50 protein-coding genes and 1 pseudogene (2 of these 51 running past the window's edge) are annotated in these 56,800 nt (G+C 72.5%); 32 read left to right on the top strand and 19 right to left on the bottom strand.

The features are described 5' to 3' along the window. The 3 genes in view from ACIBJC_RS21410 to ACIBJC_RS21400 are tightly spaced (at most 18 nt apart) and all read left to right on the top strand, a layout consistent with a single transcriptional unit that may run on beyond the window. Positions 1-1,253, top strand: partial view of an aldehyde dehydrogenase family protein gene (locus ACIBJC_RS21410; RefSeq protein ID WP_399294735.1) — the 3' portion only. 133 nt of this gene lie to the left of the window's left edge; 1,253 of the gene's 1,386 nt are visible here — the last part of the coding sequence; its start codon lies beyond the left edge, outside the window; it ends in the stop codon at positions 1,251-1,253. Positions 1,254-1,258: 5 nt separating this feature from the next. Continuing rightward, the gene (locus ACIBJC_RS21405) at positions 1,259-2,062 is read left to right on the top strand and encodes a 3-oxoacyl-ACP reductase (protein WP_399294733.1); all 804 of its coding nucleotides are present in this window, start codon (positions 1,259-1,261) and stop codon (positions 2,060-2,062) included. An 18-nt stretch (positions 2,063-2,080) separates the two neighbouring features. Then, complete coding sequence (locus tag ACIBJC_RS21400; RefSeq protein WP_399294731.1) at positions 2,081-3,037, top strand: DUF2510 domain-containing protein; 957 nt, start codon at positions 2,081-2,083, stop codon at positions 3,035-3,037. 91 nt (positions 3,038-3,128) lie between these two features. Here the strand turns inward: ACIBJC_RS21400 and ACIBJC_RS21395 are convergent, their stop codons facing one another. Next, a complete protein-coding gene (locus ACIBJC_RS21395) occupies positions 3,129-4,343 on the bottom strand; it encodes an amino acid deaminase/aldolase (protein ID WP_399294729.1) in 1,215 nt (404 codons plus the stop codon). 197 nt (positions 4,344-4,540) lie between these two features. On the opposite strand from ACIBJC_RS21395, the gene ACIBJC_RS21390 reads away from it, so the two are divergent. Together ACIBJC_RS21390 and mycP are read left to right on the top strand one after the other, a co-directional pair. Beyond that, positions 4,541-6,259: a hypothetical protein gene (locus ACIBJC_RS21390; RefSeq protein ID WP_399294727.1), complete on the top strand. Its 1,719-nt coding sequence runs from the start codon at positions 4,541-4,543 to the stop codon at positions 6,257-6,259. 55 nt (positions 6,260-6,314) lie between these two features. Beyond that, the gene (mycP, locus tag ACIBJC_RS21385; RefSeq protein WP_399294725.1) at positions 6,315-7,523 is read left to right on the top strand and encodes a type VII secretion-associated serine protease mycosin; all 1,209 of its coding nucleotides are present in this window, start codon (positions 6,315-6,317) and stop codon (positions 7,521-7,523) included. 48 nt (positions 7,524-7,571) lie between these two features. Here the strand turns inward: mycP and ACIBJC_RS21380 are convergent, their stop codons facing one another. Then, positions 7,572-8,288 carry a serine hydrolase gene (locus tag ACIBJC_RS21380; protein WP_399294723.1) on the bottom strand — a complete coding sequence of 239 codons (717 nt, stop codon included), beginning with the start codon at positions 8,286-8,288 and terminating at the stop codon, positions 7,572-7,574. A 41-nt stretch (positions 8,289-8,329) separates the two neighbouring features. Between ACIBJC_RS21380 and ACIBJC_RS21375 the strand changes: the two genes are divergently transcribed. Then, positions 8,330-9,109: an SseB family protein gene (locus ACIBJC_RS21375; protein WP_399294721.1), complete on the top strand. Its 780-nt coding sequence runs from the start codon at positions 8,330-8,332 to the stop codon at positions 9,107-9,109. Between the two features lie 8 nt (positions 9,110-9,117). Here the strand turns inward: ACIBJC_RS21375 and ACIBJC_RS21370 are convergent, their stop codons facing one another. After that, positions 9,118-9,498: a DUF1844 domain-containing protein gene (locus ACIBJC_RS21370; protein ID WP_329824443.1), complete on the bottom strand. Its 381-nt coding sequence runs from the start codon at positions 9,496-9,498 to the stop codon at positions 9,118-9,120. Between the two features lie 364 nt (positions 9,499-9,862). Between ACIBJC_RS21370 and infC the strand changes: the two genes are divergently transcribed. The 10 genes and pseudogenes from infC (at position 9,863) to ACIBJC_RS21320 (ending at position 21,541) form a co-directional block, all read left to right on the top strand. Then, positions 9,863-10,537 (top strand): translation initiation factor IF-3, encoded by a 675-nt coding sequence (infC, locus tag ACIBJC_RS21365; RefSeq protein ID WP_329824442.1) that lies wholly within the window; start codon positions 9,863-9,865, stop codon positions 10,535-10,537. 130 nt (positions 10,538-10,667) lie between these two features. Next, positions 10,668-10,862, top strand: a complete 195-nt coding sequence (rpmI, locus tag ACIBJC_RS21360; protein ID WP_019065473.1) for a 50S ribosomal protein L35 — start codon at positions 10,668-10,670, stop codon at positions 10,860-10,862. A gap of 102 nt (positions 10,863-10,964) precedes the next feature. Next, positions 10,965-11,351: a 50S ribosomal protein L20 gene (rplT, locus tag ACIBJC_RS21355; protein WP_041991468.1), complete on the top strand. Its 387-nt coding sequence runs from the start codon at positions 10,965-10,967 to the stop codon at positions 11,349-11,351. Between the two features lie 227 nt (positions 11,352-11,578). After that, entirely contained in the window at positions 11,579-12,418 is an 840-nt protein-coding gene (locus ACIBJC_RS21350) for a TrmH family RNA methyltransferase (protein WP_399294718.1), read from the top strand. A gap of 83 nt (positions 12,419-12,501) precedes the next feature. Beyond that, complete coding sequence (locus ACIBJC_RS21345) at positions 12,502-13,701, top strand: ATP-binding protein (RefSeq protein WP_399294716.1); 1,200 nt, start codon at positions 12,502-12,504, stop codon at positions 13,699-13,701. Between the two features lie 150 nt (positions 13,702-13,851). Next, positions 13,852-14,979 (top strand): phenylalanine--tRNA ligase subunit alpha, encoded by a 1,128-nt coding sequence (gene pheS / locus ACIBJC_RS21340; protein WP_399294714.1) that lies wholly within the window; start codon positions 13,852-13,854, stop codon positions 14,977-14,979. Next, positions 14,979-17,507 (top strand): phenylalanine--tRNA ligase subunit beta, encoded by a 2,529-nt coding sequence (pheT, locus tag ACIBJC_RS21335; protein WP_399294712.1) that lies wholly within the window; start codon positions 14,979-14,981, stop codon positions 17,505-17,507. The genes pheS and pheT overlap by 1 nt, the downstream gene beginning before the upstream one ends. 399 nt (positions 17,508-17,906) lie before the next feature. Then, a pseudogene (locus ACIBJC_RS21330) lies at positions 17,907-18,839 on the top strand (PP2C family protein-serine/threonine phosphatase); the annotation flags it as partial. Between the two features lie 741 nt (positions 18,840-19,580). After that, on the top strand, positions 19,581-20,921 hold the full coding sequence (locus ACIBJC_RS21325) for a transcriptional regulator (RefSeq protein ID WP_399294710.1): 1,341 nt from the start codon (positions 19,581-19,583) through the stop codon (positions 20,919-20,921). An 86-nt stretch (positions 20,922-21,007) separates the two neighbouring features. After that, entirely contained in the window at positions 21,008-21,541 is a 534-nt protein-coding gene (locus ACIBJC_RS21320) for an NUDIX hydrolase (RefSeq protein WP_399294708.1), read from the top strand. Between the two features lie 42 nt (positions 21,542-21,583). On the opposite strand, the gene ACIBJC_RS21315 is transcribed toward ACIBJC_RS21320, so the two are convergent. Together ACIBJC_RS21315 and ACIBJC_RS21310 are read right to left on the bottom strand one after the other, a co-directional pair. Beyond that, the gene (locus ACIBJC_RS21315) at positions 21,584-21,841 is read right to left on the bottom strand and encodes a hypothetical protein (protein WP_329824435.1); all 258 of its coding nucleotides are present in this window, start codon (positions 21,839-21,841) and stop codon (positions 21,584-21,586) included. Between the two features lie 154 nt (positions 21,842-21,995). Further along, positions 21,996-22,856 carry a 3-hydroxybutyryl-CoA dehydrogenase gene (locus tag ACIBJC_RS21310; RefSeq protein WP_399295165.1) on the bottom strand — a complete coding sequence of 287 codons (861 nt, stop codon included), beginning with the start codon at positions 22,854-22,856 and terminating at the stop codon, positions 21,996-21,998. A gap of 296 nt (positions 22,857-23,152) precedes the next feature. On the opposite strand from ACIBJC_RS21310, the gene ACIBJC_RS21305 reads away from it, so the two are divergent. Beyond that, positions 23,153-24,451, top strand: coding sequence for a glycoside hydrolase family 10 protein (locus ACIBJC_RS21305; RefSeq protein WP_399295163.1), 1,299 nt, complete (start codon positions 23,153-23,155; stop codon positions 24,449-24,451). Here ACIBJC_RS21305 and ACIBJC_RS21300 read toward each other — a convergent pair. Beyond that, entirely contained in the window at positions 24,434-25,414 is a 981-nt protein-coding gene (locus ACIBJC_RS21300) for a DMT family transporter (RefSeq protein WP_399294706.1), read from the bottom strand. The genes ACIBJC_RS21305 and ACIBJC_RS21300 overlap by 18 nt on opposite strands. Here ACIBJC_RS21300 and ACIBJC_RS21295 point away from each other — a divergent pair. Together ACIBJC_RS21295 and ACIBJC_RS21290 are read left to right on the top strand one after the other, a co-directional pair. Beyond that, positions 25,413-26,855, top strand: coding sequence for a PLP-dependent aminotransferase family protein (locus tag ACIBJC_RS21295; protein WP_399294703.1), 1,443 nt, complete (start codon positions 25,413-25,415; stop codon positions 26,853-26,855). The genes ACIBJC_RS21300 and ACIBJC_RS21295 overlap by 2 nt on opposite strands. Before the next feature lie 138 nt (positions 26,856-26,993). Continuing rightward, positions 26,994-27,569 carry a histidine phosphatase family protein gene (locus ACIBJC_RS21290; RefSeq protein WP_399294700.1) on the top strand — a complete coding sequence of 192 codons (576 nt, stop codon included), beginning with the start codon at positions 26,994-26,996 and terminating at the stop codon, positions 27,567-27,569. Positions 27,570-27,597: 28 nt separating this feature from the next. Here the strand turns inward: ACIBJC_RS21290 and recQ are convergent, their stop codons facing one another. Next, positions 27,598-29,532 (bottom strand): DNA helicase RecQ, encoded by a 1,935-nt coding sequence (recQ, locus tag ACIBJC_RS21285; protein WP_399294697.1) that lies wholly within the window; start codon positions 29,530-29,532, stop codon positions 27,598-27,600. A 231-nt stretch (positions 29,533-29,763) separates the two neighbouring features. Between recQ and ACIBJC_RS21280 the strand changes: the two genes are divergently transcribed. Continuing rightward, a complete protein-coding gene (locus ACIBJC_RS21280) occupies positions 29,764-30,540 on the top strand; it encodes a VOC family protein (protein ID WP_399294694.1) in 777 nt (258 codons plus the stop codon). A 54-nt stretch (positions 30,541-30,594) separates the two neighbouring features. Here the strand turns inward: ACIBJC_RS21280 and ACIBJC_RS21275 are convergent, their stop codons facing one another. Next, positions 30,595-30,786, bottom strand: a complete 192-nt coding sequence (locus tag ACIBJC_RS21275) for a DUF1059 domain-containing protein (protein ID WP_399294691.1) — start codon at positions 30,784-30,786, stop codon at positions 30,595-30,597. A gap of 232 nt (positions 30,787-31,018) precedes the next feature. On the opposite strand from ACIBJC_RS21275, the gene ACIBJC_RS21270 reads away from it, so the two are divergent. Then, positions 31,019-32,284, top strand: coding sequence for a glycosyltransferase family 4 protein (locus tag ACIBJC_RS21270; RefSeq protein ID WP_399294688.1), 1,266 nt, complete (start codon positions 31,019-31,021; stop codon positions 32,282-32,284). After that, positions 32,281-33,174: a transferase gene (locus tag ACIBJC_RS21265; RefSeq protein ID WP_399294685.1), complete on the top strand. Its 894-nt coding sequence runs from the start codon at positions 32,281-32,283 to the stop codon at positions 33,172-33,174. The genes ACIBJC_RS21270 and ACIBJC_RS21265 overlap by 4 nt, the downstream gene beginning before the upstream one ends. Positions 33,175-33,318: 144 nt before the next feature. Here ACIBJC_RS21265 and ACIBJC_RS21260 read toward each other — a convergent pair whose 3' ends face one another. The 3 genes from ACIBJC_RS21260 to ACIBJC_RS21250 all read right to left on the bottom strand — a co-directional run bounded on the left by ACIBJC_RS21260 (position 33,319) and on the right by ACIBJC_RS21250 (position 38,511). Next, complete coding sequence (locus tag ACIBJC_RS21260) at positions 33,319-35,538, bottom strand: NADP-dependent isocitrate dehydrogenase (protein ID WP_399294682.1); 2,220 nt, start codon at positions 35,536-35,538, stop codon at positions 33,319-33,321. Between the two features lie 121 nt (positions 35,539-35,659). Then, positions 35,660-37,291: a VWA domain-containing protein gene (locus ACIBJC_RS21255; RefSeq protein ID WP_399294679.1), complete on the bottom strand. Its 1,632-nt coding sequence runs from the start codon at positions 37,289-37,291 to the stop codon at positions 35,660-35,662. A 20-nt stretch (positions 37,292-37,311) separates the two neighbouring features. Next, a complete protein-coding gene (locus ACIBJC_RS21250) occupies positions 37,312-38,511 on the bottom strand; it encodes an AAA family ATPase (RefSeq protein ID WP_399294676.1) in 1,200 nt (399 codons plus the stop codon). A 350-nt stretch (positions 38,512-38,861) separates the two neighbouring features. On the opposite strand from ACIBJC_RS21250, the gene argC reads away from it, so the two are divergent. From argC to ACIBJC_RS21225, 5 genes are read left to right on the top strand one after another with little or no spacing between them, the layout of a single operon-like run. Next, positions 38,862-39,890, top strand: coding sequence for an N-acetyl-gamma-glutamyl-phosphate reductase (gene argC, locus ACIBJC_RS21245; protein ID WP_399294673.1), 1,029 nt, complete (start codon positions 38,862-38,864; stop codon positions 39,888-39,890). After that, complete coding sequence (argJ, locus tag ACIBJC_RS21240) at positions 39,887-41,041, top strand: bifunctional glutamate N-acetyltransferase/amino-acid acetyltransferase ArgJ (protein ID WP_399294670.1); 1,155 nt, start codon at positions 39,887-39,889, stop codon at positions 41,039-41,041. Before argC ends, argJ begins: the two co-directional genes overlap by 4 nt. After that, complete coding sequence (gene argB, locus ACIBJC_RS21235) at positions 41,038-41,967, top strand: acetylglutamate kinase (protein ID WP_399294668.1); 930 nt, start codon at positions 41,038-41,040, stop codon at positions 41,965-41,967. The genes argJ and argB overlap by 4 nt, the downstream gene beginning before the upstream one ends. Beyond that, a complete protein-coding gene (locus ACIBJC_RS21230) occupies positions 41,964-43,151 on the top strand; it encodes an acetylornithine transaminase (protein ID WP_399294665.1) in 1,188 nt (395 codons plus the stop codon). Before argB ends, ACIBJC_RS21230 begins: the two co-directional genes overlap by 4 nt. Before the next feature lie 23 nt (positions 43,152-43,174). Then, positions 43,175-43,711, top strand: a complete 537-nt coding sequence (locus tag ACIBJC_RS21225; protein ID WP_329824408.1) for an arginine repressor — start codon at positions 43,175-43,177, stop codon at positions 43,709-43,711. 84 nt (positions 43,712-43,795) lie between these two features. On the opposite strand, the gene ACIBJC_RS21220 is transcribed toward ACIBJC_RS21225, so the two are convergent. From ACIBJC_RS21220 to ACIBJC_RS21195, 6 genes are all read right to left on the bottom strand, one after another. After that, positions 43,796-44,569, bottom strand: a complete 774-nt coding sequence (locus ACIBJC_RS21220; RefSeq protein ID WP_399294661.1) for an FAD:protein FMN transferase — start codon at positions 44,567-44,569, stop codon at positions 43,796-43,798. Then, positions 44,569-45,462: an FMN-binding protein gene (locus tag ACIBJC_RS21215; protein ID WP_399294658.1), complete on the bottom strand. Its 894-nt coding sequence runs from the start codon at positions 45,460-45,462 to the stop codon at positions 44,569-44,571. The genes ACIBJC_RS21220 and ACIBJC_RS21215 overlap by 1 nt, the downstream gene beginning before the upstream one ends. Positions 45,463-45,470: 8 nt before the next feature. Continuing rightward, on the bottom strand, positions 45,471-46,838 hold the full coding sequence (locus ACIBJC_RS21210; RefSeq protein ID WP_329824653.1) for a ferredoxin reductase family protein: 1,368 nt from the start codon (positions 46,836-46,838) through the stop codon (positions 45,471-45,473). Positions 46,839-46,932: 94 nt separating this feature from the next. Next, positions 46,933-47,727 (bottom strand): L,D-transpeptidase, encoded by a 795-nt coding sequence (locus ACIBJC_RS21205; protein ID WP_399294655.1) that lies wholly within the window; start codon positions 47,725-47,727, stop codon positions 46,933-46,935. 52 nt (positions 47,728-47,779) lie between these two features. Next, positions 47,780-48,400 (bottom strand): pyridoxamine 5'-phosphate oxidase family protein, encoded by a 621-nt coding sequence (locus ACIBJC_RS21200; protein WP_399294652.1) that lies wholly within the window; start codon positions 48,398-48,400, stop codon positions 47,780-47,782. 114 nt (positions 48,401-48,514) lie between these two features. Further along, complete coding sequence (locus ACIBJC_RS21195; RefSeq protein WP_399294649.1) at positions 48,515-49,429, bottom strand: hypothetical protein; 915 nt, start codon at positions 49,427-49,429, stop codon at positions 48,515-48,517. Between the two features lie 218 nt (positions 49,430-49,647). On the opposite strand from ACIBJC_RS21195, the gene ACIBJC_RS21190 reads away from it, so the two are divergent. Next, on the top strand, positions 49,648-50,841 hold the full coding sequence (locus ACIBJC_RS21190; protein ID WP_329821466.1) for an argininosuccinate synthase: 1,194 nt from the start codon (positions 49,648-49,650) through the stop codon (positions 50,839-50,841). 129 nt (positions 50,842-50,970) lie between these two features. Next, positions 50,971-52,401, top strand: coding sequence for an argininosuccinate lyase (argH, locus tag ACIBJC_RS21185; protein ID WP_399294646.1), 1,431 nt, complete (start codon positions 50,971-50,973; stop codon positions 52,399-52,401). Between the two features lie 39 nt (positions 52,402-52,440). On the opposite strand, the gene ACIBJC_RS21180 is transcribed toward argH, so the two are convergent. Then, positions 52,441-52,950, bottom strand: coding sequence for an HAD domain-containing protein (locus ACIBJC_RS21180; RefSeq protein WP_399294643.1), 510 nt, complete (start codon positions 52,948-52,950; stop codon positions 52,441-52,443). A 71-nt stretch (positions 52,951-53,021) separates the two neighbouring features. Here ACIBJC_RS21180 and ACIBJC_RS21175 point away from each other — a divergent pair, with 71 nt between their 5' ends. After that, the gene (locus ACIBJC_RS21175; protein ID WP_399294640.1) at positions 53,022-53,570 is read left to right on the top strand and encodes a TetR/AcrR family transcriptional regulator; all 549 of its coding nucleotides are present in this window, start codon (positions 53,022-53,024) and stop codon (positions 53,568-53,570) included. Then, positions 53,567-55,114: an MFS transporter gene (locus ACIBJC_RS21170; protein WP_399294637.1), complete on the top strand. Its 1,548-nt coding sequence runs from the start codon at positions 53,567-53,569 to the stop codon at positions 55,112-55,114. Before ACIBJC_RS21175 ends, ACIBJC_RS21170 begins: the two co-directional genes overlap by 4 nt. Before the next feature lie 14 nt (positions 55,115-55,128). On the opposite strand, the gene ACIBJC_RS21165 is transcribed toward ACIBJC_RS21170, so the two are convergent. Next, positions 55,129-55,758 (bottom strand): lysophospholipid acyltransferase family protein, encoded by a 630-nt coding sequence (locus tag ACIBJC_RS21165; protein WP_399295161.1) that lies wholly within the window; start codon positions 55,756-55,758, stop codon positions 55,129-55,131. A gap of 281 nt (positions 55,759-56,039) precedes the next feature. Here ACIBJC_RS21165 and ACIBJC_RS21160 point away from each other — a divergent pair, with 281 nt between their 5' ends. Then, positions 56,040-56,800, top strand: the 5' portion of a protein-coding gene (locus tag ACIBJC_RS21160; protein WP_399294634.1) for a glycerophosphodiester phosphodiesterase. Its footprint extends 391 nt past the window's final position; only the first 761 of its 1,152 coding nucleotides appear in the window; the start codon lies at positions 56,040-56,042; its stop codon lies off the right edge, out of view.

Raw genomic sequence — 56,800 nt, 5'->3', positions numbered from 1 at the left:
AGCGCGGATGGGCGGCGGCGGCCCCGGCCGACCGCGCCCGGCTGCTGCGCCGCTTCGCGACCGTCGTCGACGCCCACACCGAGGAACTGGCCCGGCTGGAGGTCCGCGAAGCGGGCCACACCCTCGGCAACGCCCGCTGGGAGGCGGGCAACGTCCGCGATCTCCTGGACTACAGCGCCGGGGGAGTGGAGCGGCTGACCGGACGCCAGATCCCCGTCGCCGGCGGCCTCGACATCACCCTGCTGGAACCGCTCGGCGTGATCGGGGTGATCGCCCCCTGGAACTTCCCCATGCCGATCGCCGCCTGGGGCACGGCCCCCGCGCTCGCCGCCGGCAACGCCGTCCTCCTCAAACCCGCCGAGACCACCCCGCTCACCGCCCTGCGCCTGGCCGAACTCGCCCTGGAGGCCGGGCTCCCCGAGCATCTCTTCCAGGTCCTGCCCGGCGCGGGCGCCGTCGCAGGCAACGCGCTGGTCGAACACCCCGGGGTCGCCAAGATCGTCTTCACCGGCTCCACCAAGGTCGGCCGGCAGATCATGGCGAGGAGCAGCGCCCTGATGAAGCGCGTGACCCTCGAACTCGGCGGCAAGAGCCCCAACATCGTCTTCGCCGACTCCGACCTCGAACAGGCCGCGGCCTCGGCCCCGATGGCCTTCCTCGACAACGCCGGCCAGGACTGCTGCGCCCGTAGCCGCATCCTCGTCCAGCGCGAGGTCCACGACCGGTTCCTCGAACTCCTCTCCACCGCCGTCGCCTCGGTCGTCGTCGGTGACCCCTCCGACGAGAAGACCCAGATGGGCCCGCTGATCTCGGCCCTGCAACGGGAGCGCGTCAGGGCGTACGTCCCCGACACCGCGCGGGCCATCCGGGGCACCGCACCCGAAGGACCCGGCTTCTGGTTCGCGCCGACCGTCCTCACCGACGCGGCCCCGGACTCCGCTGTCGCCACCGAGGAGGTCTTCGGCCCCGTCGCCGTCGTCCTGCCCTTCGAGGACGAGGCCGACGCCGTCCGGCTGGCCAACGCCACCGACTACGGCCTCGCCGGATCGATCTGGACCCGGGACGTCGGCCGCGCCCTGCGCGTCTCGCGCGCCGTCGCCGCCGGCAATCTCTCCGTCAACTCCCACAGCGCCGTCCGCTACGCGACCCCCTTCGGCGGCTACAAACAGTCCGGAATCGGCCGGGAGCTGGGCCCCGACGCCCTCGCCGCCTTCACCGAAACCAAGAACGTCTTCCTCAGCACGGAGGTCTGAGCTCCATGACCACTCCCGCGACCGACTCCACGTCCGACATCGTCTGCCGCCGCCTGGTCGGCCGTACCGCCGTCATCACCGGAGCCGCCAGCGGCATCGGTCTCGCCACCGCGCGCCGCCTCGCCTCCGAGGGGGCGCACATCGTCTGCGGCGACATCGACGAGACCGCGGGCAAGGCCGCCGCCGAAGCGGTCGGCGGCACCTTCGTACGCGTCGACGTCACCGCCGCCGAGGAGGTCGAGGCGCTGTTCCAGGCCGCCCACGACACCTACGGCAGCGTCGACATCGCCTTCAACAACGCGGGCATCTCGCCGCCCGACGACGACTCGATCCTCACCACGGGACTGGAGGCCTGGCAGCGGGTCCAGGAGGTCAACCTCACCTCCGTGTACCTCTGCTGCAAGGCCGCCCTCCCCTACATGCGCCGCCAGGGCCGCGGCTCCATCATCAACACCGCCTCCTTCGTCGCCCGGATGGGCGCGGCGACCTCCCAGATCTCGTACACCGCCTCCAAGGGTGGCGTCCTCGCCATGTCCCGCGAGCTGGGCGTGCAGTTCGCCCGCGAGGGGATCCGGGTCAACGCGCTCTGCCCGGGGCCGGTCAACACCCCGCTGCTCCAGGAGCTGTTCGCGAAGGACCCGGAGCGCGCCGCGCGCCGGCTCGTACACATCCCGCTGGGCCGGTTCGCCGAGGCGGAGGAGATCGCGGCGGCCGTCGCCTTCCTCGCCAGCGACGACTCGTCCTTCGTGAACGCCACCGACTTCCTGGTCGACGGCGGCATCTCGGGCGCGTACGTCACCCCCCTGTAGGCCGCATAGGCTGGCCCGATGGCCATGACGACCCCGCCGGGCTGGTATCCCGACCAGCACGTTCCGTCCACCGAACGCTGGTGGGACGGGACCGCCTGGACGGCGCACACCCGCCCGCTCGGCGCGTCCCCCGCGTCCTCCGCGACCGCCCGGCCCCCGGCGGGTCCGGCGGCCGGGGAACCGGTGGGCGGGGGAGCGGTACGTGGTGGCGGCGGCCGGAAGCGGCTGATCACGATCCTCGCCGCGGGTCTCGCCGCCGCGGCCGTGATCACCGCAGCGGCCCTCGGCTTCGGCGGCGACCGGGGCGACGCGAAGCCGCTCGCGGCGCGGAGCGGTACGCCCTCGCCCGCCACCACACCGGAGCCGGGCGAGGGAACACCCGACGAGGAGCCCGAGGCGGAGGCCGGCGAGGATCCGACCCGCCTCACCGACCAGTTGAACGGCATCACCCTGCCGATACCCGACGGCTGGGAGCGCCCGGACTCCGCCGGTGACTCCCTGACGATCCACACCGCCACCACCTACACCTGTCCCGGCGCCCCCTCGATGACCTGCCGCCAGGGCACGGTCTCCTCCGGCACCGTGAGCGGCACCGACGAGACCTCCCCCGAGGCCCTCGCCAAGGAGGACATCGCCAAGGCGGCCGACGAGGCCTTCGCCGACATCGACTACCCCGGCTTCAGCACCCACGGCGACATCACGTCCCACACGGTGATCCGCTCCCGGTCCGCCGTCGTCGCGGGCCGCACCGGATACCTGGTGCGCTGGAAGGTCATCACCGGGGTCGGCTCCGGCGGCTACGTCCAGTCCCTGGTCTTCCCCTCGACCATCGGCAACGGGACCCCTGTCCGCGTCCGCACGGCCTTCAGCGCGGGCCCCGGCGGCCCGCCGCTCACCTTGATGGACACGATCACCGAGGGGATCCGCCCCCTCGGGGATGTCTCGGGCGGAGTCGGCAGCTCCATCGGCCCCTGAACGCGCCCACGGAAGCCAGGCATCCAGGAAGCGGAAGCTCAGAGAGAAGCGGGAACCGGAGAGAAGCGGAAGTCCGAGAGAAGTCGGGACGTCAGAGAAAGGTGCGGCCCTCGCCCCGGTACGTCGGCACGGACTCCACCACGCGGTCGCCCTCGACCAGCCGCAGGGTGTCGAACCGCTCGCACAGCTCCCCGGCCTTGGCATGCCGGAACCACACCTTGTCGCCGATCAGCAGATCGTCGGCCGCCGCCCCGAGCAGCGGGGTCTGCACCTCGCCGGGCCCTTCCTGCGGGTCGTAACGCAGCCCCTCCGGGAGGTACGGGACGGGCAGCCGGTCGGCGCCCGCCGCGCCCGACGCCGGGTAGCCGCCGCCCAGCACCGTCACCACACCGACGCCCGGCCTGCGCACCACGGGCTGGGCGAACAGCGCCGCCGGACGGCCCGTGAACGAGGTGTAGTTGTCGAAGAGCCGCGGTACGTAGAGGCCCGAGCCCGCCGCGATCTCCGTCACCGCGTCCTCCGCGGCCGTGTGCTGGACACTGCCCGTGCCCCCGCCGTTGACGAACTCCAGATCGGGCGCGACGGCCCGTACGGCGCGCACCACCGCGGCGCGTCGCTCGGCCAGTTCCCGGCGGGCGGCCGACTGCATCAGCCGGATGGCGCGCGAGCGCAGCGGCCGACCCGCCAGGGCGTCCCCCACCCCGGCCACATGTCCCTCGTACGCCATGAGTCCCACCAGCCGGAATCCGGGGCGCCGGGCCACGGATCGGGCCAGCTCGGCCAGTTGGGCCGGCTCGCTCAGCGGGGATCGCAGGGCGCCGATCCTGATCCGGCCGCCGAACAGCCTTAGGGCCGTGTCCAGTTCCAGACAGACCCTCACCTCTTCCCGGCCGCCTTCGCGTGCGGCGTCGATCAGATCGAGATGGGCCGGGTCGTCGATCATCACCGTGACGGCGGCGGCGAGTTTGGGGTCCGCGGCGAGTTCCGCGTAGCCGGCGCGGTCGGCCGACGGATAGGCGAGGAGCACGTCGTCGAAGCCCGACCGGGCCAGCCACAGCGACTCCGCCAGTGTGAACGACATGATCCCCGCGAAGCCCTCCCTGCCCAGCACCCGCTCCAGCAGGGCACGGCAGCGCACCGACTTGCTCGCCACTCGCAGCGGCTTGCCGCCGGCCCGCCGGACGAGGTCGTCGGCGTTGGCGTCGAAGGCGTCGAGATCGACCAGCGCGAGCGGCGCGTCGAGGTGGGCGGTCGCCCGGTCGTAGCGGGCGCGGTCGGTGGCGCGCGGGGGCGGGGACGGAGTCATGGACCGAGCTTGCCAGAGCGGATTACCGCGCGGTAGGGGGATGATCTGGGCAGATCACCCCGGGCCTTCACGGACGTTCCCGCGGGGTGCTCTCCAGCCCGTAGAGTGACGCACACACCGCGTCGAACGGGCCCGCGCCGTACGGCCGGTAGCGGTGTGGGGCGGTTCAGGTCTGCATGGGTGTCACAGGGGGTCGGATGAGCACGGAGGCACCACGGGCTCCCATCCCTCCCCGCCCCACGGCACCTCCACGCGTACCCGCCCAGTCGGCCGGCCACGGCCAGGACACTCCGGAAGGCCGGCAGGCGCCGTCCACGGATGCTGCCGCAGCCGCTGCCGCTCCGTCGTCCGCCCAGGCCCCGATCCAGGCCCCCGCGCCCGCTGCCTCCGCCGCGCCCGCTGCCGCGAACCCGTCCGCGGGCGGGGCACGGTCCGGCGCACCGTCCCCGGTCCTGCCGTACGGCGACGTACGGTTCACCGCCGGCGGGTTCGTGCCGTACGGTCCCAGTCCTTCGGGCGGCGGGTACTTCAGCCGCGAGCGCGGCACCGCCGCCCCGCCGCCCCCGCCCCGTACCGAGGCCCCCGTACCGGAGCCCGCCCGGCCGCTGCCTCCGGCCGTGGCACCGGCCCCCGCACCCAAGCCCGAACCGAAGCCCGCGTCGGCCCCCGCGCCGGACCCGGCGGCTGCCCCGGTGGCCGAGACGCCCACCGTCCCGCGCCCCGCTCAGGCCCCCACGGTCCCGCGCCCCGCCGAACCCCCGCGGGCCGCCGAGCGCGCCGACGAGCGGCGCCCAACCGCCTCGGTCCAGGCGCCCCCGCCGCCCGCCGCCCCGCCCTTCCCGGCGCCCCCCGCCATGCCTCCGGCCGGCCCCGGCCTCCCGACGGCGAGCGGCACCGCGCCCCGGACCACCCCCGTCCCGCCGACCGGCCTCCCGCGCCCCGCCGCCTCGAACAGCCCGTTCCCCACCCCGTTCCTGATCTCCGGCTCGCGCGCCCCCTACGCGCCGCCCGTCCCGGCCACGCCCCCGGCCGTACCGCCGCGACCGGCCCGCCCTCCGGCGATGCCGTCCGCCCCGGCCGCGCCGACGGTGTTCCCGTGGGCCGCCGGACCCGCAGGGACGCCCGCGGAGAGCACCGCGCGGCTGCGCCCCGTTCCCGTACGGCGCCCGGCCAGGGCGGCCGCCGCCGTGGCCTGCGTGGTCCTCGGGGTCGGCCTCATCGGAGGCGCCGTCACCGGGAGCTGGCTGACCGGGGACTCGGCCGCGGAACCGGCCGCCCGGGACGACTTCGCCGTCGCACGCGGCCTCTGGCACAGCGTCCCCGTGGACACGCTCTTCCCGCGCACCCTCAAGGGCGACGGCGCGGGACCCGGCGCCGCCGACCGGCGGTGGACCCGGATCGGCGTCGCGCCCGACAGCGGCTGCGCCGGCGCGCTCGACCCCCTGCTGGAGCGTGTGCTGCGCCCCCTGGGCTGCTCACGGGTCGTGCGCGCCACCTACGCCGACGCGACCTCCAGCAGCGTCACCACCGTCGGGCTGGTCTTCACCCAGGGCGACGCGAACGCCATGGCGGCCCTGCGCACCCGCTTCCGGGTCGACGACCTCACCGAACGCACCGATCTGATGCCCCGTACGTTCCCGGTCGAGGGCACCGTCGCCGCGACGTTCGGTGACGCGCAGCGCGCGAGTTGGACGGTGAACGTCCTCACCGAGGTACCCGTCGTCGTGTTCGCCGTCTCCGGCTTCGCCGACGGGCGCCCGGTCGCCTCCCCCCAGCCCGCCGACCAGGCCATGGTCAACGGCGCCACGACCCCGGCCGCACAGGCCGGTCTCGGACATGAGGCGAAAGGCATCGCGGACCGTACAGAACGCGGACTGCGCACCGCAGTCGGCGCCGGCACGGCGGCACCCCGTTGACCCCTACGGGACGCGGATCACCGGTGCCCACGAGAACGCGGAGGACCTGGAACCCATGACGTCGAAGACCGCCGCGACGAGGCGCGCGCGCCGCCATCGGATCGCCGCCGTCCTCACCGCCGCGTCCGTCCTGCTGCTCCCCGCGACCCCGGCGCACGCCGACGCGATCCGGGCCCAGCAGTGGGCGCTCGACGCGATGCACACCGAACAGGCGTGGCGCCACTCGCAGGGCACCGGCGTCACCGTCGCGGTCCTGGACACCGGCGTGGACGGCACCCACCCGGACCTCTCCGGGCAGGTACTGCCCGGCAAGGACCTGATCGGCTTCGGCGCACGCAGCGGCGACCGCTCCTGGGCCCGGCACGGTACGGCCATGGCCGGCATCATCGCCGGTCACGGCCACGGCTCCGGCCGCACCGACGGGGTCCTCGGCATCGCGCCCGAGTCGAAGATCCTTCCCGTACGGGTCATCCTGGAGGGCAGCGACCCGGCCCGCGCGAAGGCGCGCGCCTCCAAGGGCGGCGCCCTCGCCGAAGGCATCCGCTGGGCCGCCGACCAGGGCGCCGACGTCATCAACCTCTCCCTCGGCGACGACAGCGAGTCCGCCCACCCCGAACCGGCCGAGGACGCGGCCGTCCAGTACGCCCTGTCCCGGGGCGCGGTCGTCGTCGCCTCGGCGGGCAACGGCGGCGAGAAGGGCGACCACATCTCGTACCCCGCGGCCTACCCCGGGGTGATCGCCGTGACCGCCGTCGACGAGTACGGCACGCACGCGGCCTTCTCCACCCGGCGCTGGTACGCCACGGTCAGCGCCCCCGGCGTCGATGTCGTCATCGCCGACCCCGACCGGCGCTACTACGAGGGCTGGGGCACCAGCGCCGCCGCCGCGTTCGTCTCCGGCGCCGTCGCCCTCGTCCGCTCCGCCTACCCCGACCTCACCCCCGCCCAGATCAAGAAGCTCCTCGCCGACACCGCGCGCGACGCCCCGTCGAGCGGTCGCGACGACGCCCGGGGGTACGGCTTCGTCGACCCGGCCGCCGCGATCGAGGCGGGCGCGAAACTGTCCCGTACCGACCTCAAGAGCCAGTCCGCGGGGTTCGGCAAGCACTACTTCGGCAGCGGCCCCGACGTCGCCCGCGAGAACGTGGACCCCGCCGTCTGGCTGGCCCCGGCCGCCGGTGCCGCCGGCGCCGTACTGCTGGCGGGCGCCGTGCTGCTCTGGCGGGGATCGGGCCGGCGTATCGGCATCGGACGCTGGCGCTGAGACCCGCGTACGCGGCCCGCCTCAGGACCCGCGCGTACGGGGCCCGCCTCAGCCGCGCCGGAGCCGCGTGATCCGGCGCACCGCGTCGACGGCGGCCTCCTCGACCCGGGCGATGCCCTCCTCCTTGGAAGCGTGGCCGTCGGACAGGACCGCCAACAGGCAGCCGTCCACCCGCCCCACGGAGTGGACGACCCACAGGCCGCTCTCCGTTCTGGGCAGCCAACCGTTCTTCAGAGCCACGCCGTCCCCACAGCGGCCCGGACCCTCCGCATCCGCAGGACCGGTCCGGGCCCCGGCGCCGCGCGCCGCCGACACGCCCCAGTCCTGCCCCGGCACCACCCGCCCCATCAGCCCCGCCAGATAGCGGCGTGACCGTAGGTCCAGCGGCGCGTCCGGCCGGGCGTCCGCGTCGAAGACCGCCTTCAGCAGGGTGAGCTGATCGCCCGCCGTGGTCCGCGTCAGCCCCCACGCCGGGGCCGCCACCGTCCGGGTCAGGCCGAGCCGCGCGTGCGCCGCGTCCAGCGCCTCCACGCCTCCGGCCGCCGCCCGCAGCGCTGTCGCAGCCTCGTTGTCACTGTGCTCGATCATGGCCTCCGCGAGTCGCTCCTCGCCGGGGGACGGCCACCGGCCCGCGTCGCGCGCCCGCAGCAGCAGGGCGGCCAGCACCGCGACCTTCACCACACTGGCGGTCACATACGTACGGTCCGCGCCGTACGCGGCCTCGCGCCCACCCGCCATGTCGTACACCGCGACCGAGAGATCCACCCGAGGACCGTACGTCCGCGCACAGGCTCTAGGCTCGTCCCGTGGCGCTCAAGAACATCCCTGACCCCGGCTTCTCCGACGACGACGGCACCGCCGATCCCGCGCTGACGGCGGCCCTCGCCGCCTGGGCCGAGGACCGCGCGGCGCACGGCCCCGTGCTGGCGGCGCTGCGGACCTCACGGCTGCTGGTGCCCGTCGTGGCCGTCCTGGGGGAGGTCGAGGAGGACGCTGAGGGGGGTCGCGCAGCGTCGGACAACGGTGGTGGTGGGCGACGGGCGGGCGGCCTGCGCCGCGAGAAGACCAGCGACATGGCCGTGCCGACCCTCCTGGCCGGTGACCGGCGCGCCCTGCCCGCCTTCACCTCCGTGGCGGCGCTGGCCCGCTGGGACCCCGGGGCCAGGCCCGTCGCCGTACCGCTGCACCAGGCGCTCCAGGCCGCCGCGCACGAGCGGGCCGACACGGTCGTGCTCGACCTGGCGGGACCCGTCCCGTACGAGATCACCGGGCCCGCCCTGCTGGCCCTCGCCGAGGGCCGTACGGGCACCGGCCCGCTCGACGACCCCGCCGTGACCGCGGCGGTACGGGCCGCCGTGGCCGCTGAGCCCGCGGTGGTACGGGCGTATCTCGGCCCCGGCAGCGCGGACGGCACCCTCGCCCTCCTGCTGGACCCGGCCACGTCCCCGGCGGAGGCGGCCCGCAGGGTCGCGCGGGCCCTCGCGGACGCCGACGTACTGAGGGCCCGCCTGGTGCGGGGCCTCGACCTGGCGGTGCTGCCGGCCGAGGCGACCCCACCGGGCGAGCCCCTGTACGTACGCGCCTAGAGGTTTGGTCAGCCGTAGACCGGGCCCGTGTACTTCTCGCCCGGGCCCTGGCCCGGCTCGTCCGGTACGACCGACGCCTCGCGGAAGGCGAGCTGGAGCGACTTCAGCCCGTCGCGCAGCGGCGCCGCGTGGAACGAGCTGATCTCCGTCGTGCTCGCGTCCATCAGCCCGGCCAGCGCGTGGACCAGCTTGCGGGCCTCGTCCAGGTCCTTGTGCTCGTCGCCCTCCTCGGTCAGACCGAGCTTCACGGCCGCCGCGCTCATCAGGTTCACCGCGACCGTGACGATCACCTCGACGGCGGGGACTTCCGCGATGTCGCGGGCCATGGCGTCGTAGCCGGGTGATTCCGGGGCCGCCGGGGTGGACTGGGGGGAGGTCGCGTCGCTCATGCCCCACACGATAGGCCCACGCCGGGACTGCGCCGTATGCAGGAGCGGCGGGGAGACACAGGGTTAGCGGGAGGCCCCGGGGGGTGCTAACCTTGTGTAACGACCGGCCGGACACCTGTGTGCTCGGCCCACAAGTGGAGGCTCCGATCTCCCACCTGGCTGCCCCTTGAGGGCGGCGGGTCACCGGTCAGGTGGTGCCCATCGTTCCGTACGGACGATGGAACCGCCCGATGCGCCCCGTGGTACGTACGCGGCGGTGCTCCGGTATTCGAGGAGCTCCTGCCTGTGTGCCGTCCGGGGCATTTTTGCTGTGCCGCCGCGGTTGGTCTGAAACAGACGTTACGCGGCTGTCTGCCAGACAGTCGTGTGGTGCTACCGAGGAGGATCCATCAGCGCCGAGCCCCGCATCAACGACCGGATTCGCGTTCCCGAAGTGCGACTTGTCGGTCCCAGTGGCGAGCAGGTGGGCATTGTCCCGCTCGCCAAGGCCCTGGAGCTCGCACAGGAGTACGACCTGGACCTGGTCGAGGTCGCGGCGAACGCCCGTCCGCCCGTGTGCAAGCTCATGGACTACGGGAAGTTCAAGTACGAGTCGGCCATGAAGGCCCGTGAGGCGCGCAAGAACCAGGCGCACACGGTCATCAAGGAGATGAAGCTCCGGCCGAAGATCGACCCGCACGACTATGACACCAAGAAGGGTCACGTCGTCCGGTTCCTCAAGCAGGGTGACAAGGTCAAGATCACGATCATGTTCCGTGGTCGTGAGCAGTCCCGTCCGGAACTGGGCTTCCGACTGCTCCAGCGACTGGCTTCCGACGTCGAGGAGCTCGGCTTCATCGAGTCGAATCCGAAGCAGGACGGCCGGAACATGATCATGGTTCTTGGTCCGCACAAGAAGAAGACCGAGGCCATGGCCGAGGCCCGTGAGGCGCAGGCGGCCCGCAAGGCGGAGCGCCAGGGCCACACGCCCGAGGAGTCGGCCGACGAGAGTGTCGAGGCTCCGGCCGAGACCCCCGTCGAGGCATCTTCCGAGGTGTGATCCGTGGGGGCGCCACCCAGGCGGCCCCCGGCTCCGCTCGGAACCACACACCAGAGATCTGACGCTCCCGCGCGCCGGTCCAGAATCCCGGACCGGCTGGGAGCGCCACTGACGAGGAGAGAACGGCGCTATGCCGAAGAACAAGTCGCACAGCGGTGCCAGCAAGCGCTTCAAGATCACCGGCTCCGGCAAGGTGCTGCGCGAGCGGGCCGGCAAGCGCCACCTGCTCGAGCACAAGTCGTCAAGGGTGACGCGTCGGCTGACCGGCAACGCCGAGATGGCCCCGGGCGACGCCAAGAAGATCAAGAAGCTTCTCGGCAAGTGATGTCGCCGCCCCCGGTGACCGGGGGCGCGGCAACAGGACCGGGACCTATTCGTTTCCGGGCCGTGTGAGTCCAACCACGGCCCCGCTACAAGGAGTCAACACGTGGCACGCGTCAAGCGGGCAGTCAACGCCCACAAGAAGCGCCGGGCAATCCTCGAAGCGGCCAGCGGTTACCGCGGCCAGCGTTCGCGCCTGTACCGGAAGGCGAAGGAGCAGGTCACCCACTCCCTCGTCTACAACTACAACGACCGCAAGAAGCGCAAGGGCGACTTCCGTCAGCTCTGGATCCAGCGGATCAACGCCGCTGCCCGCGCCAACGGCATCACCTACAACCGCTTCATCCAGGGTCTGAAGGCCGCCAACGTCGAGGTGGACCGCAAGATCCTCGCCGAGCTGGCCGTCAACGACACCAACGCGTTCGCCGCGCTGGTCGAGGTCGCCCAGAAGGCGCTCCCCAGCGACGTCAACGCCCCGAAGGCCGCGGCCTAAGAGCCGAGCGGCTTCTCCACAAGCCCGCGCCCTTCCCGCCGGACCCGCAGGCACACCGCCTGCGGGTCCGGCGTGTTCCCGGACCTCTCCCGCGCACCCCGCCGCGCCGTACGGGGCCGCACGCACCCCCGTACCGCCGTACTCCCGTACGCCCCGCCGTACTCCCGTACCGCCGGACGAGACCGCCCGTACTCCCGTACCGCCAGACGAGAAGCGAGCCGCCGCCCATGGGCACCCCCGAGCTGATCTCCCCGCGTTCCCCCCGTGTCACGGCCGCGCGCAGGCTCGCCAAGCGCGCCTTCCGCGGCAAGGAGCGCCGGTTCATCGCCGAGGGGCCGCAGGCCGTACGTGAGGCGGTGGCCCACCGCGGGGCCGGCGGGGAGTCCACGCTCGTCGAGCTGTTCACCACCGCCGAGGCCGCCGAGCGGTACGCCGACATCGTCGACGCCGCCCGCGCCACCGGCGCCCGCGTGCACTTCGCCCCCGACACCGTCCTCGCCGAGGTCTCCCAGACCGTCACCCCGCAGGGGCTGCTCGGCGTCTGCCGCTTCCTGGACACGCCGTTCGCGGACGTCCTCGCGGCGGGCCCCCGGCTCGTCGCCGTCCTGGCCCATGTCCGCGACCCCGGCAACGCCGGTACGGTGCTGCGCTGCGCGGACGCCGCGGGGGCCGACGCCGTCGTCCTCACCGACGCCTCCGTCGACCTGTACAACCCCAAGTCCGTCCGCGCGTCGGCCGGCTCGCTCTTCCATCTGCCGGTCGTCGTCGGCGTCCCCGTGGAGCAGGCGGTACGCGGCCTCCAGGGCGCCGGGGTGCGCATCCTGGCCGCCGACGGGGCGGGCGAGGACGACCTCGACGACGAGCTGGACGCGGGCACCATGGCCGGGCCCACCGCCTGGGTCTTCGGCAACGAGGCGTGGGGGCTGCCGGCCGAGACCCGCGCGCTCGCGGACGCCGTCGTGCGGGTGCCGATCCACGGAAAGGCCGAGAGCTTGAACCTCGCGACCGCCGCGGCCGTATGTCTCTATGCCTCAGCGCGTGCCCAGCGCGTCCGCGGTATGCGCTGAGGGGGTCCGCCCGGTCACGGTCAGCTAGTAGTGTTGCGTGCTCGGGGACCCACTGAGCTACCCGGAAGAGGTGGGGTGCGGGGATGACCGTCGGGGCGAGCCGACCCGCAGGGGTCCAGGGAGCCTTACCGGCCGCGTTCGGCGCCGGCGCCGGAGAACCGGGCGGCGTGCCCGCGGCGGACCCCGGTGATCCGGCGGACGGCCACGCCGGCATCCCGGCCGGAGCGGGGCTGGACCCCGACGACCTCCCCGACGGGCTGATCGTCGCGGACGAGACCGGCCGCGTCGTCTGCTTCAACGCCGCCGCCGCGCGGATCACCGCCGTCGACCGCTCCGCCGCCCTCGGCCGCCCCGTGGACCGGGCGCTGCCGCTGGAGGACCTCAAGGGCCGCCGCTGGTGGGCGCTGACCGACCCGTACGGCGGTCTCGCCACCCGGACGGGACAGCCGGAGCGGAACCTGCTGCTGCCCGGCGGCCGGGAGGTCCTGGTCTCCGCCCGCTACGTCCGCGCGTACCCCACCGGGCCCGTCCGCAAGCTGGTGATCTGTGTCCGGGGCACGGAGGCCCGCCGCCGTACGGAGCTGAGCCATGCCGAGCTGATCGCCACCGTCGCCCACGAGCTGCGCTCGCCGCTGACCTCCGTCAAGGGGTTCACGGCGACCCTGCTCGCCAAGTGGGAGCGGTTCACCGACGACCAGAAGCGGCTGATGCTGGAGACCGTCGACGCCGACGCGAACCGGGTCACCCGGCTGATCGCCGAACTGCTCGACATCTCCCGGATCGACTCGGGCCGCCTGGAGGTGCGCCGCCAGCCCGTCGACATCGGTGCGGCCGTCGGCCGGCACGTCCAGTCGCACACCGCCTCCGGACAGTCGCCGGACCGCTTTCTCGTACGGATAGAACAGCCGCTGCCCGATCTGTGGGCGGATCCGGACAAGATCGACCAGGTGCTCGGCAACCTGCTGGAAAACGCGGTGCGCCACGGAGAGGGAACCGTCACCATCGAGGTGGCGCCCGCGCGGATCGAACACGCGGCGGAGAGCGAGAAGGGAACGGCCGTCACCGTGTGCGACGAAGGACCCGGCATCCCCGAGGAGTCGATGCAGCGCGTCTTCACCCGCTTCTGGCGGGGCAGCAAACGCGGCGGGACGGGACTGGGCCTCTACATCGTCAAGGGCATCGTCGAGGCGCACGGCGGCACGATCAGCGTCGGCCGCGGCCCCGGCGGCGGCGCGCAGTTCCGATTTATCCTGCCCGTCGGCGCTCCGGCCTACCTCTCCTGACGGTCTCCCGACCGCACCGGAGACCCCGGCCGGACCGCCCGCGGGCCCATTCACCTTCGTACGACCCTTTAGACTCGGCTTTTGGCACCTTCACGCCCTCAGTTGTCGAGCAGGGTCGTTTCGCCAAGCCAATCGGAAGTACGGGAAGAGATGTCCGCACCCAACAAGTCGTACGACCCGGTCGAGGTCGAGGCACTGAAACCGGAGCAGATCGAGCGCCTGCGGGACGAGGCGCTCGCCGCCTTCGCCGCCGCCGGTGACCTCGACGCGCTCGCCCACGCGAAGACCGCGCACACCGGGTCCACCTCGCCGCTCTCCCTCGCCAACCGGGAGATCGGCGCGCTGCCGCCGCAGGCCAAGGCCGAGGCGGGCAAGCGCGTGGGCCAGGCCCGCGCCGCCGTCGGCCGGGCCCTCGCCGCCCGGGGGACCGAGCTGGAGGCCGAGCGCGACGCCCGGGTGCTGGTCGAGGAGGCGGTGGACGTCACACTGCCGTACGACCGCACCCCGGCCGGCGCCCGCCACCCGCTCACCACCTTCATGGAGCGGGTCGCCGACGTCTTCGTGGCCATGGGGTACGAGGTCGCCGAGGGGCCCGAGGCCGAGGCCGAGTGGTTCAACTTCGACGCCCTCAACTTCGTGCCCGACCACCCCGCGCGCCAGATGCAGGACACCTTCTTCGTCGCCGGTCCCGAGGGCACCACGGGGGACGAGTCCGGTGTGGTGCTCCGTACGCACACCTCGCCGGTCCAGGCCCGCGCCCTGATCGACCGCGAACCGCCCGTCTACATCGTCTGCCCCGGGCGGGTCTACCGCACCGACGAGCTGGACGCCACGCACACCCCGGTCTTCCACCAGATCGAGCTGCTCGCCGTCGACGAGGGCCTGACCATGGCCGACCTCAAGGGCACCCTGGACCACATGGTGCAGGCGCTCTTCGGCCCGGACATGAAGACCCGGCTCCGCCCGAACTTCTTCCCGTTCACCGAGCCGTCCGCCGAGATGGACATGGTCTGCTACGTCTGCCGCGGCGCCTCCGTCGGCGACCCCGACCGGCCCTGCCGCACCTGCGGCAGCGAGGGCTGGATCGAGCTGGGCGGCTGCGGCATGGTCAACCCCAAGGTGCTCACCGCCTGCGGCGTCGACCCCAAGAAGTACAGCGGATTCGCCTTCGGGTTCGGTATCGAACGGATGCTGATGTTCCGCCACAACGTCGAAGACATGCGAGACATGGTCGAGGGCGACGTCCGGTTCACCCGGCCGTTCGGGATGGAGATCTGATGCGCGTCCCGCTTTCCTGGCTGCGGGAGTACGTCGACCTGCCGGCGACGGAGACCGGCCGTGACGTACAGGCCCGGCTCGTCTCCGCCGGTCTGGAGGTCGAGACCGTCGAGCAGCTCGGCGGCGGCCTCAAGGGCCCCCTCGTCGTCGGCAAGGTCCTCACCATCGAGGAGCTGGAGGGCTTCAAGAAGCCCATCCGCTTCTGCACCGTCGACGTCGGCACCGCCAACGGCACCGGCGAACCGCAGGAGATCGTCTGCGGCGCCCGTAACTTCGCCGTCGGCGACAAGGTCGTGGTCGTGCTGCCCGGCGCCGTCCTCCCGGGCGACTTCGCGATCGCCGCGCGCAAGACGTACGGCAGGACCTCGCACGGCATGATCTGCTCCGGCGACGAGCTGGGCATGGGCGATGACGGCTCGGGCGGCATCATCGTGCTGCCGCCGGAGTACGAGCCGGGCACCGACGCCATCGCGCTCCTGGAGCTGGTGGACGAGGTCCTGGACATCGCGGTCACCCCCGACCGCGGTTACTGCCTCTCGCTGCGCGGCGTCGCCCGCGAGACCGCCACCGCGTACGGCCTGCCGCTGCGCGACCCGGCGCTGCTCGACGTCCCCGCGCCGAACGCGTACGGCCACCCCGTGAAGATCGCCGACCCGATGGGCTGCGACCGCTTCACCGCGCGTACGGTCACCGGCCTCGACCCCGAGGCCCGGTCCCCGATCTGGCTCAGCCGCCGCCTCCAGAAGGCCGGGATGCGGCCGATCTCGCTCGCGGTCGACATCACCAACTACGTGATGCTGGAGCTGGGCCAGCCGCTGCACGCCTACGACCGGACCCGTCTCGAAGGCCCGATCGGCGTGCGCCGTGCCGAGGCCGGCGAGAAGATCACCACGCTCGACGGGGTGCAGCGCGTCCTGGACGCCCAGGACCTGGTCATCACCGACGACCGCGGGCCGATCGGTCTCGCGGGTGTGATGGGCGGCGCCCACACCGAGATCGCCGATGTCGTCACCGACGCCGAGACCGGCGCCGTGCACGGCACGACCGAGGTCGTCATCGAGGCCGCGCACTTCGACGCGATCACCATCGCCCGTACCGCGCGCCGCCACAAGCTGCCCTCCGAGGCGTCCAAGCGCTTCGAGCGCGGCGTCGACCCGGAGGCCACCGCCGCCGCCGCGCAGCGCACCGTCGACCTGCTGGTCCTCCTCGCGGGCGGCTCCGCCGAGGCCGGCGTCACCGAGGTCGTCGCGCCCTCCGCGCCGCACACCATCACCATGCCCGCCGACCACCCCGACCGCGTCGCGGGTGTCGGCTACGGCCGGGAGACCGTCGTACGACGCCTCCAGCAGGTCGGCTGCGACGTGTACGGGCAGGACGAGCTGATCGTCACCGTCCCGTCCTGGCGCCCCGACCTCGGCGAGCCCAACGACCTCGCCGAGGAGGTCATCCGCCTGGAGGGGTACGAGAACCTGCCCTCCACGCTGCCGACCCCGCCGTCCGGCCGCGGGCTCACCGAGCGGCAGCGGCTGCACCGCCGCGTCGGCCGCGCCCTGGCCGGCGCCGGCTATGTCGAGGCGCTGAACTACCCGTTCACCGGCGAGGCCGTCCTCGACGCGTTCGGCCTCCCGGCCGACGACGACCGGCGCCGTACGGTCACCCTCGTCAACCCGCTCTCCGACGAGGAGCCCGCGCTGCGCACCACGCTGCTGCCCGGACTCCTCACCGCGCTGCGCCGCAACGACGGCCGGGGCTCGCACGACCTCGCGCTCTTCGAGACCGGGCTGGTCTTCCGGCCGACCGGCGAGGAGACCGTACCCGTACGGCTGCCCGTCGACCGGCGGCCCACCGACGAGGAGATCGCCTCCCTCGACGCCGCGCTGCCGCGCCAGCCGCGCCACGTCGCGGTCGTCCTGTCCGGCGCGCGCGAGCAGGCCGGCTGGTGGGGCAAGGGCACCCGGGCGAACTGGGCGGACGCCGTCGAGGCGGCCCGTACCGTCGCCCGGGAGGCCGGCGTCGAGCTGGCCGTACGGGCCGACCGCCACGAGCCGTGGCACCCCGGCCGCTGCGCCGCGCTGTTCGCGACCGTGGACGGCACGGAGACGCTCGTCGGCCACGCCGGTGAGCTGCACCCGCGCGTCGTCAAGGCGCTCGGACTGCCGGAGCGCACCAGCGCCATGGAGATCGAGCTGGACCTGCTGGAGCGCGCGGGCACCGGCGCGCTCCGGGCGCCGCGCATCTCCGCCTACCCGGTGGCCACCCAGGACGTGGCGCTGGTCGTCGCGGACGACGTGCCCGCCGGTGACGTGGAGCGGGCGCTGCACGAGGGCGCGGGGGAGCTCCTGGAGTCGCTGCGGCTGTTCGACGTCTTCTCCGGCGAGCAGGTCGGCGCGGGGAACAAGTCCCTCGCGTACGCCCTGCGCTTCCGCGCCACCGACCGCACGCTGACGGTCGAGGAGGCCACGGCGGCCCGTGACGCGGCCGTCGCGCTCGCCGCCGAGCGGACCGGGGCGGTACTGCGGGGAGCGTAACCGCCTGTCGCGAAGGGTCTTTCGGCCATTCGTTCGACAGATCGTGAAGCCCCTGAGGGGCGCGTCCGGGTCTCCGGACGCGCCCCTCACTCATTTGAGTGAGAACCCTCGGCGGGTCGCGCCATCGGCGGCCGGTGATCGACACAATCGATCCGGCCGCGACGGTCGACGTACGCCCAACGGCTGAGTGGCCGGACGGCCGAGGGGGGCCGACGTATGAATCGGACCAGTGCAGAAAAGCAGACGACCGAGGAGGAGACAGCCTCCTGGGGTTTCGTGGAGTGCGCGATCCCCGGCGGTCTGCTCGCGCTGGTGATCACCTGGGAGCTGACACGCCCGCCCTCGGAGCGCGACACGCTCCTGCCACGCATCGTGACCTGCGTGGCCTTCGTCCTGGTGATGGCCTACCTCGTCATGCGGGTACGGCGCCGCGCCGCCCGGGAACTGCTCCAGGTACGCGCCGTGGCGCGCGCCGCGCAGGAGGTCCTGCTGCGCCCGCTGCCGTCCCGGCTCGACGGGCTCGCGCTCCACGCCCGCCAGCTCTCCGCCTCGCGCGGCGCCGACGTGGGCGGTGACCTGTACGAGGTGATGGCGACCACCCACGGGGTGCGCGTGGTCATCGGGGACGTTCGGGGCCACGGGCTGCCCGCCATCGGGGCGGTGGCCGCCGTCCTCGGCAGCTTCCGCGAGGCCGCCCACGACGAGAGCGGGCTCGACGGTGTCCTGCGCAGACTCGACCGGGCCCACCAGCGCCATCTGCGGGAGCTGGCGCGGCGGGAGCCGGACTGCGAGGCGGCGCTCCGGGTGGCCCTGCTCGCGGAAGCGGCCGCCGCCACGGAGGAGGCGAGCGCGAGCGCGGCCGAGGTCGCCGAGGCGTGCCGGGCCGCCCACCGGATGGCGGCGGCGGACGCGGCGGACGCCGCGGAGGAGTTCGTCACCGTCCTGCTGCTGGAGATCGGCCCCGACGCGGAGATCCGCGCGCTCAACTGCGGCCATCCCTGGCCCTACCGGCTCGGCGCCGGCGCGGAACCGCTCGCCTGCGGGGAGCCGTTGCCGCCACTGGGAGCCGTACCGCTGCCGGCGGAACTCACCCCGTACCGGTGCGGACGGCTGCTGCCGGGCGAGGCGCTGTTCCTGCACACCGACGGCGCGGAGGACGCGCGGGACGCGAAGGGGCGTTTCTTCGGCCTCAAGGAGGCGCTGGCGGAGGCGGCTTCGTCCACCACGCTGTCGCCCGCGGCGGTGGTACGGCAGGTGCACGCGGCGCTGCTGCGGCACACCGGCGGGCGGATCACCGACGACATGGCGCTGCTGGTGCTGCGCAACGACCGCGTGGACGGCTCCCCGTGCGCGACGACCGGACGGCAGTCGGGGCCCGCCGACCACTCCGGGGCCGACCGGAGCGGGGCGGACCGGACCGGCGTGGAGCTGGCCGCTCCGGACCGAAGGGGCACCGACGGGCCGCGCGCGCCCGACGGTCTCCTCCCCCCGGACCCGCTGCCCGGACCTGACACCGCGCCCCCACCGCAGGAGCCGCCACCGGTCAACGGCCAGGCGCCGCCGGGCTGTCGCGCCGTACTGGAGGAACGCACACGGGTGCCGACGCAGTCCGGTGACCCGGCGCTGCGCCGTACCCGTCCGGCTCCTTCCCGTCCCTAGTCGCTGCCGTCCGTGACCGGACTCGTCGACCGGACTCGTCTCCCACCGCGGGAGCACCTCGCCCATGGTGTGAGGGAACCACCGGCGCGGTGTCCGTGTCGTCCGTCCCGCCGTGGAGTGTCGGGCAGGTCGGCGGGACGGACGACACGGTTGCGGGCCGCCGCACTTGACGAGGGGGAGCCGACGGCCCGGCCGCCTCCTTGATGAGGACACTCAGTCAACCCGCCCCGCCCGCCCGGCGGCAGAGCGCACACGGTGCGAATCCGGGCACTCCGTTCACACCCCGTGCGTTTCCCGTTCCGTCCGGACGAGCACATCCGAAGGAGCGTCACCCGTCCCTCTCGGGGCCTCCCGCAGGCGGGAGTTCGGATTTATTTCGTCTAGGCTGGAACGGCCGAGTCTCCGGAGGGGCACATGCAGCCCAACACTCTGCTCGATTCCCTGCTCGACGAGGCGGGCATCTCCCATGCCGGCCTCGCCGCCCGCGTCAACCAGGCGGGCCGCGCGAGGGGCCTCGCGCTGCGGTACGAACACACCGCCGTGTCCCGCTGGCTGAAGGGCCAGCGTCCACGTGGCCAGGTGCCCGACCTGATCTGCTCGGTGCTCAGCGACCGGCTGCGCAGACCGCTCACCCTGGACGACATCGGGTTCGGCGTGGCGGGGGAGTCTCCCGCACCGCACGCCACCCCGCTCTCCGGCTTCGTGGAGCGCGCCGCCGCGCTGTGGCGCAGTGACGAGCAGCAGCGCCCGCACATAGTGGGCGCCCCCGCCGTCACCGGAACGCCCGCCGTGATGCCCGTCTGGGAGTGGGAGAACCCGCCGGAGGACTCCGACGTGTCCCGCGCTGGCGGTACGAAGGTCGGTCCCGCCGACATCAAGCTGCTGCGGTCCGCCCGTGCGCACTACGAGCTGATGTACCGGCGGGCGGGCGGTGTCGCGACCCGGGCCAGGATCGTCCGCTTCCTCAACGCCGAGACCGCGCCGCTGCTGCGCGGCGGTTACAGCGACGCCCTGGGGCGCCAGCTCCACCGGGCCACCGGCGGGCTGGTCGCGGTGGCCGGCATCTGCGCGTACGACTCCGACGCCCACGGCCTGGCGCAGCGCTACTTCCACCAGGCGCTGCGGCTGGCCAAGGCCAGCGGCGACCGGGGGCTCGGCGCGTATGTGATCGCGCTGCTCGTCAACCAGTCGCTGTTCATGGGGGAGTACCGCCAGGCGGTGGCGTTCGCGGAGGCGGCGCTGCGGACCGCCGGGCGCCAGATCACTCCCGCGCTCGCCGCCGATCTCTACGCGATGCAGGCCAAGTCGTACGCGCATCTGGGTGACGCGGGCGCGGCGCTCGGCTGCATCCGGCGGGCGGAGTCCGAGGCGGAGCGCATCAGTCCGGGGCACGAACCGGACGAGACGGGCTACGTCCAGCCGGGCCTGGTCAACGTACAGGTGGCTGAGGCGCTCCTCAGTCTGGGGGAGCTCGCCGCCGCGCGGGTGCATGCGACGGCGGCCGTGGACACACCGGCGCACGACCGCGGCCGGGTCCACCGGCTCGCGATGCTCAGCCATATCGAACTGCGGCAGGGCGAGGCCGACCGGGCCGCGAGAACAGCGGCCGAAATGGCGGAGCGGGCCAGAGGAATGGAGTCCCAGCGGCTGCGCGACCGCTTGCGCCAGGTACGCGAACAGCTTGTGGCCAGCGGCTCTTCCGAAGCCGAGGACACCGCGGAACTGATCGCAGGGGCGCTGCGCGTTCCTCTGTGAGCCCCCTGGTGAGCCCCCCGCGCTTTCCCCGGGGCGGGCGGCGCTGCTGCGATATTGCCATCAACTTGTCGGAAGGTGGCAGAAACGTGCAGTGGACGAAGTTAAACGAGCAGACGGTGTACGAGAATCGGTGGTTCCGGGTCAATCTCGCCGACGTCAAACTCCCCGACGGCCGGCATCTGGACCACTTCCTCATCCGGCTCCGCCCGGTCGCGGTGGCGACCGTGGTCAACTCCGCCAACGAGGTGCTGATGCTCTGGAGGCACCGCTTCATCACGGACAGCTGGGGCTGGGAACTCGCGGCGGGAGTCGTCGAGGACGGCGAGGACATCGAGACCGCGGCGGCGCGGGAGATGGAGGAGGAGACCGGCTGGCGCCCGGGACCTCTCCGGCATCTCCTGACCGTCGAGCCCTCCAACGGGCTCAGCGACGCGCGGCACCACATGTACTGGGCGGAGGACGCGACGTACATCGGTCATCCGGAGGACGACTTCGAGTCCTCGCGCCGGGAGTGGGTGCCGCTCAAGCTGGTGCCGGACATGATCGCCCGCGGCGAGATCCCGGCCGCCAACATGACGGCCGGGCTGCTGATGCTCCACCACTTGAGGCTGGGCCAGTGAGGTTCCGGTCCAGTCAGGGGCCAGGGACCCGCTAGCGCCTGCTTAGCGCCCCAGGGTCTGCCAGACCGCCACCGCGAGTGCTCCGAGTGAGCAGAGCGCCGCCACGGCGGGCAGCGGCCACCTGGAGTGTTCCAGAGCGGCCACGCGCGCGGCCAGATCGGCCACATCCTTGTCGGTCTGGTCGTTGCGGTGGGCCAGAAGTGCCATCCTGCCCTCGGTCCTGGCAAGGCCGACGTCAAGGCTGCGACGTAACTCCGCGCGCTCCTGGCCGACCACGGAATGGTCGGATTCGGTGGTCACGATTTCCGCTCCTGTTCGGGAGAGTGGTTCCACGATTCGGTTGCCCAGCCACGGCGGGTACTGGCTAAGCGGAATCGAGTCAACTCCCCCTGGGCGGCGGGCATCAGGGTGTACGGGAGTCATATGCGCGCACCCTTCGCACACTCCGTGTGAATCAGGTGTACGAGTAGAAGCCCGCACCCGTCTTACGGCCCAGCCGCCCCGCGTCCACCATCCGCTGGAGCAGCGGGGACGCCGCGTACAACGGCTCCTTGTACTCGGCGTACATCGAGTCCGCGACCGACGCCACGGTGTCCAGACCGATCAGATCGGCGAGCTTCAGCGGGCCCATCGGATGGGCGCAGCCCATCTCCATCCCGTTGTCGATGTCCTCGCGGCTCGCGATGCCCGACTCGAACATCCGGATCGCGGCGAGCAGATACGGAATGAGCAGCGCGTTCACCACGAAGCCCGAGCGGTCCTGCGCGCGGATCGCGTGCTTGCCCAGGACGCCCTCGACGACGGCCTCGGCGCGCCGGATCGTCTCCTCGGAGGTCGTCAGCGCGGGGATCAGCTCGACGAGCTGCTGCACGGGGGCCGGGTTGAAGAAGTGGATTCCGATCACCTGGTCGGGGCGCGAGGTCGCGACGGCCAGCTTGACCAGCGGGATGGAGGAGGTGTTGGAGGCCAGGATCGCGTCGGGACGCGTCACCACCTGGTCGAGCACCTGGAAGATCTCCGTCTTGACCTGCTCGTTCTCGACGACGGCCTCGATGACGAGATCGCGGTCGGCGAACTCCCCGAGATCCGTGGTGAAGCTCAGCCTGCCGAGTGCCGCGTCGCGCTCCTCCTCGCTGATCTTGCCGCGTTCCGCGGCCTTCGCCAGTGAGTTCTGCAGCCGGGTCCGGCCGATCTCCAGCGCCTCGCCGGTGGTCTCGGCGACCATGACCTCCAGGCCGCTGCGCGCGGCGACCTCCGCGATGCCTGCGCCCATCTGGCCGCAGCCCACCACTCCGACGCGGGCGATATCGGTCAGGGTGTCGGTCACATCGTGCCTTTCTCCGGTCCGTGTCCGTGCAGGTCCCCCGTGTGATTCCGGCGCCTGCCCCGGGAACAGGACGTTACTCCGGCAGCGGATGCGCGTGACGGCCCGGGGCGGGCATGCTCGGCGGGTGACCGCACCGCTCATCTCCGTGGGGGTGCGGTCGAGGGCCGGGTACGACAGGACGACAGGGCGAGGGACGGCGTATGGGACACGACGAGTCGGGACACGGTACGGCGGGCGACGGTACGACGGGACAGGACGCCCTGAGGGAGGGCACGAGGGGCGGCATGAGGGACGGCCTGACAGGGCAGGACCGGCGGCCGGGTACGGGGCCCCTCGGACGGCGCGGGTTCGTGGCCGCCGCGGCCGGGGTGGCTGCCTCCCTGCTGACCGCGGGGGACACGGCTCTCGCCACCGTGGCCGTGCCGGGGCAGGGAGCCGCCGGGCACCACGCCCCGCACCCCGCGCTGCGCGGCATGTGGGTGGCAAGCGTCGCCAACCGCGACTGGCCCTCGAAGCCCGGGCTCTCGGCCGACCGCCAGCGGACCGAACTGCTCCAGCACCTCGACACGGCGGCGGCCCGCAAACTCAACGCCGTCGTCTTCCAGGTCAGGCCCACGGCCGACGCGCTGTGGCCCTCGCCGTACGAGCCCTGGTCGCAGTACCTGACCGGCACGCAGGGCAAGGACCCCGGCTGGGACCCGCTGGGCACGGCGGTACGGGAGGCCCACGCGCGCGGCCTCGAACTGCACGCCTGGTTCAACCCGTACCGCGTCGCCAACCACACCGACCCCACCCGGCTGAGCGCGAAGCACCCCGCCCGGGTCCACCCCGGCTGGGTCCTGCCGTACGGCGGGAAGCTCTACTACAACCCGGGCCTGCCGGAGGTCCGGAAGTTCGTCCAGGACGCCATGATGGACGCCGTCGAGCGGTACGACATCGACGCCGTGCACTGGGACGACTACTTCTATCCGTACCCGGTGGCCGGACAGGTCTTCGAGGACGACGCGGCCTACGAGCGGTACGGGGCGGACTTCCCCGACAAGGCGGCCTGGCGGCGCGACAACACCGACCGGCTGGTGCGCGAGACGGCCGAGCGGATCAAGAAGACCAAGAAGAACGTGCGCTTCGGGATCAGCCCCTTCGGGGTCTGGCGCAACGCCGCCACCGACCGGCTCGGCTCCGACACCAGGGCGGGGGTGCAGACGTACGACGATCTGCACGCCGACACGCGGGGGTGGGTCCGCAAGGGCTGGATCGACTACATCGTCCCGCAGCTCTACTGGAACATCGGCTACGCCGCCGCCGACTACGCGAAGCTGGTGCGCTGGTGGGACGCGACCGTACGGGGGACGGGCGTCGACCTCTACATCGGTGAGGCCCTGTACAAGGCGGGCGACCCGGCCCAGCCCGCCGCCTGGCAGGACCCCGCCGAGCTGTCCCGCCATCTCACGCTGGCGAAGGACTTCGCGGGGGTACGGGGCCACTGCTACTTCTCCGCGAAGGAGGTCGGCGCCGATCCGATCGGTGCGATGACGCGGGTGGTGACGGACCATTACGGCAAGCGGTCAGCGCTCATGAAGTGAGGCCGCGGCGCCGGGTGCCGGCCGGGCGGAGCGCTGCGTCACCGCGATGCAGACCAGCACCGCCACGGCCGCCACCGGCGCCGCGGGGGAGAGGTGTTCACCGAGCAGTAGCACCGACCAGAGAAGTGTCAGCACCGGCTGCGCGAGCTGGAGCTGACTGGCCCGCGCGATCCCGATCGCCGCCATGCCCCGGTACCAGACGTACATCCCGAAGAAGGTGGAGACCAGCGCCACCCAGACCACGCCGATCACCCCGTGCGCCGTCAGCCGCACCGGCTCGTACGACAGCGCCACCGCGCCGCCCGCCAGCGAGAGCGGCAGCGCGCCGATCAGCGCCCAGCCGATCACCTGCCAGCCCGGCATCTCCCGGGCCAGCCTGCCGCCCTCCGTGTAGCCCGCCGCGCACACCAGCAGCGCGCCGAAGAGATACAGATCGCCCGTGGACAGCGAGCCACCGCTCTGCTGGACCGTGAAGGCGATCACCACGGCCGCCCCGGCGACCGCCGCCACCCAGAACGTACGGGAGGGCCGGCTGCCCCTGCGGACCACCGAGAAGGCGGCCGTGGTGAGCGGCAGCAGCCCCACCACCACGGCCGCGTGCGAGGTGGTGGAGGTCTCCAGCGCGAGCGTCGTGAGGAGGGGGAACCCGGCCACGACCCCGAGGACGACCACCGCGAGCCCGCCCCGGTGGCGGCGCGCGGGGACCGGGACGCGCAGCGCCAGCAGACAGCCGCCCGCGAGGAGCGCGGCGAGCACGCTGCGGACGGCCACCAGGGACCAGGGGCCGAAGCTCTCCAGGCCCCACACGGTGGACGGGAAGGTGAGGGAGAAGGCGACGACGCCCAGCCCGGCGAGGAGGGTGCCCCGCTCGGTACGCGGAACGGTGCGCGGGCCGGTGCGCGGCGGGGAGCCGGTGGCGACCGCTATCGCGGTACGTCGGGTAGCGCTATTCTCTGCTGTCATGCATGAGCGTAGCAGCGTGGCCGAGCTGGCACATTCCCTGAAACAGGAGCTGAACCGCTACTCACCGGGCGGAAAGCTGCCGTCGAGCCGAGAGCTGATCGAGCGCTACCGGGTCTCGCCTGTGACCGTCTCCCGCGCCCTCGCCCGGCTCACCGCCGAGGGCCTGGTCGTCACCCGCCCCGGCGCCGGAGCCTTCCGCGCCCCCGAGCGCCCCGCTCCGGCCAGGACCGGCGACACCTCCTGGCAGGAGGTCACCCTCAGCGCGGACACCCCGGCCGGCGGCGTACCGCGCGCCGTCGACGCCTCCGGCGTCCTGATCACCCTCGCCGTGCCGCCGCCCGGTGTCATCGAGCTGACCGGCGGCTATCTGCACCCCACGCTCCAGCCCGAGGCCGCGATGGCCGCCGCCCTCGCCCGCGCGGGCCGCCGCCCCGGCGTCTGGGGCCGGCCGCCCGTCGACGGACTGCCCGAACTGCGCGAATGGTTCGCCCGGGCCGTCGCGCCGACCAGCACCGCCGCCGAGATCCTGGTCACGGCGGGCGGCCAGAGCGCGCTCACCACCGCGCTGCGCGCGCTCGCCCCGCCCGGCGCCCCCGTCCTCGTGGAGTCGCCCACCTACCCCGGGATGCTGGCGATCGCCCGCGCCGCCGGGCTGCGCCCCGTCCCCGTACCGGTCGATCCGGACGGGGTGAGGACCGACCTGCTCGCCGCCGCCTTCCGGGCCAGCGGCGCCAAGGTCTTCGTCTGCCAGCCGCACTTTCAGAACCCGACCGGCGCCGTGCTCGCGCCGGAGCGCAGGCCCGAGGTGCTGCGGATCGCCCGGGAGGCCGGGGCCTTCGTGATCGAGGACGACTTCGCGCGCCGGATGGCGCACGCGGACGCGGGCCCGCTGCCCCCGCCGCTCGCCGCCGACGACCCCGACGGCGTCGTCGTCCATGCCTGCTCGCTCACCAAGGTGACCTCGCCGAGCCTGCGCGTCGGCGCCCTGGCGGCGCGGGGGCCCGTCCTGGAACGGCTGCGCGCCATCCATGTCGTGGACACCTTCTTCGTACCGCGCCCGCTCCAGGAAGCCGCCCTGGAGCTGGTGGGCTCCGCCGCCTGGCCCCGGCTGCTCCGCACCGTGGCCACCGAGTTGAAGACCCGCAGGGACACCCTGACCGCCGCACTGCGCACCACCCTGCCCGAACTGGGCCTGGCGCACGTCCCGGCCGGCGGCTACCACCTCTGGCTCCGCCTCCCGGACGGCGCCGACGAGGCCGCTGTCGTCGCCGCGGCCCTGCGCGCGGGCGTCGCGGTCGCGCCGGGCCGCCCGTACTTCGGCGCCGAACCGCCCGCCCCGCACCTGCGGCTGAGCTTCGCGGCGCCGGCCGGCGCCGCCGAGATCACCGAGGGGGTACGCCGGCTCCGTACCGCCTGCGACGAGACACTCGGCCGCGCCTGAGCCCACCGGGGGCGCGCGAACCCGTGGACGACCGGCGCGTGACAGGCGTGTGACAGGGCGGGAACGGGGGAGCACCCTCTCCCGATGCCGGGCTGATACCCCTTGACCGGTACCGCTTTCCGCTCCACGATCGCGGCCATGAGTGTTCGGGTCACCTTGGTCGCCGCGGCGCGCAGCACGGACCTCCACGACGAGCGCTTCGAGGACGACCGCCCCCTCGACCGGGCCGGCTGGCACGAGATGCAGCGCGTCGCCCACACCCTCATCCCGCTCGCCGCCGCCGACCTCCGCTACTGCTCACCCACCCCGCGCAGCCGCGCCACCGGCGACGCCCTCGGCTTCGCGCCGCTCGCCCAACCGGCCCTGCGCGACTGCGACATGGGGCGCTGGCGCGGCTACACCCTCGCCGAGGTGATGGCCCGCGAACCGGCCGGTGTCGATGCCTGGCTCGCCGACCCGCGCGGCGCCCCGCACGGCGGCGAGCCGCTGCTCACCTTCATCTCGCGGATAGGCGGCTGGCTGGACACCCGCCCGGCCGAGGACGTCGCGGCGATCGTCGCGGTCGCCGAACCGGCCGTCGTACGGGCGGCGCTGGTCTACGCGCTGAACGCACCGCCCCGTACCTACTGGTACGTGGACGTCCGCCCCCTCTCGACGGTCACCCTGACCGGCACGCCGGGCCGCTGGAACCTGCGGCTCGACACCGGCTCCTGAGCCGCCTGCCGGGGTACGGACCGGTGGCTCACGCCGTACCCAGCGTCTCCAGGATCTGCTCCCCGTACTTCGCCAGCTTGTTCTCGCCGACCCCGGTCACCGTGCCCAGCTCCGCCAGCGTCGACGGCGCCAGGAGCGCGATCTCGCGCAGCGTCGCGTCATGGAAGATGACATACGCGGGCACGCCCTGCTCCTTCGCCGAGGCAGCCCGCCAGGCGCGCAGCGACTCGAAGACCGGCACGGCCTCCTCCGGCAGATCCACCGGCGCGGAACGCTGCTTGGACGACTTCTCCGCCCGTGCGGGCCGCGCCGCCTTCTCGGGCTCGCGCCGCAGCATGACCGGCCGCCGGCCGCCCAGCACCTCGCCGCTCTCCTCCGTCAGCACCAGCGTCCCGTAGTCGCCCTCCACGGCGATCAGCCCCTGCGCCAGCAACTGCCGTGCCACCCCGCGCCATTCGGCCTCGCGCAGCTCCGTACCGATACCGAAGACGCTCAGCGCGTCATGGTCGAACTGGATGACCTTGGCGGTCTTCTTGCCCAGCAGGATGTCGGTGATCTGCCCGGCGCCGAACTTCTGGTTGCGCTCGCGCTTCAGCCGGACGACCGTCGACAGCAGCTTCTGCGCCGGGACCGTACCGTCCCAGGACTCCGTGGGCGTCAGACATGTGTCGCAGTTGCCGCACGCGGTGCTCTTCTGCCCGAAGTACGCGAGAAGCTGCACCCGGCGGCACTCGACCGTCTCGCACAGCGCCAGCATCGCGTCCACATGGGCACCGAGGCGCCGCCGGTGCGCCTCGTCGCCCTCCGAGGTCTCGATCATCTTCCGCTGCTGGACCACGTCCTGGAGCCCGTACGCGAGCCACGCCGTGGACGGCAGCCCGTCACGCCCGGCGCGCCCGGTCTCCTGGTAGTACCCCTCCACGGACTTCGGCAGGTCGAGATGGGCGACGAAGCGCACGTCCGGCTTGTCGATGCCCATCCCGAAGGCGATCGTCGCCACCATCACCAGTCCCTCCTCCCGCAGGAAGCGCGACTGGTTCTCCGCCCGCGTACGGGTGTCGAGCCCCGCGTGGTACGGCAGGGCCGCGACCCCGTTCTTCACCAGGAACTCGGCGGTCTTCTCGACCGACGCCCGCGAGAGGCAGTAGACGATCCCCGCGTCGCCCTCGTGCTCGGCGCGCAGAAGCTGGAGGAGCTGGCGCTTGGGGTCGTTCTTCGGCGCGATGCGGTACTGGATGTTGGGCCGGTCGAAGCTCGCGACGAAGTGCCGGGCGTCCTGGAGCTTCAGCCGGGAGGCGATCTCCGTGTGCGTGGCCTCCGTGGCGGTCGCGGTCAGCGCGATCCTGGGCACATCGGGCCAGCGTTCGTGGAGCGAGGAGAGGGCGAGGTAGTCGGGGCGGAAGTCGTGGCCCCACTGGGCGACGCAGTGCGCCTCGTCGATGGCGAAGAGGGAGATCGTGCCGCGCTCCAGCAGCCGTACCGTCGCCTCGACCCGCAGCCGCTCCGGCGCGAGATAGAGCAGATCCAGCTCACCGGCGAGGAACTCGGCCTCCACGAGGCGCCGTTCGTCGAAGTCCTGGGTGGAGTTGAGGAACCCGGCCCGCACGCCGAGCGCCCGCAGCGCGTCGACCTGGTCCTGCATGAGCGCGATCAGCGGGGACACGACGACCCCGACGCCCTTCCGTACGAGGGCCGGGATCTGGTAGCAGAGCGACTTGCCGCCACCGGTCGGCATGAGGACCAGCGCGTCGCCGCCGGAGACCACATGCTCGATGATCTCCTGCTGGCTCCCGCGGAACGAGTCGTAACCGAAGACGCGGCGCAGCACCTCCAGCGCCTCACCCGCCCCGGGGCCGGTGCCCGCGCCGGCCCCCGGATCGGTCCCCGGATCCGTTGTGGGATCGGCCCCCGGGCGGGTCTCGGTGCCGGTCTCGGGAACGGTGGCGGAATCGGGAGCGCTCATCCGCCGATTCTACGAGGCCCCACCGACAGCGGTCGGCCGGATCCGGTGGATCCCACCCGATCCGGGCGGGTCGGCCGGTCCCCGGGGCGCGACACCCCTGGGGCGGGATATAGGACACGACCTGGCCTGTACCCGATTTAGCGTCGAACGCGCAGCCCGTCGAAGACGCACAGCCCATCGACGCACAGCCACTACGCGCAGCTCATCGAAGAACGGCAGAAGGAGCCCATCATGAGCCAGGTCACGACCAACCAGCCGCTCGGCACCCCGACGTGGATCGACCTGGACGTCCCGGACATCGAGGCGGCCGAGGCGTTCTACGGAGCCGTGTTCGGCTGGGAGTTCAGCGCGCCGGGCGCCGGAGGATACGTCCTCGCCCTGCTGCGCGGCAGCCGGGTCGCGGGGCTCCGCCCGGTCCCCGCACCGGCGTCGCCCGGGCCGGCCCTCTGGCGCGTCCACCTCGCCACCGACGACTGTGACGCCACCGCGCGACGTGTCACGGCGGCGGGCGGCACCCTAACCGAGGGCCCGCTGGACAAGGGGGAGCAGGGCAGGGCCGCCCTCGCGGTCGATCCGGGCGGCGCCGCGTTCGGCCTCTGGCAGGGCGGCGCGCTGCCCGGCTGCGAACTCGTCAACGAGCCGGGGAGCCTGCTGCGCAACGACCTGACGACGCCGGACCCCGCCCCCGTACGGGAGTTCTACACGAAGGTCTTCGACTTCACCCTGGACGGGAACGAGGACATGGCCGACGCGGACTTCACCTTCCTGCGCCGACCCGACGGCCATGAGATCGGCGGGATCCTGGGCGTTCCCGACGCGCCGGACGCCGCCTGGGGGACCCTCTTCGAGGTCGCGGACGCGGACGGCGCTGTGCGGCGAGCGGTGGCGGCGGGAGGCACCTCGGAGGGCGCCGAGGACACCCTGTACGCGCGGATGGCGGAGATCACCGACCCGTTCGGGTCGGTGTTCCACGTAGGGGCGAGGCCCACGGCCGCTCCGTCGAGCTGACCGCGGGCCCCGGGATCGGGGATGTGCTGTGGACGGGGGCGGGGCCGGTCCGGGTCAGGCGTGCTGGGGGATCTCGTCCTTCAGCGCCGCCCGGATCTGCTGCCGCAGCTCGGGGTTGTCCTCGTGGCCGTGCACGGAGACGGCGTGCTCACTGGCGGCGCGGACCACCTCGTTCTCCTCACCGGTGATGGCGAGCGAGCACTGTGTCTCGCTCGGGAAGTCCCGGCAGTCGGCTATTTTGCGCATGACGCACCTCCTCCCCTCCAGTATCCGGCGGCCCCGCCGAGGACGCTTCCCGGCGCCCGGGCCGTCCGACGACGGCGCCCGGGCCGTCCGACGACGGCGCCCGGGCCGTCCGACGACGGCGCCCGGCGCCACCCGGCGCGCGGGTGTCCGGCCGCGTCACGGTAAGCAAACGGCTGGCAAACGAAGCGGCAACGCAGACAACCGGTATCCCGTTATGGCGGTCTTCGTTCGTATGAAGATCTCTTTACTCATTCACAACGCCTACGGGATCGGGGGGACCATCACGACCACGTACAACCTGGCCCGTTCGCTCGCCGACCGGCACGAGGTGGAGATCATCTCCGTGTTCCGGCACCGCGAGGACCCGAACCTCACGCCGGACCCACGGGTCACCCTGCGTCCCCTGGTCGACCTCCGCGTCGAGCAGGACCACCCGGCCTTCTCGCGCCCCGCGAAGGTCTACCCGTCCTCGGAGTACCGCTACGGGCAGTACAGCGCCCTGACCGACGAGCGAATAGGCGCGTGCCTGGCGGAGCTGGACTCCGACGCCGTGATCGGCACCCGCCCCGGGCTCAACGTCCATATCGCGCTCCAGGCCCCCGAACGCACCCTGCGGATCGGGCAGGAGCACCTGACCCTGGACAACCACTCCCCCCGGCTGCGCAAGGTCCTGCGCCGCGCCTACCCCCGGCTCGACGCGCTGACCACCGTCACCGAGGCCGATGCCGACGCCTACCGGCGCAAGATGCGGCTGCCGGGGGTACGGGTGGAGGCGCTGCCCAACAGCGTCCCCGATCCGACCCTGCCGCCGTCCGACGGCGACGCCCGCGTCGTGGTCGCCGCGGGCCGGCTCGTCCCGGTCAAGCGGTACGACCTGATCATCGAGGCGTTCGCGCAGGTGGCGGCCCGCCACCCCGACTGGCGGCTGCGCGTCTACGGCGGCGGCGAGGAACAGGCGCGGCTGCGCGGCCTCATCGACGGCCTCGGTCTGCACGACAACGTTTTCCTGATGGGCTCCGCCACCCCAATGGAGGCCGAGTGGGTCAAGGGCTCCATAGGCGTGATGGCCTCCAACTTCGAACCGTTCGGCATGACGATCGTCGAGGCGATGCGCTGCGGACTGCCCGTCGTCGCCACGGACTGCCCCTACGGCCCCGCCGAGATCATCCGGGACGGCGTCGACGGAACGCTGGTGCCGGTCGGCGACCGGGACGCCCTGGCCGCCGCGCTGCTCGCGCTCACCGGCGACGACGAACGCCGCCGCCGGATGGGCCGCGCGGCCCTGGAGAACTCCCGGCGCTACGCCCCTGGCCCCGTCGTCGCCCAGGCCGAGCGGCTGCTCGACGACCTCGCCGCGGCGCGCCGGGGCGGGGGACCGGCCTCCTCGTCGGCGCGCCGCCCGGTCAGCGCGCTGATCAGCGGCGGTTACGCGGCCAAGGACAGTGCCCGCGTCATGGCCGGCGCGGCCCTCAGAACCGTACGGAAGACAGGCCGATGACGACGACGGAACACGCCCCGCCCGCCGAGCCGGCCCGGCCCGCGGGACTGCCCCGGCTCACCCCGCCCGTCGAGCGGCCCCGCGCCGACTGCACGGTGGACGCCTCGGGCCGGATCACCTGGAACGTCCACCTGACGGTGCCCGCCGGCGCCCGCCCCCGGCTGCTGCTGCGGCTGCGCCCCAAGAAGGGGCAGCCCGAGACGCTCCGGCACCTCCTCGACCTGGAACCGGCGGGACCCGACCGGCTGCGGGCCGTCCTGGACCCGGAACCGGTGCTCGCCGAGGGCCGCTGGGACGCGTACGTCGTGCCCGCGTCGAGCGACCACGAGGAGGTGCGGCAGCGGCTGCTCCCCGGGCTGCGGGACCTGCGCGCGCTGGTGGACGGCCGCCCGGGGCGGACAGCGTCGCCGCTGGCCGTCCGTATCCCGTACGCCACGGCGGACCGCTACCTCGCCGTACGGACCTGGCTGCGCCGAGGCCACGCCGAGGCGGCCGGGGTCCGCGTCTCGGGCCACACCCTGACCGTACGGGCGCGGCTCCACGGCGCCGGTCCCGCGGCCGGGACCACGGTCCTGCTGCGTCGCCGGGGCGGGGACGACACGGCCCTGCGGATCGAGCCCCGCGCCGAGGACGGCCAGGGCGGCGAGGACTTCTCCTTCACCGTCGACTACCGGGACGTGCTGAACGCGGGCGGGTCGGGGCACGAGGTGTGGGACCTCTACGTGGAGCGGCCCGGGGGAGCGCCCCTGATCCGGATGGGCCGGCTGCTGGACGACGTGGCGGACCGCAAGAAGATCTTCGTCTACACGGCCGCCAGGCTGGGCGGCGCGACCGTACGGCCGTACTACACGCTCGACAACGACCTCTCGGTGGAGGTGACCGGCGACTGAGCGGCCGGGGCCCGCGGTCTCAGGACCCCCGTTCCCCACATACGCGACCGCCCCGGCCGGGCGTCGAAGCCGGGCCGGGGCGGTGCCGTACGCGAGGGGAACGCGCCGTACACCGGGGAAGGTGCCGTACGCGAGGGGGAGGCGTCAGCCGAGGGTGGCGATCGCCTGGTTGAAGGTCTTCGACGGGCGCATGACCGCCGTGGCCTTCTCCGCGTCGGGCCGGTAGTAGCCGCCGATCTCGGCGGCCGAGCCCTGTACCGCGATCAGCTCGTCGACGATCGTGGACTCCTGCTCGGCCAGCGTCTTGGCGAGCGCGCCGAACGCCTCCGCGAGCTGCGCGTCGTCCGTCTGCTTCGCCAGCTCCTGGGCCCAGTACAGCGCCAGGTAGAAGTGGCTGCCACGGTTGTCGATGCCGCCGACCTTGCGGCTGGGCGACTTGTCCTCGTTGAGGAACGAGCCGGTCGCGCGGTCGAGGGTGTCGGCGAGGACCTGGGCGCGCGGGTTGTCCGTCGTCTGCGCGAGGTGCTCGAAGCTGACCGCGAGCGCGAGGAACTCGCCCAGGCTGTCCCAGCGCAGGTAGTTCTCGCGCACGAGCTGCTGCACGTGCTTGGGCGCGGAACCGCCGGCGCCGGTCTCGAAGAGGCCACCGCCGTTCATCAGCGGGACGACCGAGAGCATCTTGGCGCTCGTGCCCAGCTCCAGGATCGGGAACAGGTCGGTCAGGTAGTCGCGCAGCACATTGCCGGTGACGGAGATGGTGTCCTCGCCCCGCCGGATGCGCTCCAGCGAGAACGCGGTCGCCTCGACCGGCGTCATGATCTCGATGTCGAGCCCGTCGGTGTCGTGCTCCGGCAGGTACGCCTTGACCTTGGCGATCAGGTTCGCGTCGTGCGCGCGCCCCTCGTCCAGCCAGAACACGGCCGGGTTCCCGGTCGCGCGGGCGCGGCTGACGGCGAGCTTGACCCAGTCCTGGATGGGCAGGTCCTTGGTCTGGCACATGCGGAAGATGTCACCGGTGGCGACCGGCTGCTCCAGCACGGCCTCGCCGGCCTCGTTCACCACGCGCACGGTGCCTGCGGCGGCGATCTCGAAGGTCTTGTCGTGGCTGCCGTACTCCTCGGCCTTCTGCGCCATCAGACCGACGTTGGGCACCGAGCCCATCGTCGACGGGTCGAAGGCGCCGTTGGCGCGGCAGTCGTCGATGACGACCTGGTAGATGCCGGCGTAGCTGCTGTCCGGGAGGACGGCGAGCGTGTCGGCCTCGGCGCCGTCCGGGCCCCACATGTGGCCGGAGGTGCGGATCATGGCCGGCATGGAGGCGTCGACGATGACGTCGCTCGGGACGTGCAGGTTGGTGATGCCGCGGTCGGAGTCGACCATCGCGAGCTCGGGACCCTCGGCCAGCTCGGCGGTGAAGGACGCCGCGATCTGCGCGCCCTCGGGCAGCGACTCCAGGCCCTTGAGGATGCCGCCCAGACCGTCGTTCGGGGTCAGGCCGGCCGCGGCGAGCGTCGCGCCGTGCGCGGCGAACGTCTTCGGGAAGAAGGCCCGTACGACATGGCCGAAGATGATCGGGTCGGAGACCTTCATCATCGTGGCCTTCAGGTGCACGGAGAAGAGCACGCCCTCGGCCTTGGCGCGGGCGATCTGCGCCGCGACGAACGCGCGCAGCGCCGCGACCCGCAGCACCGACGCGTCCACGACCTCGCCCGCGAGGACCGGCACGGAGTCGCGCAGCACGGTGGTGGAGCCGTCCTCGCCCACCAGCTCGATACGGAGCGAACCGGCCTCGGCGACGACCGCGGACTTCTCCGTGGAGCGGAAGTCGTCGGCGCCCATGGTCGCCACGTTCGTCTTCGAGTCGGCCGTCCAGGCGCCCATGCGGTGCGGATGCGCCTTGGCGTAGTTCTTCACGGAGGCGGGGGCGCGGCGGTCGGAGTTGCCCTCGCGCAGCACCGGGTTGACGGCGCTGCCCTTCACCTTGTCGTACCGCGCGCGGATGTCCTTGTCCTGGTCCGACTTGGGGTCGTCCGGGTAGTCCGGCAGCGCGTAGCCCTGCGCCTGCAGCTCCGCGACCGCGGCCTTGAGCTGCGGGATCGACGCCGAGATGTTCGGCAGCTTGATGATGTTGGCCTCAGGGGTCCCGGCCAGCTCACCCAGCTCGGCGAGCGCGTCATCGACGCGCTGGCCCTCCTGGAGCCACTCGGGGAAGCCCGCGATGATCCGTCCCGCAAGCGAGATGTCGCGGGTTTCCACCGAGACCCCGGCCGTCGAGGCGTACGCCTCGACCACGGGCAGGAACGAATACGTCGCCAGGGCCGGGGCCTCGTCGGTGTGCGTATAGATGATGGTCGAGTCAGTCACCGGTGCTCCGCTCCACGTCTGCAACATACGTCTGCAACATTGCTCGACATCAAGATATCTCCTGACCGCTCTCCGGGGCACAGGGCCCCGGCCACCACGCTCCGTGGCGACGGTACGCCCGTCAGATCACGCGGAAGAGGTCGGCGGCGGCATGGACGTCGGTGAGGTCGTCGATCGACCGGAGGTTGTCGCACAGGACGTCCAGGACCGAATCGGCCTCCGCGGCGCGCGGGGCGCCGATGGCCAGGCCGAAGACGCGGAAGCCCAGCCGGTGCTTGGCGTCGTTCCAGCCGCGCATCCATTCCTCGGTGACCCCGCACTCGTCGTCGGTGATCATCACGATGTCGCCGCGCGTGCGGGCCGCGTCGTCGAACTCCTCCTCCAGCAGCGCGCCGGCGGCGCTCAGAGGCGTCTGGTAGCTGGTGCCGCCGCCGAGGAAGGTCTCCGCGAATTCGAGCACCTCCGCGATACGGGCTTCCCGGCCGGCCGGGAAGCGGAAGACCCGGATCCTGTCGGCGGCGGAGAACAGGATGCCGACGAAGTCACGCCTGGCCTCGCGGGCCTGATCCAGCAGGGCCAGGGCGCACGCCTTGGCCCACGCCTCCCGGGTGACTCCGCCGGGCCCCGACACGTACATGGAGTGCGAGGTGTCCACGCACGCGATGACGGCGCCCCGGCCGCTCGCCTGCTCCCCCTGGCTGTCGTAGAGCATCAGCTCCCCGGCGGCGTAGCGCGTGGCGAACACCGCACGCAGCTCGGGCAGGCCGAGGTTGGCCAGCTCGGAGGGGATGACGCGGGAGAGGTCGTCGCCGAGCGTGACGCCGATCAGCTCCCCGGTGGCGTTCTCCACCTTGCGGGCGCGCTCACCGCCGGCCATCTGCCGGAACCGGCCGATCAGCTCGGCCCACTCCGCGAGACGGCTGGTACGCAGCCGCTCGGCGAGCCGGGCACGCTGGTCGAAGGGCATCCGCTCCAGCTCGCCGGGGGCGACACCCCATGCCCGCATCAGCGCGGCCTCCTCCCGCACCGCCTCGGCTGCCTTCACCGCCGCGTTCCGCGCGGCGGTACGGATCCCGGGGGCCGCCGCCCCCGCGAGGGCCTGCGCGGCGTCCTGGGCCGTCTGCCGCGCGGCGGCCTCGGCCGCCGTGACCGCCTGTTGTACGGCGTCGGCGGCCGGGGCCGGTACGGTGCCGTCCTCCGAGGCCTCGTCGGCGGCCCGCCGGAGCGCTTCGTCCACGGCGGTCGCCGCGTTGTCGGCGGCCCGCTGGGCCTGCCGCGCCCGCTCGGCCTGGTCCTGGTCCTGGTCCTGGTCTTGGTCCCCCTGGGAGCGCTCCAGCATCCGGCGCAGCGCGGCGGCCTGGGCGAGCACGGCCATGGCGGCGGCGTAGGGGTCACCGGCCGTCTCCCGGCGCAGCTCGGTGAACTCCGGTGACTCCACCAGCGAGGCGATGATCTGGTGGTTGACCAGGCGGGAGGGGTCCATCTCCGCGCGTTCGCGCACCCGCGGGGCGACCTTGTAGGCGGCCAGGAACGCGTCGGTCAGGAGGTCGGCGGTGCGCTCGTGGCGCTCGTCCAGCTCCGCGGCCAGCTCGCGCAGCCCGGCCGACTGTTCGTAGGTGTCGCGCCAGGTGATCCGGTCGAAGCGGTCCGCGACCACGGCCGTGGTGTACCGCTCGGGAGCGGCGGCGGACAGGCCCACCCACTTCCCGGCCCGGCTCGCCAGCTCGTCGAGCGTGCTCGGTGTCGTGTCCATGGTCCTGATCCCCCCGGTGTTCAGAGCTGCGCCTGCACCATGCTCGCGTCCATCCCGAGGGCCTCGGTGAGAACGCGGGCGCGCACGGCGCGCTGGCGGCCGACGACCCGGTCGATGGCGGCGGTGGAGCGGCCGGCGCTCGCCGCCTCCTCGCGCAGCTTCTCCAGCCGCTTCCCCGCCATGGCGAGCTTGTTGTGGGCCTTCTTGATGACCCACTCGCTCAGCGCCTCACGGGACTGCCCGGCCATGGCGTCGAGCTGGGCCTCCAGCTCCTCGATGGTGTCGGCCAGGTCGAGCGCCTCCTTGGCGTCCGGGTTGACCAGGTGCAGCACCTCGCGCTCGACGGCCGGGCGCTCGGCGGGGGAGTCCCACAGCACATGGGTGAGCACCGACAGGTCGGTCTCGCCGACCTCCGGACGGCCGTCGAGGTACGCGGACGCCTGGAGCAGGCCCACCGCCTGCCGCCAGCGGCGGTCGGAGGCGACGAGTTCCTTGCGGCGCAGGGCGGCCCGCAGCGTACAGACCGCGTCCACGATCGCGTCGGGGACGTCCACGGCCGGGACGGCTTCGGCCACGGCGTGCTGTAACGCGGCCAGCTCGACGGTGGTCCTGGCCGGCGCCGCCGGGCGGCTGACGGCGGAGCGGACCAGCGCGGCGAAGTTCGAGGGGTCCGCCAGGTACCCGACCTCGATCCGCACCAGCAGCCGGTCGTAGATCGCGGCCGTGTCCTCTCCGCCGGGCAGTTCGTTGCTCGCCGTGATCGCCCCGATGAGAGGGCAGCGGATGGGCTCGCCGCCGTTCTCGGGGTGGTAGATCCGCTCGTTGAGGTAGCCCAGCGTCTCGTTCAGCGCCGCCGTGGAGCACTTGAATATCTCGTCGATGAACGCGATGTGCGCGGTCGTGGCGCGGCCGTCGTAGACCTGCCGGTACTCGCCCCTGGCCAGCGCGGCGACGTCGATGGGGCCGAACATCCTCGTCGGCGCGGTGAATTTCGACAGGAGGATCTCCCAGTGGGCCGCCCCCTCGACCCGCCCCGTGATCTCCCGGGCCATCTCGGACTTCGCCGTTCCCGGCGGGCCGAGCACCAGCGAGTGCTGCCCGGCCAGCAGCGTCACCAGCAGCGTCCGCACCACGTCGGCCCGCTCGTAGAAACGGTCCGACACCTCGTCGCCGATCGCCCGCAGCCGCTTGGCCGTGTCCTGCGCGTCCTGTGCGTCCATATACAACTCCGTGCCTGTGATGCCCTGTTGGGCGGATGAGATGCCCCTTTGTCCGAGCAAGATAACGCGGCCACCGGAAAGGCCCTCCAGGTCCTCGATCTCAGGCGCGGCAGGAGTCGGCCGGCGCGGTGAACGCGGCCTTCGGGGCGGTGGGGGACGTTGTCGAGCGCGAAGAGGAACGCGAAGCTGCTGTCGACGCCGCCGGCGTCGAAGATCTCCGGCAACCGGTAGAGGTTCATGGATGTGATCCGGCTACCCGACCACAATGGACACCGGCCCCCGCGGAACATCTCATTGCATAAAACTGCATCGCTACGTATAGTCATGCCATCACTGAGGAGGGCTTTTCGATGGCTGTACGTGCAGCGGTGGCAGGAGCGAGCGGATACGCGGGCGGGGAACTGCTCCGTCTGCTCCTCACCCACCCCGGGATCGAGATCGGGGCCCTCACCGGCAACTCCAACGCGGGACAGCGGCTCGGCGGGCTCCAGCCGCATCTGCTCCCGCTGGCCGAGCGCGTCCTCGCACCCACCACCACCGAGGTGCTCGCGGGTCACGAGGTGGTCTTCCTCGCGCTCCCGCACGGGCAGTCCGCGGCCGTCGCCGAGCAGCTCGGCGACGAGGTCCTCGTCATCGACATGGGCGCCGACTTCCGGCTGAAGGACGCCGCCGACTGGGAGCGGTTCTACGGCTCCGCGCACGCCGGGACCTGGCCTTACGGCCTCCCGGAGCTGCCGGGCGCCCGCGCCGCGCTGGAGGGGTCCAAGCGCGTCGCGGTGCCCGGCTGCTACCCCACGGCCGTCTCGCTCGCGCTCTTCCCCGCGTACACCGCCGGGCTCGTGGAGCCCGAGGCCGTGATCACCGCCGCCTCCGGCACCTCGGGCGCCGGCAAGGCCGCCAAGCCGCATCTGCTGGGTTCCGAGGTCATGGGCTCCATGACCCCGTACGGCGTCGGCGGCGGCCACCGGCACACCCCCGAGATGATCCAGAACCTCAGCGCCGCCGCGGGCGAGCGGGTCACCGTCTCCTTCACGCCCACCCTCGCCCCCATGCCGCGCGGCATCCTCGCCACCTGCTCCGCCAAAGCGAGGCCCGGCACCACCGCCCAGGACGTGCGCGCCGCGTACGAGAAGGCGTACGCCGACGAGCCCTTCGTGCACCTGCTCCCCGAGGGCCGGTGGCCCGCCACCGCCTCCGTGTACGGCTCCAACGCCACCCAGCTCCAGGTCGCGTACGACGAGGCCGCCGGGCGTGTCATCGCCGTCAGCGCCATCGACAACCTCACCAAGGGCACCGCCGGCGGCGCGGTGCAGAGCATGAACATCGCCCTCGGACTCCCCGAGTCCACCGGACTGACCACGATCGGAGTGGCACCGTGAGCGTCACCGCAGCGAAGGGATTCACGGCGGCGGGCATCGCCGCCGGGATCAAGGAGAACGGCGGACCCGACCTGGCCCTCGTGGTCAACAACGGTCCGCGCCGCGCCGCCGCGGGCGTCTTCACCTCCAACCGCGTCAAGGCCGCCCCCGTCCTCTGGTCCGAGCAGGTCCTCAAGGGCGGCACCGTCTCCGCAGTCGTCCTCAACTCCGGCGGCGCCAACGCCTGTACGGGACCCCAGGGCTTCCAGGACACCCACGCCACCGCCGAGCACGCCGCCGAGGTCCTGGGCGGCCACAGCGCCGGGGAGATCGCCGTCGCCTCGACCGGTCTGATCGGGCTGCTGCTGCCCATGGACAAGCTGCTGCCCGGCATCGGGGCGGCGGCCGGGGCCCTCTCCGAGCACGGCGGCGAGAAGGCCGCCATCGCCATCAAGACCACCGACACCGTCCACAAGACGGCGGTCGCCGGCGGCGAGGGCTGGACCGTCGGCGGCATGGCCAAGGGCGCGGGCATGCTCGCCCCCGGCCTCGCCACCATGCTCGTCGTCCTCACCACCGACGCCGACGTCGAGACGGCCGCGCTGGACACCGCGCTGCGCGCCGCCACCCGTACCACCTTCGACCGGGTCGACTCCGACGGCTGCATGTCCACCAACGACACCGTGCTGCTGCTCGCCTCCGGCGCCTCCGGGGTCGCCCCCGCGTACGACGTGTTCGCCGAGGCCGTCCGTACGGTCTGCGCCGATCTGGCCCGGCAGCTCATCGGGGACGCGGAGGGCGCCTCCAAGGACATCCGCATCGAGGTGATCAACGCCGCGAGCGAGGACGACGCCGTCGAGGTGGGCCGCTCCATCGCCCGTAACAACCTCCTCAAGTGCGCCCTCCACGGCGAGGACCCCAACTGGGGCCGGGTGCTCTCCGCGATCGGCACGACCGGCGCCGCCTTCGAGCCCGACCGGCTGGGCGTGGCCATCAACGACGTCTGGGTCTGCAAGAACGGCTCCGTCGGCGAGGACCGCGACCTGGTCGACATGCGCTACCGCGAGGTCCGTATCACCGCGGACCTGTCCGCCGGTACGGACACGGCCGTCATCTGGGCCAACGACCTCACCGCCGAGTACGTCCACGAGAACAGCGCGTACAGCTCATGAGCACCCGCAAGCACACCGCGCTGCCCAAGGCGCGGACCCTCATCGAGGCGCTGCCCTGGCTCACCCGGCACAACGGGAAGATCGTCGTCATCAAGTTCGGCGGCAACGCCATGGTCGACGAGGACCTGAAGGCCGCCTTCGCCCAGGACGTCGTCTTCCTGCGGCAGTCCGGGCTCAAGCCGGTCGTCGTGCACGGCGGCGGCCCCCAGATCAGCGCCCAACTGGACCGGCACGGCCTGGTCAGCGAGTTCAAGGCCGGGCTGCGCGTCACCACGCCCGAGGCGATGGACGTCGTACGGATGGTCCTCGCCGGACAGGTGCAGCGCGAACTGGTCGGGCTGCTCAACCAGCACGGCCCGCTCGCCGTCGGTATGACCGGCGAGGACGCGCACACCATTTCCGCCGTCCAGCACCGGCCGCTGATCGACGGCGAACCGGTCGACATCGGCCGGGTCGGTGAGATCACCGCGATCGACACCGGCGCCATCGAGGCGCTGCTCGGCGACGGCCGGATCCCGGTCATCTCCTCCGTGGCACGCGGCGCCGACGACGGCCACGTCTACAACGTCAACGCCGACACCGCCGCCGCCGCGCTCGCCGCCGCGCTCGGCGCCGAGACGCTGATGGTCCTCACCGACGTGGAGGGCCTGTACGAGGACTGGCCGAACAGCGACGACGTGATCAGCAGGCTCACCGCCTCCCAGTTGGAGACCCTGCTGCCCGAGCTGTCCAGCGGCATGGTCCCCAAGATGGAAGGGTGCCTGTTCGCCGTGCGCAACGGCGTCACCACGGCACGCGTGCTCGACGGCAGGGTCCCGCACTCGATCCTGCTGGAGATCTTCACCGACGAGGGCATCGGCACCATGGTCGTGCCCGACGCGCGGGAGAACGGACCGACGACCACCGAGGGAAGGGGAGCGAAGTGACCGGCAACCAGGAGCTGACCCGGCGCTGGCAGGGCGTCATGGCCGACAACTACGGAACGCCGGGACTCTCCCTCGTCCGCGGTGAGGGAGCCCGGGTCTGGGACGCCGACGGCACCGCGTACACCGACTTCGTCGGCGGCATCGCGGTGAACGCGCTCGGCCACGGACACCCCGCGGTCGTGGAAGCGGTCTCCCGCCAGATCGCCGCCCTCGGCCATGTCTCCAACCTCTACGTCGCCGAGCCGCCCGTCGCCCTCGCCGAGCGGCTGATCCAGCTCTCCGGCCGGCCGGGACGGGTCTTCTTCTGCAACTCCGGCGCCGAGGCCAACGAGGCCGCCTTCAAGATCGGCCGGCTGACGGGCCGCCCCCACATGGTCGCCACCGACGGCGGCTTCCACGGCCGGACGATGGGCGCCCTCGCGCTCACCGGCCAGCCCGCGAAGCAGACCCCCTTCCTCCCGCTGCCCGGCGACGTCACGCATGTGCCGTACGGGGACGCCGACGCCCTGCGCGCCGCGGTCACCGAGGAGACGGCGTTCGTGATCATCGAGCCGATCCAGGGCGAGAGCGGCGTGGTCGTCCCGCCCAAGGGCTATCTGGAGGCCGCCCGGGAGATCACCCGCGCCACCGGCACCCTGCTGGTCCTGGACGAGGTGCAGACGGGTATCGGCCGGACCGGCGGCTGGTTCGAGCACCAGGCGCACCAGGGCGTCGAGCCCGATGTCGTCACCCTCGCCAAGGGCCTCGGCGGCGGACTGCCGCTCGGCGCGGTCCTCGCCTTCGGGGACGCCGCCGACCTGCTCAAGCCCGGCCAGCACGGCACGACGTTCGGCGGCAACCCGGTCGCCTGCGCCGCCGGACTCGCCGTGCTCGACACGCTCGCCGCCGACGGACGCCTCGACCAGGTGAAGCGGCTCGGCGAGAAACTGCGCGACGGGGTCGAGGCGCTGGGCCACCCGCTCGTCTCCCATGTCCGCGGCTCGGGACTGCTGCTGGGTATCGTGCTCACCGGGCCGCTCGCGCCGACGGTGCAACAGGCGGCCCAGGGTGCCGGTTTCCTGGTGAACGCCCCCGCCCCCGACGTCGTACGGCTGATGCCTCCCCTGATCATCGGCGACAGCGAGGTGGACGCGTTCCTGGAAGCCCTGCCGGGCATCCTCGACGACGCGCACGGGGACGGATGATCCTGAGAAATGAGACGACGACGATGACCGACGCCCAGGAAGCGGAGCACGGCGGGCCGTCCGTGCCGCAGACCAGAACAGCCCGCCACCGCCGGATCGTCGACATCCTCAACCGGCAGCCGGTGCGCTCCCAGAGCCAACTGGCGAAACTGCTCGCGGACGACGGGCTGAGCGTCACACAGGCGACGCTCTCCCGCGACCTGGACGAACTGGGCGCCGTCAAGATCCGCAACACCAACGGCGAACTGATCTACGCGGTCCCCAGCGAGGGCGGCTTCCGCACCCCGCACGCCCCGCTGGGGGGATCGGCGAAGGAGGAGCGGATGCGCCGCCTCGCCGGTGAACTCCTCATCTCCGCCGAGGCGTCCGCCAACCTCGTGGTCCTGCGCACGCCGCCGGGCGCGGCCCAGTTCCTCGCCTCCGCCATCGACCAGGCCGAACTGAGCGACATCCTGGGCACGATCGCGGGCGACGACACCCTGATGCTGATCAGCCGCGACCCGGCGGGCGGCCAGGCCCTGGCGGACCATCTGCTGAAGCTGGCGCAGAACGACCGCTGAGCGTCGCGGGTCCCACTCTCCAACCGCCGTACGGGCGGCCCGGGTTGTCCCCGGGCCGCCCGTACGGCGCTTCGCCGCAGCCGCTCAGACCCCCACCGTCGCGACATGCCGGTGGAAACCGCTCGTCGCCCAGGTGTCGCCATGCGGTGTGACCGCGAAGCCCTCGGTACCCGGCAGGGACTCCAGCCACTCCCTCGCCCCGCCGCCCATCGCGTACGCGGCCGTCGCCCGGGTGTCCGCCGCCGTCACGCCCTCCTGGCAGACCACGGTGACCGAGGCCAGGCCGCCGGCCGGGGCCTCGCCCGTGTGCGGGTCCAGGACGTGGCAGCCGCGTTCCGCCGGGCCCGAGGTGGCCACGCCCAGACCCTGGTGAGTCTCCACCACCGTGGCCAGTTCGCCGGGGTGCAGCGGGTCGGCGATGCCCACCCGCCAGGGGCCGCCCACCAGTTGGATGTCGCCGCCGCCGTTGAGGCAGACCGAGGCCGCCCCCGACGAGGCGATCATCCGGGCCGCCCGCTCCACCGCCCAGCCCTTCACCAGCCCCGTCGGGTCGACACCGCCCGCGTAGCCGGGGGTGAACCAGCCGCCGCTCTCGCGCTCGGCCTCCGCACACAGGTCGAGCACCTCCACGACCTCCGTCAGACAGCCGGAGAGCGTCAGCTCACCCCGGTTCAGCCGCGAGATCTGGCTGTCGGGGCGGTACGTCGAGAAGATCTCGTCCGCGCGGTGCAGCGAGGCCACCGCCGCCTGGAGCCCCGCCCGTACCCGCGGCCGGTCCCGTACCCCACGGATGTCGAACGAGAAGACCGTGCCCATCGACTCCTCGACATGGCGCAGCCGCACCCCTTCGGCCGCCATCAGAGGCCCGCCTTGTCGAGCGCGCTCTGGAGCGATTCCTGGTAGCCCCTGCTGGTGTAGCTGGCGCCCGTCACGGCGTCGACCTGTGCGCTCTGCGCGGTGACGGCCGCCTGGTTCAGCGTCGGTACGGCACCGGCGGTGATCGACTTGCTGCGCGCGTCGGCGGAGGGGGCCTGGACCGCGTCGGACGCGGTGATCTTCCCGTCGGCGACGGTGATCTGGACCTGGACCGTGCCGTACTGGGTGTCGACCGGGTTACCGAGGACGGTCTTCGGGGCGGTGGGCGCCCCGCCCGTACCCGCGCCGGTGTCGGCGCCCGCACCCGCGTCCGCGCCGGTACCCGCTCCGGTGTCCGCGCCCGCGCCCGCGCCGGGGCCGCTCGCGTCGGCCGGGCCGCTGCCCGCGTCCCCGCCCGTGGAGCCCGTGGTTCCCGTACCGCCCGTGGCGCCCGCACCCGCCTTGTCCAGGGCGCTCTGGAGCGATTCCTGGTAGCCCTTGCTGGTGTAGCTGGCGCCCGTCACCGCGTCGACCTGTGCGCTCTGCGCCGCGACCGCCGCCTGGTTCAGCTTCGGTACGGCGTCGGCCGTGATCGACTTGCTGCGCGCGTCGGCGCCCGGTGCCTGCACCGCCTCGGCCTGGGTGATCTTCCCGCCGGCCATGGTGAGCCGCACCTGCACCGGCCCGTACTGGGTGTTCACGGCGTCCCCGAGCAGCGGCTGCGCGCCCGCGGCGCCCGCCGCCCCCGCCGAAGCGCCGGCGGCCGCGCCCGGCGGTGCCGTCGCCCCGACCACCGAGGAACCGCCGGGCTGCTTCAGCGCGAGCAGCAGCACTATGCCCGACGCGGTCGCGGCGACACCGATCATGATCCGCCGTAGCGGATGCTTCCTCTTCACCGGCTGCCTCACATTTCGAAGGACTCGTGATGGATGCGCCGGGCGGGCACGCCCGCCTCGCGCAGTGCTTCGTACGATTGACGGGCGAGCCCGGCGGGCCCGCACATGTACACGTCGTGGTCGTCGATGTCCGGCAGCAGTTCGCGCAGCCGCTGCGGAGTGATCTCGGGCCTGACCCCGTCGGGGCCGTTGACCGCGTACAGCAGCCGCGCCCCGCGCGCCGAGGCGATCTGGCGCAGCTCGCTCCACAGCGCCAGGTCCTCGGTCTTGCTGGCCCGGTAGAGCAGGGTCAGATCGCCGGGTTCACCGGGCAGCGTCTCGAACAGCGCCCGCATCGGGGTGATCCCCGCGCCGCCCGCGATCATCAGCACCTTCTCCTGGCTGCGCCGGCCCGCGGTCAGCGCGCCGTACGGACCCTCCGCCCAGATCCGGGTGCCGGGCTCCAGCCGGGCCAGGGCCTCGCTGTGCTCGCCGTTGGCCTTGACGGTGATCCGCAGCAGATCCGGCCGCGGCGGCGCCGACAGGGAGTACGGGTTGGAGCTCCAGCGCAGCCCGTCCGTGAGGAACCGCCAGCGGAAGAACTGGCCCGGCTGCGCGCCGATCCGGTGCAGCCGCCGACCGGTGATCAGTACGGAGACCACGCCGGGCGCCTCGTACACCGTCGAGTCGACCCGCATCCGGTGGCGCATGTTGAGCCGGACCGGGGTCAGGACGCGGTACCAGAACAGCAGGGCGCCGGCCGTCGCGTACAGCACGTACCAGACGGTCCGCGCGGTCGGGTTGCCGACGAACTCGGCGCCCGTGGCGAGCTGGTGCCAGAACGTCAGGTACACCGCGACGTAGGTGAGGAGGTGCAGGTAGTACCAGGTCTCGTAGCGCACCTTGCGGCGCACCGTTCCGGCCGAGACGAAGCCGACCAGGATCAGGAGCACCGTCCCGATCGTCGCCTCGATCATCCGCGGGAACTCGGTGATCACACTGATGGTCTGCGCCACGATCGGGCTGTTCGCCTGGACCGCGTACCCCCAGACGGTGAGCACGACATGGACGATCACCAGGCTCACCGCGTACCGGCCGGCCACCGCGTGCCAGCGCGCCACCCGGTCGGAGCCCACCCGCCGCTCCAGCGCGGGCACCCGCGCCATCAGCAGCACCACGATCGCGATCAGATAGCCGCCCAGCAGCCCGGTGAGCCGGCCGCCGCCGATCAGCCACTCGGCCAGCGCCATGTGGACGACCGCGGTGTTCTGCCACCACAGCGCCATGACGGCCGCCGCGCCCGCCCAGCACATCACCAGCAGGGGCAGTGCGCCCGACCGCTGGGGGCTGATCGCGCGCATGGTCTGCCGTCTGGCGGCCCGACCGTTGTGCATCATCGCCACGGAACTGCACCTCAACTCTCCTCCGTGTCCGCCGATACGGATTTGAATGACGGCGGGTTCAAAGAAGAGGGGCCGCGGCGCGACGAGTTCAATCTTTGGTGGTTCCTCCGAACCGGGTGACGGAGGTCAGTGCGGTCGGCCCGTCGGCCGTGCCGATCGCGATGTGCGGGGTACGCCCCGGGTCGGCCCAGGCCAGCACGGTCCGCATCGCGTCGGCCGGTACGGAGACACAACCGGCCGTCGCGCCCGCGCCGTTGACGTGCAGGAAGATCCCGGCGCCCCGGCCGCGCACCGGACGGTCGTAGTTGAAGCCGATGACCATGCCGTGGGAGTACTGCTCCGTGTAGTCCGCCATCCGCTCGGCCTCGGTGGCCCGGCAGTCCGCGGGCAGCCCCTCCACCCAGCGGTTGTAGTCACGGGAGGAGTTGTCCTGGCACCACCAGGACGACCCGGTCACGGGACGGTAGGAGTACGCGGTCCCGGCGGGCGCCGGGGCGATCCCGAACGCGTACGGCAGGTCGTACACCCCGGTCGGGGTGGTGGAGGTGCCCTGCCGGCGGCTGTCGCCCTCGGTGAGCCCGCCGGAACCGAAGCGCGCGGCGGCGGAGCCGGCGGCCACCCACCGGCCGTCCCGCCGGTCCCACCAGGTGAGCCGGCCGGTGGTCGAGCCGGTGTCGGGCGCCTCGGCGGTGAGGAGCTGGCTGCCGCCGCCGGTGTCCGCCATCCGCTCGGGCAGCGGGGTGTCGGCGGTCCGGGCCGGCTGGGCGGCGGCCGTGCCGGTGACGAGGGTGAGGAGGGTGACGGCGGCGAGGACGACGGCGGCGCGAGCGGTACGAGTGCTACGGGCCGTACGAGCGGTACGGGTGCTACGAGCGGGGCGCATGGCCGGACCGTACGTGTCAGGTCCGTCACCCGTCCTCCCGGAAGCCGCCGCGCTAGGCCGAACGCAGCCCGGATTCAGCCGAGCGGTCGGCGAGGTCCGTCCGCGGGGGCAGGGGCATCGGCAGCGCGGGCAGCCCGTCCAGGCTCACCGGGACGTGCTCCTTCTTCGCGCAGTACGCGGCGAACTCCTCGTCGGACTTCCGCCCGAAGTGCTCGGCGTGCTGCGTGCGCTCCTCGCGGTACTCCATGAAGGGGACGGCGAATCCGCACGCGTCGGCGATCCGCACGGCGTGGATGACGATGATGGCGCGGGCGGCCGGTCCGTCGGCGTCCGCGAAGTACGGGATGTACGTGGCCCAGCGCGGGTCGTCACGGAAGACCGGCTCGCCCCGGCCGTGCACCCGCAGCACCTTGGGCGGCCCGGTGAAGGCGCACCACATCAGGGTGATGCGGCCGTTCTCCCGGAGATGGGCGATGGTCTCGGCGCCACTGCCGCCGAAGTCGAGATAGGCCAGGGTCAGCTCGTCGACCACGACGAGGGTCCCGGCGCGCCCTTTGGGCGAGAGGTTGACGTGGCCGTCGTCCGCCAGCGGTGCGGTGGCGGTGAAGAAAACGGGCTGGTCCTCGATGAAGGCGCGGATTCTGCCGTCGATCCGTTCATAGCGTTTCCCCATACAGGTGATTATCGCTCCGCACCCGTACGGACGCCGGGATGCCGGAAACGCCGTCGCTACTCGTCAGCGGCAACGGCGTTCCCGGTCGGGCCGGTCGGCCCACGGTCAGGTGGGTCAGTTCAGGGTGCAGGGTGCGAGCGCGTCGAGCCCGGCGGGCTTCTCGGCGGTGCGGCCGATGGCGGTGGCCATGCGGTTGATGGTGGCGACGCGCTTGTCCTCCAGCGGGCCGAGGATCGCGTTCTGTACGAAGTTGGGGCCGCCCTGGCCGACGGTGTCGGTGATCCGCTGGTTGGCCTCGGAGATCTGGGTGTTCAGCAGCGCGAGGTTACGGTCGATCTCGGCCTGGGCCGAGGCGGGGACCGCGGGCAGGCTCGACGCGACGTCGGGGCAGTTCACCGTACCCGCGGCGCCCGCGTCCCCGGCTCCGGCATCTCCGGCTCCGGCGTCCCCGGCGCCCGCGTCACCAGCGCCTGCATCTCCCGCACCGGCGTCTCCGGCTCCCGCGTCTCCGGCACCGGCATCTCCGGCCCCGGCGTCCCCGGCGCCCGCATCCCCGGCGCCCGCGTCACCGGCCCCGGCATCTCCCGCCCCGCCGCCCGCCGCGCTCAGGGTGCAGGGGGCGAGCGCGTCCAGTCCGGCGGGCTTCTCGGCGGTGCGGCCGATGGCGGTGGCCATGCGGTTGATGGTGGCGACGCGCTTGTCCTCCAGCGGGCCGAGGATCGCGTTCTGTACGAAGTTGGGGCCGCCCTGGCCGACCGTGTCGACGAGCCGCTTGTTCGCCTCCGCGATCTGGGTGTCGAGGAGGGCGAGGTTACGGTCGATCTCGGCCTGGGCCGAGGCCGGGACCGCGGGCAGCGAGCCGGCGACGGCCGGGCAGCTCACCGTACCGGGCGAACCGGCCGCCGTACTGCTGTCGCCCTCCCCGGCCAAGGCGTTACCGGCGATCACGGCACCGGACAGGACGACCGCGGCGGCACCGCCGGCGATGAGCACACGGCGCTTGTTGTACTTCGGAAGAGCCCTGGACATGCGGAAACCTCACTCGGATAAGGGTGGGGTGGGAGTCGTCCGGTGAGTGGCCGGACGGCTCGACCTCGGTTCGTACAACGCGGCGCCTGCGTTCGGTGAGGTGTACGAGACGAGGGCGCGCACCGTTCAAACGTCACTCCAAACTCATCGAGATTGACGAATCATACGGACGGGTGCATAGTTATGCCTGTCAGTGAATGCACCGTAAGGAGAAACCCGTGACCGAGCGCGTCGTACTCGCCTACTCGGGCGGCCTGGACACCTCCGTCGCCATCGGCTGGATCGCCGAGGAGACGGGCGCCGAGGTCATCGCCGTTGCCGTGGACGTCGGCCAGGGCGGCGAGGACCTGGACGTCATCCGCAAGCGCGCGCTCGCCTGCGGTGCGGTGGAAGCCGAGGTCGCTGACGCCAAGGACGAGTTCGCCGAGGAGTACTGCCTCCCGGCGATCAAGGCCAACGCCCTCTACATGGACCGGTACCCGCTGGTCTCCGCCCTCTCCCGGCCGACGATCGTCAAGCACCTCGTCGCCGCCGCCCAGAAGCACGGCGCGGGCATCGTCGCCCACGGCTGCACCGGCAAGGGCAACGACCAGGTGCGGTTCGAGGCCGGGATCACCGCCCTCGGCCCGGACCTGAAGTGCATCGCCCCGGTCCGCGACTACGCGATGACCCGGGACAAGGCGATCGCCTTCTGCGAGGAGAAGAACCTCCCGATCGCGACCACCAAGAAGTCCCCGTACTCCATCGACCAGAACGTCTTCGGGCGCGCCGTCGAGACGGGCTTCCTGGAGGACATCTGGAACGGCCCGATCGAGGACGTGTACGAGTACACCTCGAACCCGGCCACGCCGCGCGAGGCCGACGAGGTGATCATCTCCTTCAAGGAGGGCGTCCCCGTCGCGATCGACGGCAAGCCCGTCACCGTCCTCCAGGCCATCCAGCAGCTCAACGAGCGGGCCGGCGCCCAGGGCATCGGCCGGATCGACATGGTCGAGGACCGGCTCGTCGGGATCAAGTCCCGGGAGATCTACGAGGCGCCCGGCGCCATCGCGCTGATCACCGCGCACCAGGAGCTGGAGAACGTCACGGTCGAGCGCGAGCTGGCCCGCTACAAGCGGCAGGTCGAGCAGCGCTGGGGCGAGATCGTCTACGACGGCCTGTGGTTCTCCCCGCTCAAGCGCGCCCTGGACGGCTTCATCAACGAGGCCAACCAGCACGTCACCGGCGACATCCGGATGACGCTGCACGGCGGCCGCGCCGTCGTCACCGGCCGGAAGTCGGACGAGTCGCTGTACGACTTCAACCTGGCCACCTACGACTCGGGCGACACGTTCGACCAGTCCAAGGCCCAGGGCTTCATCGAGATCTTCGGCCTCTCCTCCAAGATCGCTGCCCGGCGCGACCTCGCCTGACCCGCGCCCGTACGACGGCCGCCTCCCCTTACCTCCGCTGTGGGGAGGCGGCCGTACTTCTTCCACGCTTCACGTTCGAGTTCCATGCTTCACGTTCGAGGCTTCACGAACCCTCCAAGGAGTTCAGCAGTGAGCAGCAACAACGGTGACGTCCGGCTCTGGGGCGGGCGCTTCGCCGACGGTCCCTCGGACGCGCTGGCGGCTCTGTCGGCGTCCGTCCACTTCGACTGGCGGCTCGCGCCGTACGACATCGCCGGGTCCCGCGCCCACGCCCGCGTGCTCCACAAGGCGGGGCTGCTCACCGCCGACGAACTGACCCGCATGACCGCCGGTCTCGACCAGCTCGAAGCGGATGTCGCCGACGGCTCGTTCACCGGCACCGTCGCCGACGAGGACGTCCACACCGCGCTGGAGCGCGGGCTGCTGGAGCGCCTCGGCGCCGACCTCGGCGGCAAGCTCCGCGCCGGCCGCTCCCGCAACGACCAGGTCGCCACGCTCTTCCGGATGTACCTGCGCGACCACGCGCGGATCGTCGGCGGGCTGATCGCGGACCTCCAGGACGCGCTGGTCGGTCTCGCCGAGGCCAACCCGGACGTCGCCATGCCCGGCCGTACGCACCTCCAGCACGCCCAGCCCGTCCTCTTCGCGCACCATGTGCTGGCGCATGTGCAGTCGCTGTCCCGGGACGCGGAGCGGCTGCGGCAGTGGGACAAGCGCACGGCGGTCTCCCCGTACGGCTCCGGCGCGCTGGCCGGTTCCTCGCTCGGGCTCGACCCCGAGGCGGTCGCCGCCGACCTGGGCTTCGAGCGCGGCTCCGTGGGCAACTCGATCGACGGCACCGCCTCACGCGACTTCGTGGCCGAGTTCGCCTTCGTCACCGCGATGATCGGCGTCAACCTGTCGCGTATCGCGGAGGAGATCATCCTCTGGAACACGAAGGAGTTCTCCTTCGTCACCCTGCACGACGCGTTCTCCACCGGCTCGTCGATCATGCCGCAGAAGAAGAACCCGGACATCGCGGAGCTGGCGCGCGGCAAGTCGGGGCGGCTCATCGGAAATCTGACCGGGCTGCTCGCCACGCTGAAGGCGCTGCCCCTCGCGTACAACCGTGATCTCCAGGAGGACAAGGAGCCGGTCTTCGACTCCTGCGACCAGCTTGAGGTCCTTCTCCCCGCCTTCACCGGCATGATGGCCACGCTGACCGTCAACCGGACCCGGATGGAGGAGCTGGCCCCCGCCGGTTTCTCGCTCGCCACGGACATCGCGGAGTGGCTGGTCCGCCAGGGCGTGCCGTTCCGGGTGGCGCACGAGGTCGCGGGGGAGTGCGTCAAGGAGTGCGAGTCGCTCGGCATCGAGCTGGACGAGCTGACGGACGAGCAGTTCGCGAAGATCTCCGCGCACCTCACCCCGGACGTCCGCTCGGTGCTCAACGTGGCGGGCTCGCTGGCCTCCCGTAACGGCCGGGGCGGCACGGCCCCCTCCGCCGTGGCCGTCCAGCTCGCGGAGGTCAAGGCGGACCTGGTGATACAGCACGCCTGGGCCACCGCCAAGAAGCAGTAGCCGGAAGCAGTAGCGAGCAGAGAAGGAAGCAAGCAGGCTCTACAGCGCCGCCGCCCACCGCGCGAGCGCGTCGAAGTCCGGCCGGGTCAGCCCGATGCCGGGGTCGACGCGCAGCAGCAGGGCGGCGGTGAGGTGTTCCCGCTCCACCCACTCCCGGTCGTACGACGTGATCTCGTCGTCGATCCAGGCGAACGGCCGCCCGGCCGCGTACTCCAGGACGTACCGCGTCTTCCAGAAGGTCCCGCGAGGGGCCTTTCCGTGAGTTTCGGGCCAGCCGATGTACGGCAGCTCCGGCAGCCCGAGGCGCGGCCCGATCCACTCGTTGGCGTCGCCCTCCCAGGTCGTGGCCCAGACCAGGTCGTAGCGGTCGGCGAGGGCCAGCAGCTCCGCGCCGTGGCCGGGGTTGAGCAGCACGGACAGCGGCTGCGGATACGGCCAGGCCGACGGGCGCATCACATGCCTGGTGTAGCCGCGCGGGGGCCGCGCGTCGGCCAGGGCGTCGTACGGATTGAGCGGACCGTCGACATCGATCAGCAGCAGCGGTTTCATCCACCCCACCTCTCTGGTAGATCATCGTATTGAATGAGACGTTGATGTCTCATTCGGGCTATGGTTGCCTCATGACCATGGATCGTGACCAGGTGCTGCGCACCGCGGCGGCCCTGCTCACCCGCAAGGCGACCGCCACCATGGACGAGGTCGCCCGCGCCGCCGGCATCGGACGCGCGACCCTCCACCGGCACTTCGCCGGACGGGACGCGCTGATCAAGGCGCTGGAGGCGCTGGGCCTCCAGGAGCTGGAGACCGCGCTCGACGGAGCCGGGATCGACGAGGGCCCCGCGGACGAGGCGCTGCGCCGGCTCGTCGCGCGGGTCGAGCCCTCCGCCGGGCTCCTCGCCTTCCTCGTCACCGAGAACCAGCTCTTCGAGGGCGAGGTCAACGAGGGCTGGGACCGGATCGACGCCCGGTTCTCCGCGCTCTTCCGGCGCGGACAGGCGGAGGGCCGCTTCCGGATCGACCTCAGCCCCGCCTGGCTGACCGAGGCGCTGTACGGGCTCATCGGCGCCGGTGCCTGGGCGATCCAGGACGGCAGGGTCGCCGCCAAGGACTTCCAGTACATGATCGTCGAGTTGCTGCTCGGCGGAGCACGACGGAGCGTGGACACATGATCAGCACCAACCCGGCGGCGGCGGAAGCCGAGTTCCGGCCCCGCCCCGGGCGCTGGATCGCGCTCGCCGTGCTCGTTCTCGCGGTGCTCCTGGTGGCCGTCGACGCGACCGTACTCGGCCTCGCCACCCCCTTCCTCAGCGAGGACCTCAAGCCGTCCGGCACACAGCTTCTGTGGATCGGCGACATCTACTCCTTCGTCATCGCGGGCCTGCTGGTCTCGATGGGCAGCCTCGGCGACCGCATCGGCCGCAAGAAGCTGCTGCTGACGGGCGCGGTCGCGTTCGGCGGTATCTCCGTGCTCAACGCCTACGCGTCCAGCCCGGAGATGATGATCGTGGCGCGGGCGCTGCTGGGGGTCGCGGGCGCGACCCTGATGCCGGCCACGCTCGCCCTGATCCGTAATCTCTTCCACGATCCCCGGGAGCGCAGTCTCGCCGTCGGTATCTGGGGTGCGATGGCGTCGGCCGGCGCGGCGGTCGGCCCGGTCGTCGGCGGCTTCCTGCTGGAGCACTTCTGGTGGGGCTCGGTCTTCCTGATCAACCTGCCGGTGATGGCGGTGCTCGTCCTCGTCGGCATCCGCACGCTCCCCGAGTCGAAGGACCCGGCCCCGGGCCCCTGGGACCTGCTCAGCGTGGCGCTCTCGCTCATCGGCATCGTCGGCGTCGTGTACGCGATCAAGGAGGTCGCGGCGCACGGGGCGGGCTGGGACGTCGCGGTCATCGCGGTGGCCGGCGTGGCCGCGCTGTACTGGTTCGTACGGCGCCAGCTCACCCTGCCCGCCCCGCTGCTGGACGTACGCCTCTTCCACCACCGGGGCTTCTCCGGCGCCGTACTGGCCGATCTGCTGACCATCCTCGGCCTGTCCGGGCTGGTCTTCTTCCTGTCGCAGTTCCTGCAACTGGTCCAGGGGCGCAGCCCGCTGGAGGCCGGACTGGCCGAACTCCCCGCGGCGGTCGGCGCGGTGACGACCGGGCTGCTCGCCGGCCGGGCCGCGCGCCGGTTCTCCGTACGGGCGGTGGTGACCGGCGGCCTCGCGGCGATCGGTGTGCCCCTCGCCGTGATGACCGGGCTGAGCCAGTCCACGGGCTATCCGCTGCTGGGCACCGTGCTGCTGCTCGTCGGGGCCGGCGCGGGCTTCTCCTTCACCGTCACCGCGGACGTGATCCTCTCCAGCGTCCCCAAGGAGCAGGCGGGTTCGGCCTCCGCGGTCTCGGAGACGGCGTACGAACTGGGCGCGGCGCTCGGCATCGCGCTGCTCGGCTCCATCGTCACCGGCGTCTACCGGGACTTCCCCACGCCCCCCGGCATCCCCGCGGACACGGCCGCGGCGGCCCACCAGTCACTGGGCGGCGCGGTGGACGCGGCGGCCGGCCTGCCGGGCCCGGGCGGCGCGGAACTGCTCGCCGCGGCCCAGGGCGCGTTCGTCGACGGCCTGCGCCTGGCGTCGGGTCTCGGCGCGGCGGTGCTGCTGGCGACGGCGGCGGCCGCCTGGTTCCTGCTGAAGGGCCAGAAGCTGGCGGAGGGGGTGATTCCCGAGGAGTGAGGGAGGGGGAGGCGCTACGCGGCCTTGGCCTTCGTGGCGTACATGTCCACGTACTCCTGGCCCGACAACTCCATGACCTCGGTCATCACCGAGTCCGTCACCGCGCGCAGCACATAGCGGTCGCGGTCCATGCCCTCGTACCGGGAGAACTCCATCGGCTTGCCGAAGCGCACCGTCACCTTGCCGGAGCGCGGCATGCCCGAGCCGTTCGGCTGGAGCTTGTCCGTGCCGATCATCGCGAACGGGACCACCGGGGCGCCCGTCATCAGCGTGAGCCGCGCGATCCCCGTACGCCCCCGGTAGAGGCGGCCGTCGGGGGAGCGGGTGCCCTCCGGGTAGATGCCGAAGAGCTGGCCGCGATCCAGCACCCGGCGGCCGGTCATCAGCGCCGCGACACCGCCCCGGCCGCCGTCCCGGTCGACCGGGATCATGCCGACACCGGTGAAGAACCAGGCCATCAGCTTGCCCTTGAGCCCCTTGCCCGTGACGTACTCGTCCTTGCCGATGAAGAAGACCTGACGGTCGCAGACCAGCGGCAGGATCATCGAGTCGATGAAGGTGAGGTGGTTCCCGGCGAGGATGACGGGGCCGCTCCGCGGGATGTTCTCGGCGCCCTCCACCCTCGTACGGAACATCAGGCGCATGACCGGTCCGAGCAGTGCCTTGATGAGGGCGAAGCGGGACAACGGGTCCTCCGGTGTCGTGGTGCGGTTGTTGGACGGCCGAGTAAATCCATGCAGGTGAGTACGGTACTCGCGGCTCAGGGGGAGCGCACATCGGGTTCACGGAGTGGATACGCACTGTTGACCTGTGTTTCCGCCACGTTCGCACCACGGTCTCCCGTACGAAGGGGACGGCCGCCTACGCTCAGGCGTCGTCCGGCAGGCGCGGGACCTCGCCGGGACACCACATCGAAGGAGCGTTCATGACACAGGGTGCGCGGAACACGCCCGGACGGCGGTCCGTACTGGGCGCTGCGGTGCTCGGCTCGGCGGCCGTGGCGCTGCCCACCGCGGCGGACGCGGCCGAGCGGGGGCGGGGCGGCCACGGTCCTTCGAAGCCGGCTCTGCCCGTGCCCACGATCGTCGGCCACCGCGGGGCCAGCGGCTACCGCCCCGAGCACACCCTCGGCTCGTACCAGCACGCCCTCGACCTCGGCGCGCACGTCATCGAGCAGGACCTCGTGCCCACCAAGGACGGGCATCTGGTGTGCCGTCACGAGAACGACATCACGGCCACCACCGATGTCGCGGACCACCCGGAGTTCGCGGACCGCAAGGCCACCAAGTCCGTCGACGGGGTCAGCCTCACCGGCTGGTTCACCGAGGACTTCACCCTTGCCGAGCTGAAGACCCTGCGCGCCAAGGAGCGCATCCCCGGCGTGCGTCAGCACAACACCCTCTACGACGGCCGCTGGACGATCCCCACCTTCGAGGAGGTGCTGCGCTGGGCCGACGAGCAGGGCCGCCGCCTCGGCCGCACCGTCTGGCTCTACACCGAGACCAAGCACCCCACCTACTTCCGCGGTCTCGGCCTCGGCCTGGAGGAGCCCTTCGCGAAGCTGCTCCGCAAGTACCGGCGCGACCGGGCCGACTCCGCGATCTTCCTCCAGTCCTTCGAGCCGAGCAGCATGCGGCGGATGGCGAAGCTGGTCGACTCCCCGCGTGTCGTCCTGCTCGACGCGGC

It is taken from the genome of Streptomyces sp. NPDC050509, from assembly GCF_044457965.1.
GTDB lineage: Bacteria > Actinomycetota > Actinomycetes > Streptomycetales > Streptomycetaceae > Streptomyces.
This window is presented reverse-complemented; position numbering and strand designations above follow the sequence as displayed.

Excerpts from the sequence above, each read along its gene's own strand:
- ACIBJC_RS21405 (WP_399294733.1), top strand. The coding sequence starts at position 1,259 with ATGACCACTCCCGCGACCGACTCCACGTCCGACATCGTCTGCCGCCGC.
- ACIBJC_RS21400 (WP_399294731.1), top strand. The coding sequence starts at position 2,081 with ATGGCCATGACGACCCCGCCGGGCTGGTATCCCGACCAGCACGTTCCG.
- ACIBJC_RS21395 (WP_399294729.1), bottom strand. The coding sequence starts at position 4,343 with ATGACTCCGTCCCCGCCCCCGCGCGCCACCGACCGCGCCCGCTACGAC.
- ACIBJC_RS21390 (WP_399294727.1), top strand. The coding sequence starts at position 4,541 with ATGAGCACGGAGGCACCACGGGCTCCCATCCCTCCCCGCCCCACGGCA.
- mycP (WP_399294725.1), top strand. The coding sequence starts at position 6,315 with ATGACGTCGAAGACCGCCGCGACGAGGCGCGCGCGCCGCCATCGGATC.
- ACIBJC_RS21370 (WP_329824443.1), bottom strand. The coding sequence starts at position 9,498 with ATGAGCGACGCGACCTCCCCCCAGTCCACCCCGGCGGCCCCGGAATCA.
- rpmI (WP_019065473.1), top strand. The coding sequence starts at position 10,668 with ATGCCGAAGAACAAGTCGCACAGCGGTGCCAGCAAGCGCTTCAAGATC.
- ACIBJC_RS21350 (WP_399294718.1), top strand. The coding sequence starts at position 11,579 with ATGGGCACCCCCGAGCTGATCTCCCCGCGTTCCCCCCGTGTCACGGCC.
- ACIBJC_RS21345 (WP_399294716.1), top strand. The coding sequence starts at position 12,502 with ATGACCGTCGGGGCGAGCCGACCCGCAGGGGTCCAGGGAGCCTTACCG.
- pheS (WP_399294714.1), top strand. The coding sequence starts at position 13,852 with ATGTCCGCACCCAACAAGTCGTACGACCCGGTCGAGGTCGAGGCACTG.
- pheT (WP_399294712.1), top strand. The coding sequence starts at position 14,979 with ATGCGCGTCCCGCTTTCCTGGCTGCGGGAGTACGTCGACCTGCCGGCG.
- ACIBJC_RS21325 (WP_399294710.1), top strand. The coding sequence starts at position 19,581 with ATGCAGCCCAACACTCTGCTCGATTCCCTGCTCGACGAGGCGGGCATC.
- ACIBJC_RS21305 (WP_399295163.1), top strand. The coding sequence starts at position 23,153 with ATGAGGGACGGCCTGACAGGGCAGGACCGGCGGCCGGGTACGGGGCCC.
- ACIBJC_RS21295 (WP_399294703.1), top strand. The coding sequence starts at position 25,413 with ATGCATGAGCGTAGCAGCGTGGCCGAGCTGGCACATTCCCTGAAACAG.
- ACIBJC_RS21300 (WP_399294706.1), bottom strand. The coding sequence starts at position 25,414 with ATGACAGCAGAGAATAGCGCTACCCGACGTACCGCGATAGCGGTCGCC.
- ACIBJC_RS21290 (WP_399294700.1), top strand. The coding sequence starts at position 26,994 with ATGAGTGTTCGGGTCACCTTGGTCGCCGCGGCGCGCAGCACGGACCTC.
- recQ (WP_399294697.1), bottom strand. The coding sequence starts at position 29,532 with ATGAGCGCTCCCGATTCCGCCACCGTTCCCGAGACCGGCACCGAGACC.
- ACIBJC_RS21280 (WP_399294694.1), top strand. The coding sequence starts at position 29,764 with ATGAGCCAGGTCACGACCAACCAGCCGCTCGGCACCCCGACGTGGATC.
- ACIBJC_RS21275 (WP_399294691.1), bottom strand. The coding sequence starts at position 30,786 with ATGCGCAAAATAGCCGACTGCCGGGACTTCCCGAGCGAGACACAGTGC.
- ACIBJC_RS21270 (WP_399294688.1), top strand. The coding sequence starts at position 31,019 with ATGAAGATCTCTTTACTCATTCACAACGCCTACGGGATCGGGGGGACC.
- ACIBJC_RS21265 (WP_399294685.1), top strand. The coding sequence starts at position 32,281 with ATGACGACGACGGAACACGCCCCGCCCGCCGAGCCGGCCCGGCCCGCG.
- ACIBJC_RS21255 (WP_399294679.1), bottom strand. The coding sequence starts at position 37,291 with ATGGACACGACACCGAGCACGCTCGACGAGCTGGCGAGCCGGGCCGGG.
- ACIBJC_RS21250 (WP_399294676.1), bottom strand. The coding sequence starts at position 38,511 with ATGGACGCACAGGACGCGCAGGACACGGCCAAGCGGCTGCGGGCGATC.
- argC (WP_399294673.1), top strand. The coding sequence starts at position 38,862 with ATGGCTGTACGTGCAGCGGTGGCAGGAGCGAGCGGATACGCGGGCGGG.
- argB (WP_399294668.1), top strand. The coding sequence starts at position 41,038 with ATGAGCACCCGCAAGCACACCGCGCTGCCCAAGGCGCGGACCCTCATC.
- ACIBJC_RS21225 (WP_329824408.1), top strand. The coding sequence starts at position 43,175 with ATGACCGACGCCCAGGAAGCGGAGCACGGCGGGCCGTCCGTGCCGCAG.
- ACIBJC_RS21220 (WP_399294661.1), bottom strand. The coding sequence starts at position 44,569 with ATGGCGGCCGAAGGGGTGCGGCTGCGCCATGTCGAGGAGTCGATGGGC.
- ACIBJC_RS21210 (WP_329824653.1), bottom strand. The coding sequence starts at position 46,838 with ATGATGCACAACGGTCGGGCCGCCAGACGGCAGACCATGCGCGCGATC.
- ACIBJC_RS21205 (WP_399294655.1), bottom strand. The coding sequence starts at position 47,727 with ATGCGCCCCGCTCGTAGCACCCGTACCGCTCGTACGGCCCGTAGCACT.
- ACIBJC_RS21200 (WP_399294652.1), bottom strand. The coding sequence starts at position 48,400 with ATGGGGAAACGCTATGAACGGATCGACGGCAGAATCCGCGCCTTCATC.
- ACIBJC_RS21195 (WP_399294649.1), bottom strand. The coding sequence starts at position 49,429 with ATGTCCAGGGCTCTTCCGAAGTACAACAAGCGCCGTGTGCTCATCGCC.
- ACIBJC_RS21180 (WP_399294643.1), bottom strand. The coding sequence starts at position 52,950 with ATGAAACCGCTGCTGCTGATCGATGTCGACGGTCCGCTCAATCCGTAC.
- ACIBJC_RS21175 (WP_399294640.1), top strand. The coding sequence starts at position 53,022 with ATGACCATGGATCGTGACCAGGTGCTGCGCACCGCGGCGGCCCTGCTC.
- ACIBJC_RS21170 (WP_399294637.1), top strand. The coding sequence starts at position 53,567 with ATGATCAGCACCAACCCGGCGGCGGCGGAAGCCGAGTTCCGGCCCCGC.
- ACIBJC_RS21165 (WP_399295161.1), bottom strand. The coding sequence starts at position 55,758 with ATGCGCCTGATGTTCCGTACGAGGGTGGAGGGCGCCGAGAACATCCCG.